This window comes from Polaribacter vadi (assembly GCF_018861005.1).
GTDB classification, from domain to species: domain Bacteria; phylum Bacteroidota; class Bacteroidia; order Flavobacteriales; family Flavobacteriaceae; genus Polaribacter; species Polaribacter vadi_A.
Window position 1 is genome coordinate 115343 of sequence record NZ_JAHKQL010000003.1, and the last position, 49215, is coordinate 164557.

Genomic DNA, 49215 nt, shown 5'->3' on the forward strand with positions numbered 1-49215 from the left:
AAAATTAAGAGATATTATGGGGTTATTTAACTTGTTTAAAAGAAAAAATATGAGTGCAGAAATTAAAGAATATTTAGAAAAAGGAGCAGTTGTTTTAGATGTAAGAACAGTAGAAGAGTGGAATGAAGGCCACTCAGAAGGTGCTAAACACATTGTATTACAAACAATTCCTGATAATGTAGATGAAATAAAAGCATGGAACAAACCTGTAATTGCTGTTTGTAGAAGTGGTGCAAGAAGTGGGCAAGCTACACAGTTTTTACAAAACCATGGCGTAGATGTTATTAATGGTGGTCCTTGGGGAAATGTAGACGAACTTTTATAAAAGTAATCTAAATTAGGTTACTTTTTTTAGCTTTCATTACAGCCTCTACTTTACTATGTACTTGTAGTTTTTTATATATGTTTTCTATATGTTTTCTTACAGTAGAAGGAGATATATTTAAATTATCTGAAATAGAATTATAGTTTAATCCTTTACTTAACTGAATTAGTATTTCTGTTTCTCTTTTGGTTAATTTTATATCGCTTTCGGCAGTGTTTATTGTTGCTGTAAATTCTGGATTACGTAATAAATTTAAAGTTTTTAGAGCAATACTTGGCGTCATTGGAGCACCACCTTTGGTAACTTCTAAAACACTTTTATGAAGCTTTTCTGCGTCTATTTCTTTTAATAAATAGCCATTTGCACCAGCTTTTATAGCGTTAAAAACATATTCATCATCATCTACAACAGTTAACATTATTATCTTTATTTGAGGGTATTTGTTTTTAACCAATTCTGTAGCTTTAATGCCATCCATTACTGGCATTTGAATATCCATTAAAACAACATCTACATTGTGGTTTTCTTCAAGCTTACCAATTAATTCAGCTCCATTTTTAGCATCAAACTTTACAGTAATATCATCAAAAAAAGATAGTTTTTCTTTGATTGCTTTAGTTAAAAAATAATTGTCTTCTGCAATACAGATTTTCAGTTTCATAGGTAGCTTTATTTATTTTTAAACGTTAAATACTTTTTAAAGATTTTACGGTTAACTTAATTTCTGTGCCAATTTTTGGTTTAGAGATAATAGTAACTTTTCCATCAATTTCACTCATCCTTTTTTCCATGTTAGATAAGCCATTGCCTAAATGCACTGTATTTAAATCAAAACCTTTACCATCATCAATTATAGAAATTGTACAATAATTGTTTGTTTCAGAAAGTGAAATTTTTATGTTTTTAGCATCAGCATACTTAATTGAATTATTAATGGCTTCTTGAATTACTCTAAAAACATTCATGCCAGTTAAAGATGAAAAATTAGAGTTTTTATCAATATTAAAGCCAATTTCAAATTCAGTTTTATCAACTGCATTTTTAGCTTTTTCTATAAATGATAAAACTCTAGTATGTAAATCTTCTACAGAAATTTGACTTTTATTCATTGCCCAAATTGTATCTCTTAGTTGATGAATTGTATCACCTGTAAAAGAGCTAATATTAGTTAATTTGTCTTTCAGTTTAGTGCTTGCATCTTTAGAAATATATTTTAAATTGTCTATAGATGAAATAATAAAAGTGAGTTGAGATCCAATATTATCGTGTAAATCTCTTGATATTCTTAAACGTTGTTCTTGTAATCTATTTTGAGTTTTTATTTTAGAAAGTGCTTCTTTTAAATTAATTTCTTTTTGTAATTGTTTTCTTTTAAATTGATTTTTTTTATAAACTCCAAAAAAGATGATACCCAAAATTATAACTGTAAATATTAAAATAATTAGATATAAAGTTCTGTTTTTAAGAGCTAATTCTTGTGCTAAAAGTTGTTTTCTTTGAACTATTATTTCTTTCTCTTTCTTTTCTGTTTTGTATTTTATTTCGAAATCAGAAATTTTTTCTTTGAGGGTGTTTTTAGTTAAATCCTTTTCAATATCATATTGTTTTTTAAAATATTGATACGCTTTTGTAAACTGTTTTTTTTCTGCATACAAAGAAGATAAGTTTTTGTAAACACTTGCATTATCTGATGGATTATTAGCTTTTTCTATAATTGGTAAAGCTTGTAGTAGATAATTTTCTGCAATATTTAGATTTTTAAGTTTTAAATAATTTACACCTAAATTTAAATATGTAATTCTTAAAGTTTGATTATCGTTTGCTTTTATAGCATCTGGTAGTATAGATTTATAAATTTCAATAGCTTTTTTTGGTTGATTTCTTACAGTTGCTAGTTGGGCAATTCCTGTTTTGTTAAATAATATAACTTTACCATAATTTATAGTATTGGCTATATTTAAAGACTTCTGATAATAATTTTCTGCTTTGCTATAAAAAGTAGTGTCATTCTCTTGCTCTCCAATTTCTTTATACATGCCTGCAACATTGTACAAACTGTTGGCAACATCAATTTGGCTAGTTCCATTTTTTTTAATTTCTAAAGCATTTAGATAAAATTCCAGCGCTTTTTCATATTCTTTCATGTCTTCGTAAATCAAACCTATATTGTTAAAAGATTTACCAAGAGCAGTAGAATCATTTAGTTTTTCTGCTAAAGAAATGGCTTTTTTATGCACATCTAAAGAGGCTTCAGCTTTTCCTAAATAAGACATTGCAAGTGCTTTATTGTTCAAAAATCGTAGTTGATCTTCATTTATATTTTCTTTTTCTGCCAATTCTAAAGCTTTAGAGAAATTGTTTAAAGCACCTTTAAAATCACCTTTGTAAAAATGTAACACTCCAAAATCTCCATAATATTTGCTGTATAATTGGTAGTTGTAGTTTTCTTTTAATTTTGCCCAAGCTTTATTGTAGTTTTCTTCAGATTTGTTATAATCTCCTTTAACAATATAAAATTGTGCATATTTTAGAATTGCATTTATATAAGTTTTTTCTAAACTTGGTTTGTTTTTGGTTAGCTGTACTACTTCCTTAATATAATATTCTGAAGAATCTTTATTTTGATTAAAATAATTATCGATCAATAACATCATTGTGTTTGCTTTTTTGTCAATTTCTGATGTTGTTTTTAAGCTTTTTTTCAAGCTATCAATTTTTGTAGTTTGAGCTAAATTGATAGAACTATAGATTAGCAGTAATTGAAGAATAATGGTTTTAATTTTTTTCATAAAACAATAAGTATCAGGTAACCAATTTAAAGAAAAGATTTTAATTCAAAATTTCATCCAAAGAAAAATGAATGTTTATTAAAGAAACTTTAATGATTTTTATTTTTTTTAAAATTGATTCTTCAATAAGTTCAACTTTTTTAGATTTATCTTTTAATAAATTAAACTGTTTATTTTCTTGTTGAATTTCTTTGTGAAAAAGTTCAATCTTTTTTTGTTCTATTTTTTTTAACTTGTTATAAGTAATACGAAACCAAACACTTAAAAGTAATGTTGTCATACTCATTAAATTTAGAGTTAAAATTAGTCTAGTAGTCATAATTTTTTTCTTTAGTTATTTTTTTGTCTAAAAATCATTGAAATTACATCAAAAAAAAATACGACTAATGCCGTATTTTTTTCCCTTTCACAACATTTAATTTTTATGTCTATTTTAATTTAGGTAATATTTCGTCTAATTGATTTTCTAAAAATGCATTACAAGCATTATAAAAGCCTTGTGCATATTTATCTCCATCAACTTCAATCCATTTTGTGGTTGTAGAATAACGATCAGCTTTAGCATCTAAGTAATTAGAAAACGTGGTAAAAGAAGTTGGTACAAAAGAACCTTGTTTTTGGTATGCAACAATTTTTTGTTTTTTTACAATATCATTAATTTCTAAATCTTCTTTTAAACTACCAGTATAATTAGCTTGTACTTGATCATAAAAAGCAATATTAGAATTTACACGATGTACATCAGATGCTCCTTTTATTTTTACAGAACCAAATAATTTACCTAAAGTAGATTTTTTTTCTTTAAATTTTTGAGGAATGGTAATTGCGTATTCTCCTGCCAAACGTAAATTTGTTTTAATTTTTACCTTTGCAGCTCTTCCTTTCATCCAATCATTACCAGATTCAGAGAAAATTACGTATAAATTTACATCAGCAACAATTACATTGCCTAGTTGTTTTGCAAGTTTAGGTTGTATATTCCACCCCAAACCCAATAAACCTTTTTTCTTATGATAAAAAGTATAATTTTCTGGTACACAAGTAATAATTCCTGTAAGGTTTTCTATTAAATTAGGCCCCGTTGTTTTGTCCCAATCTTTAATAGCATCAACTTTTGCAACTTCTTCTGTAGTAATAATTTCATAACCTCCATCTTCTAATTTTTTCATGTAATTTTTATACAGCAAATTTGTTTTCTCTTGCATTAATTTTCCGTCAATACCACTTAAACCAACTGCGGCTTTTGCTGTTGCACTACTATTGTTGCCACCAATTCTACCTCCATTTCCTCCAGCTTTAAAGTCTATTGCTTCTTTATATACTTCAAAATTTACATTAAAAGAATTTATATAGATTCTTTTAGATGCTTTTTTCATCGTTTTAAATGCCCACTTTTTGTTAGTGGTTTTTAAATTACCAATACTTTGAGCACTTAAAGAAAGTGTTAAACATATAAGGCTAATTGAAAATAGTAATTTTTTCATTTTATGATTTTTAAAAGTTACCCTACAAAAATCTTTAATAATGAAAGTTAAGACAATACGTCAAATGACGTATATTTTAAATAAATAAGGAAGATGTTTTTAGAATTTGATAAAAGAAAACGCTTTCTGAATTTTATCTTTTTTTGCTTCTAAATTTTTAAGAAACTGTTGATGTTGTTCAGAATTCTCATTAAAAGGTCTGTGTAAAATTCCTTTTTGAATTGCATCAATTGTAGCCATTGTTGGTTTAGATGCTTCAGAAAACCAAGTTGCTACAAACCTTTCCCAAATATAATTTACAGCAGTTTTATTCGGATGAATCATATCTTCTGTATAAAAACGATAATCGCGTAATTCATCCATCATAATTTCATAAGAAGGAAAATAATGTGTGTTTTTTCTTTCATCAATTACTTGATGTATAGCTGTAATTAGGTGGCTTTTACTTTGTGTGTTTTCTATAAAACCATCCTTTAAATGTCTTACAGGCGAAACTGTAAACAAAATTGTTACATTCTTATTTAAAGATTTTATCAATGCAATTGTTGAAGCTAAACTTTCTGTAATTTCATTAACAGATAAGAGTTCTTTTAAGAATTTTTTTTGCGGAATTTTATGGCAATTAGCTACAATTTTATCACTTTCAATATATCTGTAAACCCAAGAAGTGCCCAATGTAATCACAATATGTGATGCTTCCTCTAATTTTTTATTTGTTACTGTAATTGCTGAATTTAAATGATTTAATATCTCACTTTTATCTAAAGAACTTAAGCTAGAATGTGCATCAAAAGAATGCCAAATTTCATTTTGATAAATTAAATCTTCTTCAACATATTTTTTTTGGTTGATAGCATTTGTGATTAAGTTTTCTATTGCAATAGGATGAAACAAAATACCAAACGGATTTTGAGATGATTGAAACTTAAAATAGTTTAATTGATGACCAATATTATCAGAAAAGCAAGAGCCAAACAACAACAGTTTAGAGTTGTAATTAATTTGGGCTCTAGTTTCTTTTTTAATGGCGATTTTTGTTTGTAGTTTCATTTCTATAAAAGTGAATTTTACTATTTATCAAATAAAAACGAACTTACATACCAAATTCCAAGACCAGAAAGAATCAAGACAATTAAGATGATAAAAAGTATAATAAAAAAAGAAAATTTACTCTTTATTTTTTTCAAACTATATATTCTTTTGCCTTTTCTAAAACTTTAGGTATTCCTCCAGGATTTTTACCTCCAGCAGTAGCAAAGAAAGGTTGGCCTCCTCCACCTCCGTGAATTAATTTACCCAATTCTCTAACTACAGTTCCTGCATTATAACCACGTTCGTTGGCTAATTCTTTAGAAATATAACAAGTTAACATTGCTTTGTCTTTTTTAGGTGCAGTAGCAAATAATAAAAATAAATTCTGATGTTCTTTACCCAAACCAAAAGCTAAGTTTTTAATTCCGTTTGCGTCTAAATCTACTTTAGTTGCTAAAAACTGTACTCCGTTAATTTCTTGCAATTGATTTTTAATTTCTCCTGATAAATTTTGTGCTTTTTCTTTTAGCAGTTGCTCAACTTGTTTTTGTAAATCAGCATTTTCATCTTGTAATTTTTGAACTGCTTTTACAGGGTCTTTTGCATTGTTTAATAAATCTTTTACTTCGAATAAAGTTCTGTTATTATCAAAATAAAAATCTTTAACAGCATCATTTGTAATTGCTTCAATTCTTCTGATTCCTGCAGCAACAGCACTTTCAGATTTAATTTTAAAATGCCAAATATCACCAGTATTTTTTACGTGAGTTCCACCACAAAGTTCTATAGATTTACCAAATTTAATTGCTCTAACAGTATCTCCATATTTTTCGCCAAATAATGCCATTGCTCCATCAGCAATTGCCTTTTCCATGGTAATATTTCTACTTTCTTCTAAAGGTAGTTTGCCAGAAATACGTGCATTTACAAAGTTTTCTACATCACGTAATTCATCAACAGTTAATTTAGAAAAATGAGAAAAATCGAAACGTAAATATTTAGAATGTACAGCAGAGCCTTTTTGCTCTACATGTATACCTAAAACTTCTCTTAAAGCTTGATGTAAAAGGTGAGTGGCTGTATGGTTACACTCAGTTCTGTAACGTTGTTTTTTATCTACATTTGCTTTAAAATGAGCATTTATATTTTCGGGTAAATTTTTAGTAAAATGAATAATTACATTGTTTTCTTTTTTGGTATCAAGAATATAAATAACATCGCCATTTGCATTTTCTAAATACCCTTTATCACCAACTTGCCCTCCACCTTCTGGATAAAAAGGAGTTAAATTAAAAACTAATTGATACATTGTTCCGTCTTTTTTAGAAGTAACTTTTCTGTATCGTGTAATTTTTACATTGGCTTCTAAAAAATCATAACCAATAAATTCTTGTACATCATCATCAACTAAAACTGTCCAATCTTCTGTAGACATTTCGCTTGCTGCACGAGATCTGTTTTTTTGTTTTTGCAATTCTGTTTCAAAACCTTTTTCATCTAAAGTATATCCTTTTTCTGATAAAATTAAAGCAGTTAAATCTATAGGGAAACCAAAAGTATCATATAATTCAAAAACTTTATCGCCAGAAATTTCTTTTGTTTTTGCTGATGCAATAATACCATCTAACAAAACCAAACCTTGGTCTAAAGTGCGTAAAAATGAAGTTTCTTCTTCTTTAATTACGTTTTCTATCAGTTGTTTTTGGGCTTTTAATTCTGGGAAAGCTGTTCCCATTTTTTTACTTAAAACATCAACTAATCTATAAATAAAAGGTTCTTTTTTATCTAAAAAAGTAAAACCATATCTAACAGCTCTTCTTAAAATTCTACGAATTACATAACCAGCACCTGTGTTGCTTGGTAATTGACCATCAGCAATAGAAAAAGCTACAGCTCTAACATGATCAGAAATTACACGAGTTGCAATATCTTGTTGTTCGTTTTTGCCATATTTAGTATTGGTAATGGTTTCTATTTCTCTTATAATTGGTGTAAAAACATCAGTATCATAATTCGATTGAACATCTTGTAAAACCATACACAAACGTTCAAAGCCCATTCCTGTATCTATATGTTTGTTTGGTAAATCTTCTAAAGAACCATTGGCTTTTCTATTATATTGCATAAAAACCAAGTTCCAGATTTCTACAACTTGCGGATGATCTTCGTTTACTAAAGTTTTACCATCTACTTTTGTTTTTTCTTCTGCAGAGCGAATATCAACGTGAATTTCAGAACAAGGTCCACAAGGTCCTTGCTCTCCCATTTCCCAAAAATTATCCTTTTTGTTTCCTTTTAAAATACGATCTTCAGAAATAAATTGTTTCCATAAATCGTAAGCCTCTGTGTCCATACCTAAATCATCAGCATCATCAGAACCTTCAAAAACGGTTACATATAAAATATCTTTATCAATTTTGTAAACCTCAGTTAACAATTCCCAAGCCCAAGCAATAGCTTCTTTCTTAAAATAATCGCCAAAAGACCAGTTACCTAACATTTCAAATAAAGTATGGTGATACGTATCGTAACCAACTTCTTCTAAATCGTTATGTTTACCAGAAACACGCAAACATTTTTGTGAATCTGTAATTCTATTCTTTTTAGGAGTTCCATTACCTAAAAAGTATTCTTTAAAAGGCGCCATTCCAGAATTAACAAACATTAATGTTGGATCGTCTTTTGTAACCATTGGTGCAGAAGGAACTACTAAATGAGATTTTTCTTTAAAAAAGTTTAAAAAAGTAGCGCGAATTTCTTGAGATTTCATAAAAAAGAAGTTTCCAACAAGTTGGATTTTGTTAATTTATTTTTAAAAAACTGCTATAAAATAAGCAGTTGTAAAACATTTTGTAAATTTGTTTGTTCTTTAAGTAAGGTTATTTAAATATAACGTTACAAAAAACACAAAAATAGTATATTTAAGAATATGGCAAAAGTAAAATATTATTATGATGAGAATACTCTTTCTTACAGAAAAATTGCTGTAAAAAAGAGTGATAAGTATCGTAAAGTAATATTTAGTTTTTTAGGAGTAGTTTTAATTGCATTTTTTGGTTTTATCGGTTTTAGTCAAATTTTAATGTCGCCCTCTGAACGAGCTCAAAAAAGAGAGTTAGAAAATTTAAAACTACATTACGAACTTATTGAAAAAAGATTAGAAGAGAGTTCTTCTATATTATCTCAATTACAAGAAAGAGATAATAATATTTACAGAAGTTATTTTGAGGCAAACCCAATACCAGAAGAACAGCGTAAAGCTGGTTTTGGTGGTGTAAATAGATATAAAAACTTAGAAGGTTTTGATAATTCTGATTTAATTACCAAACTAACAAAAGAAGTAGATATTTTATCGAAACAAATGGTGGTGCAATCTAAATCTTTAGACGAAATTGTAGAACTTGCCAAAGAAAAGAAAGAAATGTTAGCTGCAATTCCTGCAATTATTCCTGTAAAAAAAGGAGATTTTTATGTGGCTTCTGGTTATAAAATGAGAATGCATCCTATTTTAAAAATAAATAAGTTTCATAAAGGGATGGATTTTACAGCACCAAAAGGTACACCAGTTTATGCTTCTGGAGATGGTAAAATACATAGAGCACAAAGAAGTAGTACGTTTGGTAAAGTAATTTATATAGACCATGGTTATGGTTACAAAACCATTTATGCTCATTTAAGTAAAATGGTAGTTAAAAGACGCCAAGAAGTAAAAAGAGGAGACTTAATAGGTTATATTGGTAATACAGGTTTATCTGTGGCACCACATTTACATTACGAAGTACATAAAAATGATAGAGCTGTAAACCCTATAAATTTTTATTACGGAGATTTGTCTTTAGAAGAATTTGCTACTTTACAAAGAACATCAGAAGAAAGTCAGTCTTATGATTAGTGTTTTTTAGTTTTAGAGATAAGAAACAAGAAAAAACTAAAGATGATAGATTGGATTTGGATTAAAAATCTGAAAAAATAATCTATTGTTTACCTAAGCTTCTAAAAGTCTTTTTTAACTTTGAAAAACTGAAAATTGAAAAATGCACATAGATTTACCCGAAAAACGTTATTACAAAATAGGTGAAGTAGCCAAAGCTTTTCAAGTAAATGCATCTTTAATACGTTTTTGGGAAAAAGAGTTTAGTATTATCAAGCCTAAAAAAAATGCAAAAGGTAATCGTCTTTTTACTCAAGAGGATATCAAGAATTTTAAGCTAATATTTAATTTAGTAAAAGAAAGAGGTTTTACTTTAGAAGGCGCAAAGCAAAAGCTTAAAAAAAATCCGGAAGGTATTTATAATAATCACGAAATTATTAGCAGATTAGAAAGCGTAAAAGCAGAATTGATTAAAATTAAAAATCAGTTGTAACAAATGTTTATTTGTTGTGTCTAATCCGTAGGAAAACGTCTGTTATTTTTTAGAATCTAAAGAATAATCGATAATATTGTAACACAAAAAATCAATCAATTAAAATATAGAAATTATGAAAAAATGGTTAATTCCAGTAATAATTATAGCAGTTTTAGCTTTTTATGGATACAGCAGAGCAAAAGGATTTAATAATGATGCAGTTGTTTTACAAGAAGATGCAAAAACAGAATGGTCTAATGTAGAAAGTGCTTACCAACGTAGAAACGATTTAATTGGTAACTTAGTAAAAACGGTTCAAGGAGCTGCAGATTTTGAAAAAAGTACACTAACAGAAGTAATTAATGCAAGAGCAAAAGCAACATCCGTAAACATTAATGCAGGAGATTTAACACCAGATAAATTAGCACAATTTCAACAAGCACAATCTGGTTTAACAGGGGCATTATCTAAATTATTAGTTTCTGTAGAACGTTACCCAGATTTAAAAGCAAATGCAAATTTCTTAGAATTACAAAGTCAGTTAGAAGGTACAGAAAACAGAATAAATGTTGCTAGAGATCGTTTTAACGAAGATGTAAATAAATACAACAAACACATTAAAATTTTTCCAAATTCAATATTTGCTGGTTGGTTTAATTTTGATGAAATGGCTAGATATAAATCTAACCCAGGTTCTGAAAATGCAGTTGATGTAAATTTCGAATTTTAATTTTTAAATCACATAAATGTCTAAAGTAGAAGCTTTTTTAACCAAAGAAGAAGAGCAAGAAATTATTGAGGCTATTCGAATTGCAGAGAAAAATACTTCTGGTGAAATTCGTGTACATATAGAAGCTACAGCAGATAAAGATCATTACGAACGCTCTTTAGAAGTTTTTCATCTTTTAAAAATGAACAATACAAAAGATGAAAATGCTGTGTTAATTTACGTTGCAGTAAACGATAAAAAGTTTGTGATTTATGGTGATAAAGGCATTAATAAAGTTGTGCCTAAAGACTTCTGGAATTCTACCAAAGATGTGATGCAAAATCATTTTAAAAACGCCAATTTTAAACAAGGTATTGTTGATGGTGTTTTAAAAGCTGGTGAAGAATTAAAAACGCATTTTCCTTGGCAAATAGATGATGAAAACGAACTTTCTAATGAAATTTCTAAAGGATAATGATGATTCGTAAACAGTTTTTTAAAGATAGTTTTCAGTGGGCAGATATGTGTAAAAAGTTGTTGTTTGTAACCGTTTTTGTTTTTTCATTAAATACCTTTTCTCAAGGATTTGAAATCCCTGAAACACCTAAGTTTCAAACTAGTGTTTACGATTATGTTAACCTACTTTCTTCAAACCAAAAAAAGAACTTAGAAAATAAATTAGTTCGTTATTCAGACACAACATCAACCCAAATTGTAATTGCCATAATAGCATCTACAGAAGGAGAAAATATAAACTATTTAGCTGCAAATTGGGGAGAAAAATGGGGAATTGGAGATGAGGAAAAAGACAATGGAATTCTTGTTTTATTAGCCAAAGACGATAAAAAAATTGCGATTCAAAATGGTAGAGGAGTAGAGCATTTAATGACAGATTTTCAATCGAAAAGAATTATAGATAGAGTTATAATTCCTGAGTTTAGAAAAGGCGATTTTTATGCAGGTTTAAATAAAGGATCTGATTATATTTTTAGAACTTTAAATGGCGAATTTAAAGGAACTCGACAACAAGAGTCAGAAGGGTTTGATCCTGGAGTTATCATTTTTGTAATTGTTATAATCATCTTTTTTATTCTAATTTCTAGAGGAAATAAAAATAATAGAGGTGGAGGAAGAGGTTATAGAAGAGGTTCTGTAGCAGGCACAATTTTAGATACCATTATTTTAAGCAACGCTGGTAGAGGTGGAGGAAGCTTTGGTGGTGGTTTTGGCGGTTCATCTGGTGGAGGCTCTTTTGGCGGAGGTGGCTTTGGCGGAGGTGGCTTTGGTGGAGGATTTGGAGGTGGCTCTTTTGGAGGTGGAGGTGCTTCTGGAGGCTGGTAAAAACCTATTTTTTACTTTCTAAAGTAAAGAAAATTAATACCCAAAATTTTATGTTAATGAAAAAGCTTATTATATCATTCTGTTTGTTATTTTTTTATAGTTGTCAGAATTTTGGACAATTAGAAATGATTGCTGATTTACCAAAAGTTTTAGATGAAGTTTCTGGAACAGAAACCATAAAAGGTTCTGATTTAATTTGGATGCTGAATGATTCTGGAAATCAACCCAAATTGTTTGCTGTTTCTGAAGAAGGGAAAATTCTAAAAGAGATTTATGTTAAAACGAAAAACCACGATTGGGAAGATTTAACTGCGGATAAAAAAGGTAACTTATACATTGGTGATTTCGGAAATAATAACAGCAAAAGAAAGAATTTAAGAATTTTAAAAGTTGATAAAAAGTATTTAAATAAAAAAAATGCTGAGGTAGAAAAGATTGAATTTGAGTATGAAGATCAGAATAAATTTCCACCGAAAAAGAAAAATTTATTCTTTGATTCCGAATCTTTTTTTTACCACAATAATCACTTTTATATTTTTACAAAAAGTAGAACAAAGAAAAAATACGGAAAAACTTCTTTGTATAGAATTCCTGTAGAAAAAGGAAAACATAAAGCAAAGTTAATTGGCGAATTCGATAATGGTAAAAAAACAGACTCTTGGATTACCTCTGCAGATATTTCTGACGATGGCAAAAAAGTGGTACTGTTATCACAAAAAAATATTCTAATTTTTACAGATTTTAAAGGCGATAATTTTTTGTCTGGTAATGTAAAAGAAATTGAATTAACCCACGAAACCCAAAAAGAAGGAATCTGTTTTAAAGATAATAATACTTTATTAATTACTGATGAAAAATCGGGTGGAGAAGGTGGTAATTTATATCAATTAAAATTCGAATAAAACTACATATTTATACAATAATAAAGCCCAACCTGCTGCTAAAAACAAGCCTCCTAAAGGCGTAATTGGTCCTAAAAACTTTAGTTTCTTATTTTTTGCTGACGAAATAACGAGTCCGTAAATAGAGAAAGAAAACAGAATTACACCAATTATAAATGCATTAACTATGTAATTATCTATGGTTAAAGTATCATCTAAATTAAAGCCTAAAACAAGTAAAGTTATTGCGTGATACATTTGATATTTTACACCAGTTTCAAAACTTTGTAGTTGTTCTGTACTTAGTGTTTTTTTTAATAAATGTGCGCCAAATGCACCAAAAATGATTGCTAAACACCCAAAAATACTACCAGAAATTAATGCTAATTGACTCATATTTTAAAAATCAAAACCTACTTTAAATGCAATACGCATTCCATCATCTCCATTAAAAGCGCCTATATTACCTACAAAGATGTTAGCAGCGTTAAAAAATATTCCACCTCCATAAGAAGTATTTGGTGTTCCATTTTCTGTTATAGGTATGGTTAAATTATCTGGTGTGTTCCAAACTTTACCATAATCAAAGCCACCAAAAACACCAATATTCATTGGTAATAAACTTGTTTTAACACTTCTTAAATTTAAACGTACATCTGTAGTATGATAAAATGCACTTTTACCTGTAAAACGTTCATTTCTATAAGCACGTAAACCATCATTACCTCCAATTGTTGCAGCTTGGTAAAACTCGAAATTATTACCAAAAGTAAATTGCCCTTTTACTTTAGAAGCTAATACTAATCGACCATTAGGTATCAGTTTATGTGTAATTGCCAAAGAAGTATTATTGTAAGCAAAACTTCTTTTTTCATCTAAATTTCTAGTATAGCCAAACTTAGTGCCGAATTCCATACCTAATGTTGTAAAAGCAGGATTATCTGAGTGTTTGTAGTTATAACTTGCTTCTGTATTTAAAAAGTTTTGTTCTTTAAATATTCTATTATCTATAGCGTAATTTGCTTCTAAAAATCTACCTTCAGTTCTTTCAATATCAAAGCTTTGGTAGTTTAATCCTATTTTTAAAGCAGCACCTAAATCTCCTCTTATTTTTATAAACGAACCTAATTGAATTTGACCAATTTTAACTCTATTATAATCTCTGTCTTCATCATCTTTATTTGCTTCTGGATTTAAAGAATTGTTACCATAACCAAAAAAGTTGGATGAATAATTAGGGCTGTTAAACTTTGCTTCAAAACCAAGGTTCCATCTATCAAAAATATTGGCAATTTCTGAAGAGTATCCTAACTCAAAACCATTAGTCGCAAAATAATAGTTTGCAGAAATTACGTGTTGTCTTGTAAAAGGGTTTCTTTCAAAAGAATTGACTAAGAATAGATATTTTAAACCAAGTTTAATGCCATCATCTGGGTTGTAACCAATTGCAGGTGAGATTTTACTCTGCTTATGTTTTAGTTTTTTGTAATCGTAAGTATTGGTTTTATAATCGTCTGTAATTTTTTTATGTATGTTTTTTGTTATGAATGTATTTTTCTTGGATTTATAATCATATACCTTAACATCATGTTGTTTTCTAATGTCGTAAACATCATTATTTAAACCACCAATAATTTTTATTTTAATACTTTTTTTACCATTGGCACCTGTTAATAAAAATTCATCATCATCATCTAAACCATAAATCCAGATTTCTTTGGTAATGTCATATTTATAGCGTCTATTATGAATAATAGTTCCTTTTTTACCATCTTTTATTCTGTAGGCTGTAATTTTTGTATCACCATTAACAAAACGTTCTATCTCGAATCTATCATCTTTATTTGTTCCTGTAATTATTTGAAATTCATTTAAATAATAAAAATAATTATCAGAAATCTTTTGAAGATTTTCTCTTCTTCCTTTTAGTTTTCTCTTAATTTCATTTATAGTTTTACCTCTAACTTCTGTAGGGAAATTAGAAAAAGCACTCTCTATAATTTCATCTGTTATTTGATTTTGAATAATGCTAACCTGTTTATCCCAAACTTTTTTATCAGAAGCAGAAATTAAAGTCATATCTAAAGGATGACCAGATAAATTAAACCATTTTGTACTTTTTATATCCTCTTCGTAAGAACGCATACCTCTTAAAGTTGGTATTAATTTGGTGAATACGTTTAAAAGAATTCCGTCTGCAAAAACAGAAAAAGCCTGATCTCGATCTCTTGGTACAGGTCTGTAAATAATCTTATCATTTTCTTTAAATTCGGCCCATCTCCATTGGTCTTGGTGTCTGTCCCAATCTCCTATTAACATATCAAATAAACGAGCTCTTATATAAGCTTCTTCATCTAAAGTATATTTTTCATCCTTTTTAAGGTTTTTTCTTAAATCATCTGTACTAATAATTTCATCAGAATAACCAAAGTTTTCTTTATCTCCATGACCATCTGCAGTTCTGGCTTCAATCATATACAATTCATCACCATAATCTGTATTGAATTCTCCCAAAGTTTCTTGCTTAGGCACATAATATAATATAGGGTTTGTATGATAAATATTAATTGCATCTGCTAATTGAGCAATGGTAAATGGAGCATAAGGATGTGAGCCTGTAAAAACGTCTAACAACAAGCTTTCTGTATATGTCTTTTTAAACTGACCCTCTACATATTGATCTTTAAAAGCAACCGCTTGTAAATACTGTACAGCATTTTTTCTTAAAGCTCGCATAACATATTCTTTACCCTCTTTATCTTCTAATCGTAAAGATTTAGATTGATGTCCTCCACCTCTTCTAATAGGTTTTAAACCACCATATAAAGTATCTAAACTTACTGTTGGCGCATTTATTTTTTGACCAAAAAATTTTCTGTATCTCTTACCCCAAAGTAAATTATAAACACCACTTTTTGTAGTTTCTTTATCTGTATAAATAGAGGCTTCTTTTTCTGATAATTCTGCATTTGGGAAAGCATCAAACTTAATAATACTATCAGCTTCGAATACATTAGCTTCATAAACAATTTTACGATCTTTTGCAGTATAATAATGCACAGTAGAAGAACCATCTGTATATATGTCTAACCTTGCAAAACCTTGTGTGCCATAAGAAAATAAACCTCCGTTTACATTTTTTGTAGCTGTAACTTTAGAGCCAGAACCACTAACTATTTGTGGTATGTTGTCTTGCACAATATATTGTAAGTTATGCTCATGACCAGAAACAAGAATTATTTTTTCGTTTTGCTGTGCTAAACTAATAATACGTTTTCTAAGTTCATTGTATTTATCATTTTGTTGATCTGTATTTGTAACTCCAGATGTTTTTCTTAAAATATTTAAGGCACTACCAAAAATTGGCAAAGGTTTCATATGGCTTTTAAAAGAGTAATAACCTCCATGAGGACCATTTGTAAATACAGGATGATGTATGGCTAAAAGTGTCGTTTTTCCTTGCGATTTTTTAATCATTCCTTCTAACTCTTCAAAAAACTTTTCGCGAGTTTTAATTTGGCATTCATCATTAATTCCTGGGTGATTGTCCCAGTTTGTAACATACCAATGAGAGTCTATAACTATAATATTTATGTCGTCATTTACCTCAATTTTTTCTAAGGGACATCCATTTTCTGGTAAAAAAGTATTTTTACCTAAAGCATCTTCAACTAGTTTTTCTTGTCTTTTTAACCCTTTTAAGCCACTGTACCAATCATGATTTCCAGGAATAAATAAAGTTTTTCCAGGAAATTTTTTTCCAATATCTGTTTGTACTTTTAATCTGTATTTAGAAAGTTCGTGTAGTTTTTTTCCTTTAGATGGAATTCCTTTAGGATAAACATTATCTCCTAAAAAAATTAAAGTAGAATTTTTATTTGCCTCTTCAATTACCTGATTTAAATAAGATAAAGCAGAATCTCTTTTATTGAATTCAGAATTACCAGCATCACCAACAAGATAAAATGAATGAAGTAGCTTTGCATCTTTTTTCTTTATGTTAAATTTTTGACCTTCTGTAACTTGCATTTTTACAGTGGCACAAGAATGTATAAATGAGATTAGTAAAAGCGCAATACAAATTTTCAATATTTTCATGGCGTAAAAATAAATATTTAAATTGACTTGTTGTACGAATCTAAATCTTGTTTGGTATCAATATCTACTAGATTTGCTTTTATTTTAGGTGAAAGTGTATTTTTTGTGTTTTGATTGATGAAATTTTTAGCGCCTTTATCTCCTTTTATCAATAATAAATCATCATAATATTTTGATGAAAATAGTGCTGGTACTCCAAAAAAATCGCCATAATTAGAAGCAATAATCTTAGAACTATTAGCATAAAATAAAGAGATAAGTGTATTTAGATAACTAATTTCTATTGCTGGTTGATCTGCTAATAAAACCAAAACCCCATCAAATTGTAATTGATTTTTTTTAAAATAATGAATGCCAGAAACGATACTAGAACTTAAGCCTTCATTATAATTATTATTTAAAATAAAGTTGATATTTTCTGTTTTTATTTTCGATTTAATCAAATTAGCATTTGCACCTAAAACACAAAAGATATTTTTTATTGGTAGTTGTTTTGCTTTTTCTAAAGTAAGTTCTAAAAGGGTTTGATTCCCAATTTTTTCGAGCTGTTTAATACTTTTCATTCTCGAAGATTTACCAGCAGCTAATACTAAAACAGCAATATTTTTCATTTAAGAACTATGAATTTTTCCATTGATATTCCTTAAAGAAAAAGGTTCTTTTTGTCTGATAACAGATAATATTTCTGCAATAATAGAAACCGCAATTTCTTCTGGAGTTTTAGCGCCAATGTGTAAACCTGCAGGTGTGTATATGTTCTCTAAAAACTCATCAGTAATTTCTGGTGCAAACTCAAAAAGCTCATTAAATAAACGTTCTCTTCTTTTTGGTGCACCTAAAACACCTATGTATTTGGGATTGTATTCAGATAATTTTACCAAATATTTTAAATCTTGCACATAACTATGATTCATAATTACAATTGCTGTGTTATCTGAGATATCAGAAAACTGAATGGTTTCTGGAGTATTACCAACAACAGAATTTGCGCCAGGAAAATCGTTCAATAATTTGCTGTCTTTTGCAGACGTTATTACATCAATTTCCCAACCTAAATTTGCAGCAATTTTACACAGTTTTACAGCATCGTGTTCACCACCAATTATGATCAATTTAAAAGCTGGCTGCAAAATTTGCGAAAAAAGTGCGATTTCATTTTTTTCTTGATGTATGAATGATTCAGAAAATGTAAATTTTTCTTGATTATAAAAAGTAACTACAGAACCAAAATTGCCAAAAGATTCATCCTTTTTAAAGAAAAAGCTGTCAATTTTTAAGGCTTCACGTTTATCTAGTGCTATTGTAAATGTTTTTAGAAAGTTATCATCAATATAAAAAGGTTCAATTAAAATATATAAAATACCTTCGCAACCTAATCTATATCTGCCATCGTAAGTAATTACTTTGGGCTTATTATCAGAAAAAACAGATTTTGCTCTTTGAATAATTTCTTTTTCTACACAACCACCAGAAACTGCACCAACAGAGTTTAAATCTTCAGAAATAAGCATTCTAACACCTGGTTTTCTATAAGATGAACCTTCTAAATGTACAACAGAAGCCAACACATTTTTCAATCCTTTATGTTGATTGATGACAGTCTGATTTATTATTTCTTTAAGTTCGTGAATCATTAAAAAATTATTTATACAACACCAATATATAATTTTTAAATCAATTCTGTTTCAATAACAGTTTGTGTAATTAAGGTTTTATGTACAGGACATTTAGAGGCTATTTCTTTTAATCGTTGTTTTTGAGCATCATCTAAATTACCAATAAATTTTAGTTTTTTTTGCAAATGATCTAAACGAGTTGGCTTTTCTAAGTCAATTTTTAAATCTTCGCTATGTTTTTTAGAATAAGTGATGTAAACAAAAACCTCTTGTAAATCCCATTTTTTACGCTCAGCATATAATTTTAAAGTCATCACTGTACAAGCAGCTAAACCAGCACTTAAATAATCGTAAGGAGATGGTCCAAAATCGTCTCCACCAACACTTGTAGGTTCATCAGCAATTAAAGTATGTTTTTTTGTTTGGATGGATGTTGTAAAATTATCTTCAATTAAATTTAAATGACCAACCAATTGTTCACCTTCTGTAGATAACATTTTGTTTTCTTCTTTAGGGAAATATTTATCAACCCAAGTACCAATCATATTACCCACATAAATGCTGTCTTTTGCATTTGATAGTAAATGATCTGCGTCATCTAAACTCATAAAACTCTTTGGGTGCATAGCATTTAAATAAATTTTTTCTGCATTTTCTATACCTACAATTTTATCGAAAGGAGCGTGCATTACCAAAATTGGTTTTCTTAGTTCTTTGGTAATTTTTGGTAAATCTGTTTTGCTAAAATCTTTTACAAAATCTTGATTTATTTTAAAAGGCCTACCACCAATTTGTACTTCTACTTCACCTTTTTCTTCAATATCATTTAAAGAGTGAGAAAATAAATGTGTTACGTGATTTACGTTTGCTGGTGCACCTATAGTTGCAATTGCTTTTATATTATTTAATTGAGATGCAGCAACAATAACTGCAGCACCACCCAAAGAATGGCCAACTAATAAAGCAGGTGCTTGGTAGTTTTCTACTAAATAATTATTAACATCTAAGAGATCTTCTACGTTTGCAGAAAAATGACTTTCTGCAAATTCGCCTTCACTTCTACCTAAACCTGTAAAATCGAAACGTAAAACTCCAAAACCGTTATTAGATAAAGAACGACTAATGTTTTTAACTGCATTAAAATTACTGTTGCAAGAAAAGCAGTGTGCAAAAATTGCAAAATGATTCGGTTTTTGATTTGCTGGTAATTCTAAATATGCTTGTAATTTAAAACCTTTTCTATTCTTAATTTCTAATCTAATCGTATTCATAAAGTTTTGTTTTTATGTTAATTCCATTGTAATTCTTTTCTTTCTTGCCAATATAATTCTGGCGAAATTTTAAAAGAATTTAGTTGTTCAATATCATTGTTAGAAAGTAAAAATGAGTTCGTTTTTAAATTTTCTTTTAATTGATCTAAATTACTTGCACCACTTAATACAGTGCTTTTACCAATTGTTTGGTTGCAATATTTTAAAGCAATAGCATCTAAACCAACATTGTGTTTGTGAGCTAAGCTTTCTAAAACTGTATACATTTTATTGTAGTGTGGATATTTTTTATTTCTAAAAACTCTACCATTAGCTAAAGCTTCTTTTATAACTATTGATTTATTTTGGAGTTGTAATTCATCAATAATTTCTGATAAACTTTGGTCTAAAAAATTGTAAGTAACTTGATAAACATCAAATAATTGTTTACCATCAACCAAAACATTTAAAGCATTCTTAATCACTTCAACTTGATTTGTGCCTGTTGTAGTTAAACCTATTTTTAAATTGTGTTCTTTTTTTAAAACTGCCAATTGCTCTAAAACTGATTTGTTTTCTAAAATTCCAGTTTCTAAGGTAGCAGAATGAATTTGATATACTTTTAAATAGGGCAGAAGTTGTTCAGAAAACTGCCATTGTTCATTTAGCTTTACCAAACTATGCTCTTTAACTTCATGCACTTTTGCATTTGCATTAAAATTTGCAGTATATGTATAACCCCATTTTGTGGCAACTTTAATAGTTTCATCATTTTTGGTTTGCAACCATTCTAACAATAATTCTTCTGCTAAACCATAACCAGGAGCTGTATCAAAATATCTAATACCTAAGTTGTATGCGTTTTCTAAAACAGAAAAACTTTGTTTTTTAAAGGCATCTAAATCTGAATTGTCTACATTTTTCTGACGAATATTTATGTATTGAGGTCTTCCTAAAGCTGCTGTTCCTAATCCTATACTCATATATTTTTTTAATTTTTCGAATTTTTAATCTCTTCAGTTTTTTGAAACTTAAAGTTTTTTCTAGTTTTAAGAACTACAAGATAACATGGAACAACCCACTTTATTTCTAGCCCATTCTGGTCTTTTTGCAAACCATTTTTCATTTTCTGGTTGTTCTGTATAAGGTTTTTTTAAGAGTTTAAAAAGCTTGTCAATTAAAGTGTAATCACCTTTATCTGCAGCATCAATAGCCAATTGTGCCATATAATTACGCAATACATATTTAGGATTTACAGCATTCATTTTTTCCTTTTTTTCTTCGGATGAAACTCGTTCTATAGCCAATCTTTTAGCATAGTTTTTAAACCAAGATTTCCATCTGGTTTTTACATCATCTGTAAGATTTTCTATATTGTAAAAAGCACTTTCTATTAATTTTAGTCCAGTTTTATCATCAGAAAAATTACTTAAACTTCTAAAGAAAATGGTCATGTCTGTTTCTATCAATTGTAAATTATCTTCTAAATTTTGAATCAATTCAACATCGTCTTCATCAGAAACAAATAAGCCCAATTTGCTTTTCATCATTTGTAAAGATTGTTTCTCAAAGTCGGTTTTATATTGATTTAAAATAGCTTCTAAAGGTTCAACTTCTTCAATAATTGGGTACAAAGCATTTGCGAGTTGATACAAATTCCATAACCCAATATTTGGCTGATTTCCATATCTGTAGCGTTTGTTTTGTCTGTCTGTTGTATTAGGTGTCCATCCAAAATCGAAACCTTCTAACCATCCATAAGGTCCATAATCTATGGTTAAACCTAAGATGGACATGTTATCAGTATTCATAACTCCGTGTACAAAACCCACTCTTTGCCAATCAATAATCATCTTTAAAGTACGTTCTGAAACTTCTTTAAAAAAGTTAATATAGGTTTCTTTTGATGGTTTTCCTAAATGTGAAAAATGATGTTTGATAGTGTAATCTGTTAAAACTTTTAAGTTTTTTACATCTTTTCTGGCAGTAAAAATCTCAAAATTCCCAAATCTTAAAAAAGATGGAGAAATACGAGAAACAATTGCACCTTTTTCATAAGCCGGATTTCCATTGTATAATACATCTCGTAAAACTTCGTCTCCAGATAAACTTAAAGATAATGATCTTGTAGTTGGAACACCTAAATGAAACATGGCTTCTGCACATAAATATTCTCTAATTGATGAACGTAAAACAGCCAAACCGTCTGCAGTTCTAGAATAAGGAGTTTCGCCTGCACCTTTTAACTGTACTTTCCAGTTTTTATTTTGATGTTCAATCTCGAATAAATTTATGGCTCTACCATCACCTAATTGTCCTGCCCAATTGCCAAATTGATGACCTCCATAACACATTGCAAAAGGTGTTGTATTTGGGTAAACTTCATTACCAGTAAGAATTTTTTTAAAGAATTCAGTTTTAGTTTCTTCTTTTGTGATGCCTAATTCTGATGCCATTTCTTGCGAAACGTGAATTACTTTGGGTGCTTTTGTTTTTTTAGGATGTACATAAGAAAATACTGATTCAGTAACTTGTCTTCTTGAGTTTTCAAGAATTTTATCCGAAGGCAATTCTGATGTAAATGTATTTTTTAGGTTCAGTTTCATATAGTGATTTGCAACGGATTTTAAACTCCTTGTAACTTTAATTTATCTGCGTGTAATTTTCTTAATTTAGATAATTTTGGTTCAATTACAAAAGTACAATAACCTTGTCTTTTGTTATCTCTATAATAATTTTGATGTTCTTGTTCTGCATTGTAAAAAATATCTAAAGCGCTAATTTCTGTTACAATTTTATCATTATAATAAGGCTGAATTTGTTCTAAAACTTCTTTTGCTATTTTTTGTTGATTATCATTATGATAGTAAATTACAGATCTGTATTGTGTGCCTCTATCTGCACCTTGTCTGTTTAATGTTGTAGGGTCGTGAGTGGTCATGAAAATAACCAAAATGTCTTGGTAAGAAATTACATTAGCATTAAAAGTTATTTGAATTACTTCTGTATGACCTGTTAAACCCGAACAAATTTCTCTATAAGTTGGTCTGCCAGGAGCATTACCACCAGAATAACCAGATACTACTTCCTCTATTCCTTTTACTTCTTGAAAAACAGCTTCTGTACACCAAAAACATCCACCACCAATTGTGGCAATTTGTAAATTTTTATTCATTTTCTTTTTTGTCTAAAATCATAGATTCAGAGTTTATGCAATAACGCAATCCACTTGGTTCTGGTCCATCAGGAAAAATATGCCCCAAATGAGCATCGCAAGTATTACACATTACTTCAACTCTAACCATACCAAAAGAAGTGTCTTTGTAATATTTTATTGCGTTGTCTTTTATAGGTTGTGTAAAACTAGGCCAGCCAGAGCTAGATTCGAACTTAATTGTAGAATCGAACAAAGGCGTGTTGCAACAAACACAGTTGTATTGTCCTTCTTCGTAAATACTGCACAGTGCACCAGAATGTGGTCTTTCTGTACCTTTTTTACGTGTAATTCTATATTGCTCTGCTGTTAATTGTTTTATCCATTCTTTTTCTGGTTTTTCAACTTTTTTATCTGGAATAGGATTTCCTTTTACAGTATAATTAATTATATTTTTCCAAGTAAGCATCTTTATTGTTTTGTATTGTTTTTATAGTCGTAAAAATTACTATAAATTTACGACTAAATGAATAGAATAAAAAGTTGATTTTATTACTTACTTTTGATTGATTAAAAAAAATAATTATGAGCGAATTAGTTTCTAAAGCAGAACTTTATGTATTAAATTTTTTAAGTAAAAATTTAGATGAGAAGTATGTGTATCATAATATTTCTCATACACAAAGAGTTGTAGAAAACACAACTGAGATTTGTGAAAATATAGAAATTAGTGAAGAAGAAAAAGATGATGTTTTATTAGCTGCTTGGTTTCATGATACTGGTTTTATAAAAGGTTCAGCGAATCATGAAGAAGAAAGTGTTAAGATAGCCGTTAATTGGTTGCAAGAAAATGAAGTAAATGCTAAAAGAATAGCAACAATTTCTAGAATTATTTTAACCACAAAAATGGGTGCTAAACCTGTAGACAAATTAGAAGAAATTATTGTTGATGCAGATTGCGCGCATTTGGCTTCGAAAAATTTTTTAGATTATACCTCTTTATTAAGAAAAGAGTGGGAGTTAACAGACAAAAGAAAAATGTCTGAAATAGATTGGATTGCTGGTAATATTGAGTTTTTTACCATTACACAGAAATTTTATACAGACTACGCTTTAAAGAATTGGAGTAAAAGAAAAGCTAAAAATTTAGCTAAACTGATTAAAAGTCAGAAAGAAATAGCTGATAATACTAAGAAATTTAATCAGAAACAAGAAGCTTTAGATATTAAAAAGAATAAGAGTGATGTACCTGAAAGAGGTGTAGAAACAATGTTTAGAGTGGCTTTAAGAAACCACATAACTTTAAGTGATATTGCAGATACAAAAGCTAATATTTTACTTTCTGTAAACGCTATTATAATTTCGATGTCTTTGTCTACTTTAATTCCTAAGTTAGACAATCCTTCTAATGATTATTTATTAGTGCCTTCTATAATTTTTGTGCTTTTTACTGTTATTTCTATGGTTTTATCCATCTTAGCAACAAGACCTAATGTTACCCAAGGAAAATTTACAAAAGAAGATGTTGCTAACAAAAAAGTAAACTTGTTGTTTTTTGGTAATTTTCATCAAATGAAATTAGAAGAGTTTGAATGGGGAATTCAAGAAATGATGAATGATAAAGATTATTTATATGGTTCTTTAACCAAAGATTTATACTTTTTAGGTTTAGTTTTAAACAGAAAATACAATCTTTTAAGAACTACTTATACTGTATTTATGATAGGTATTATTGTAAGTGTTATTGCGTTTTCTATAGCTTTTGCAATGCAAGGAACCAGCCCACATACTTTATAAAATCTTTAAAATTATGCTTCTATTTCTTTCATTAAATCGTTAAAAGAAAAAGTTTCTTTTTCATTAAAAAACTCTTGGTAAATAACTTCGACTCTAAGTGCTTTTAGCCCAGAAACACCTTGTAAATCTTCTAACTCTAGGTATTCTAATTTACCTAATTGATTTTTTGATTGTAAGTATGCAATGTATTTAGAATACTCTACTGCGTCTTTATCTTGCGAATACACAATTGCTATTTTACCAGGTACAGTTAAACGATCTTGAGTGCCTTTAATATTTGCTTTATCTATACGTTTTTTTATGATTTCGTATCTAATATTATATGCACCATCTACATCAAATTGCTTTTCATCCATTCTAAATTTTATAGCCATAGGATTACTGTGTACCAAAATTAATGAAGCAACACGTAAATCATTTTTCATATTATTACGTTCGTAATAAGCTAAGTTTTCCATTTCATAAGTAACTTGCAATTGCCACAAACGTAAGTTATATAAATACAGATTGTCATAAGTTTTTGACTTTGTAATAGATTGCCCTATATACATATTGTACTCAACTCCATCTGTTTTATAACGCTCAAAATAATGTGGAAACATTTCTTGAACATCTTTTTGCTTTGTGTCTATGAATCTTGCTAGTTTATCATTTAAATGAGTAACACTATCTTCGTATTCTTTTCTTTTCTCGTAGACTACATTCAGCTCTTTGTCTAAACGATTCATATAAATTTTTACTTTCAAAGAAAGCTCTTTACTAATATCTTTTATATGACTAAAAACAGGATAAATTTCTCTACTTAAAAAATCTAAAATACTAACTTCATCACCAGCATTTAAACCATCTTTAACATCTTCTAAATAAGAAGATACACGATACATTAATTCATTGTAAATTGGTAAATGTTCTGTTTTACAAGCATCTTCTAAAACCGAAATTGCTAATGTTAATTGAGTTGTTAAATCTTCTTGAATAGCTACGTTTCTAGCATTTGAAGAACCTTTAATATCACTTTGCCCAAATAAAGGGTAAACTTCATCAAAAACGATTTGATCTAACTTCGCATTTTCGCTTGTTAAAGATTCTTGATGATATTTTTCTGCAGCTTCGTAAAAACGCCATTTTACAGCTGGGTGAATAGAAGTATAATTCTCTTGTATAGTGGCTTCTAAAACATTTTGACGTTCTTCGGATGTTCTTTTAACAGCAGCTTCAAATACTGGAATTATATCTTTTAATTTATTAATTGTTACTGAGTTTAAATCATAAGCTCTTTGTGATGCAATTTCTAATAAGGCCAAATCTCCATTTCCTGTAGCAACAATTGGTATTAATATTATACTTTGTATACCAGAATCATGTAAGTTTTGATAAAAAGGATTTTTATGGGTATTTAAACCATATTGTTCTACATCAGAAATTATAAATGTTTCATGATCTACAAAAACTTTTTGCATAATACCTTCGCAAAAGTAATTTTCATCACATTTTATTTCTGCGTTTTTATTTAGAATTATACTGTTCGATTTTTTTCCAACAGTTGCGCAAACTTTAGTATTGATATTATCGAAAATAGAAAAGCCTAATTTTAAGTCTTTAATGCTATAAAAATCTCTTAGGTTGTTTTGTAATTTATAGATTAAATCATCTCCACCAGAAAGTAAATTGGCTTTTATTTGAGATAACATTTCTTCGGATGTTACATCAAACAAACTCACTAAACCAAACCCTTTAAAAATATAACTGTTTGGTGGAAATTTTTCTCTCCAAATGTCTATGTTTTCAAAGTTATTTAATAATTCTTGAAAGTCTTCTTGAGTTAATTGAGGTGCCTTTTCTGTTGGTGTAACTTCAGAAAAATCAGCATTAAATGCGGCTCTATAATATTTCATTGTTCCTGTTGTTTTATCAGGAATATCAAAATAAAAAGGTCTTTTTACATCAACATTATAACCATATACAAAGCCTAAAATAAATGTACAGGCCATAATGTACATGCTATCGTCCTCAAAATTACGAACGTTAAATTCGTAATCATCACCAGCATTATCTATAATATTTTTAAAACGATCTGTAAATTTAAACGACGTAAAAGAAAAAGGTACACTTGCTGCTTTTATTTCGTTCATCAACAAAGGTTCAGGAAATAAAGGGTTTAATAATAACTCTATTTCTTCCTTGTTTTTTTCTAATAAAGAATAATCTGAAAATCCTTCAATTAATTGAGGATGCTTTTGGAACAATTCTACCATATTTATAGCAGCACTATAAAAAGGATGAGTTTTATACTCATCATGAGCATATTTTTCGAACATCACAAATACTTTTTTAAAGGACACGAAAAGCTGTAGAGGTAGCTCTACGTTGTCAAAGTTATTTGATTCAATTATTCTCATAGTGAAAAAGTTATTATTCTTGTGTCTATTTAGACGTTTAAAGAGGTAAGAAGTTACAAAAATACGAATATTTTTATTTTTGTATTATAATTAAGTCTTTTTTGTCTATGTTGTTGATTTTTAATAGATAAGTGTTGTTGAGTGATAAGCATAAAAAAAACAGACCTAGGTCTGTTTTCTAATTTTTATTTTAGTCGTTAATTATATTTTACTCCATACCTGGTTGTTTTATACTCGCAGGCCATTTTTTTAATTCATCTTTAATTGCTGTAGTAACCTCATTATCATCTTTAATATACCAACTTACATTTTTATAAGTTGTAGAACCATCACTTGAGTAGTGAAAAAAGACAATAGAAGTTACATATGGATATTTAGTGTAAAAGTCTCTAAAAGTATCTCCAAACCATTCTGCTCTATTACCACCTGGTTTTAAGGAACCAAATTCTGCAATCATAATTGGTTTGTAAAAAGATTCTAATTGTTTGTAATAATTACCAAAAATTTGTTCAAAAGACCACCAATCACTCCAACTTGTACTTGTACCATAGTTTAAAGCTCCTGTAGCAACTACATCTACATAATCTGTACCTGGATAATATTCTTGAAACTTACCATACGTTAAATGCGGACTCCAAATCCAAATAATATTTGTAGCGCCAACAGCATCAAAAACCTCTCTGATGTGTTGATATGCTGCCACATATTCTGATGGATCATTGTTTTGAGGTCCCCAAGGATAACGATAAGGATCGTTCATTTCATGACCAACTCTTAAATAAATTGGGTAACCTACTTTTTTAGCTTCTAAAGCCCATTCTTTTATAAAAGCATCATAATGACCTTTTGCAACTGAAGCCAAACCATGATTGTTTCTTACTTCAGGAGCAGCAATTTCAGGGAAATTTTCTTGTGTAAACTTACCTAACCAAGGCTCCCAAGTAACCATGGGTATAGAACCCACTCTAACAATGGCATCAATTTCATTTCTTGGAAATTCGTAATCTTGGCCTTCTCCCCAAGCTTTATAAATATGAATTATAGGGAAAGTTATGGCTAAAGAATCTTCTAAATTAATAATGTTTTCATAAGAAGCACCTTTGCTATCATCTGAAGCACCAAAAAGAATATGTTTTGTTTTTAATAAAGCAAATTTATTTTTTCTTTGATCTTTAAACCAAGCTAATTTCTTTTCTCTGTTTTTTTCTCTTTTTTCTAGAATATTATCACGTTCAAAATCTTGAACCATATTACTCATACTTTCTAGAAATCCTCCTAATGGTCCTTTAGAACTTTTACTTACAGCTGCCAAACCATAAATTACAATATAACCTAATACTAAAGCTATAAGAACGTTAAAAAGTCTTTTAAATGTTTTTTTGGATGATGCCATGCTTACGATTTATTTATAACGATTTTGATACCTTCATCTATAGATGTTTTTGGCTCGAAACCTGTAATTTTTTTAATTTTAGAATTGTCTCCTATCATTTCCCAAACTTCATTATTTCTATAGGGTATTGCACCTAAAATAATTTTAGATTTAGTATTAATAGTTTTATTTACTGCTTCTGCTAATTCGCTTAATTTTGTTCCTTTACCACTACAAATATTCATAGTTTGGTTGTAAGAATTGGTGCTTTTTGCTGTTAAAATTAAAGCTTCTACAACATCACCAACATATAAAAAATCTCTAACTTGTTCTCCTTTTGTCATCAAAAAATCTTCTCCTTTTTTTAATGTTAAAATCATTTGAGGAATAAAGAATTCTACTGGCATATTTTCGCCATAAAAATTGAAAACTCTTAAGTTAGTAAATTGTATTTTTTGATTTTTACAATAGGTTTCTATTAACATTTCTGCACTTATTTTACTTAAAGAATAAGGTGAAACAGGTTTAGGAACTTGATTTTCATGAAATGGAGATGTATTGTTTCCGTAAATTTCACTAGTAGAAGTAAATATAAAATGAGCTTTACTATTTTCTAAGGATTTTAGTACATTTAATGTTCCTTGAACATTAACTTCTGTCATATCTTTATATATCGAAAAATCTCTATTTCTGCTGATATTAGCAGCTAAATGATAAACGATATCTGGTTGTATTTTCTGAATTATTTTTTGGGTTTCATCAAAATTTGTAATATCAATTGTAAATTCAGTATTCGAAGGTTTACAATCTCTAGAAATAACAAAAACATTAGCATTAATCTCTTTAAGTGCTTTTACAAGAAAAGTACCCAAATAGCCATTACCACCAATTACTAATATTTTTTTATTTTTTATTTCTATTGTGCCCATAAAATATTTGCAGTATTTGCATCACCTACATATTCAGTTAAATCTGAAAGTGATAAAACTTGATTGTTTTCATAGTAAGCTTTATACCAACTAATTGTTTTATCAATCGTTTTATCTATACCCCAAACAGCTTTCCATTTTAAGGTTTTGTTGGCTTTAGAACAGTCTAACATCAATAAATTTGCTTCATGATGTTCGTCTGTATTTTTACTGATTTCAATTTTGATATTATTCCAATATTCGTGTGATAATTTTACAATATCACCTACTTGTAAATTGCTGTTATTATCAGGTCCAAAATTCCAACCTTCTGCAGCAAAAGTTTCTTTATTTAATAATTTCCAACCTAAAGTTAAGTAACCACTTAATGGTTCTAAAACATGTTGCCAAGGTCTTGTTGCTAACGGGTTTCTAACTAAAACAGCTTTGTTAATTGCTGTTGCTTTAACAATATCAGGAATTAGCCTATCTACAGCCCAATCACCACCACCAATTACATTTCCTGCACGTCCACTAGCTAATAAAACTTGATGTTTTTTATCAAAATCTTTAGTATTGAAATAAGAATTTCTATAAGAAGATGTTAATAATTCTGAACATCCTTTAGAAGCACTATAAGGATCGTAACCACCCATTGGTTCGTTTTCTCTATAACCCCATTCCCATTCTTTGTTTTCGTAACATTTATCAGTGGTAACATTAATAATTGCTTTTACAGATGGTGTTTTTCTACAAGCTTCAAAAATGTTTAATGTACCCATAACATTGGTAGAAAAAGTTTCTACAGGATCATCATAAGAAGCTCTAACTAAAGCCTGAGCAGCTAAATGAAAAACAATATCAGGTTGTACTTCTTCAAAATATTTTTGAAGAACATCTGTATTTCTAATGTCTTCTATTTTTTCTTCAATACCAAGTTTTAAAAGGCTAAGATGATTAATTTCATCTTCATTTATTAAAGAAAAACCATATACTTTAGCCCCCATTTGTTCTAGCCAAAGTGCTAACCAAGATCCTTTAAAACCTGTATGGCCTGTTAATAAAACCTTTTTATCCTTATAAATGCCTCCAAAAAGTGATTCGAAATTTACCATGTTTTCCAAGGTGCTTTGTTATCATTCCATTTTGTCTCTAATTGATTTTTATCTCTTAAAGTATCCATTGGTTTCCAGAAACCTCTGTGTTTGTAGGCAGCAAGTAATTTATCGTTTGCAATATTTTCTAAAGGACTTCTTTCAAAAACGGTTGTATCATCATCTAAATAATTAAAAACGATTGGGTCACAAACAAAGAAACCACCATTAATCCAAGCTCCATCTCCTTTCGGTTTTTCCATAAAGCTATTAATTTCGTTGGTTTCTGTATTAATATCTACAGCCCCAAATCTACCTTCGGGTTGTACACAAGTCATCGTAAATTTTTGATCGTGATTGTTATGAAAATCTAAAAGTTCTTTAATATTTACATCACTAACTCCATCACCATAAGTTAAAAAGAAAGGCTCGTCTAAATATTTTGCAGCTCTTTTAATACGTCCACCAGTCATTGTATGTAAACCTGTATCTAGAATTGTAACTTTCCATTTTTCAGTTTTAGATTCTAAAGTAGTCATCGTATTATTTTCCATATCAAATTCTACATCAGATTGATGTAGATAATAATTTGCAAAATATTCTTTAATAACGTAAGATTTATATCCACCTAAAATAACAAAGTCGTTAAAACCATAACTAGAATAGTGTTTCATTATGTGCCAAATAATTGGTTTGTCACCAATTTTTACCATAGGTTTTGGTATTGTTGAGGTTTCCTCACTTAATCTAGTTCCAAATCCTCCTGCTAAAATTACTACTTTCATATTTTAGTTACTTTAAGTTATTGTTTTATTTCAATTTCTTTGTTTGATTTTACTTTAATTCTACTCCAAGCATTTTCTGCTTTAATAAATAGAGATTTGTATGCTGCTCCAATACCACCAATAAATTGGATAAAAGCTATCATAGCAAAGCCTATCATAGCCCAAGTTTTTTTGGCAGTTAGTATTAATTCGCTTTCTGGTATAAAATACCTTCTTTCTATATAAATACCAACTAACATAAACAAAAATAGTACACAATATATAATTAAGGGTTTTACAAACGGATTCATAAAACCTTTTACGGCTATTTTTGCTGTTGGTAAATAGGGTATTTTTTTATTTATTAATGTTAAATAGAATGCATAGGTAAATACTGGCCAACAAGAATATTTTAAAACCATTCCTCGCCAATGAATTCCTTTTTCTGTTTTTCTATCACATAAAAATCTTTGAGCATATGCGTAAATTAATAATGCTACAATTAGTATTGGGCTTCCAAGTATTACAAATTCTGTAAAATCCATGCTTGCTGGACTTATTTTTGTCGTAAAAAACAATAACGGAATAAATATAAAAAAGGCTGTTATTGGTCCAAATAAATAATAAGTTCCTATGGATAAATAGGATATTTTTTGCCAGAATTTTAGATGTTTTAAATGACCAGGCATTTCATCGAAAAGTAATTCAAAAACACCTCTTGCCCATTTTAATTGTTGTTTACAAAATGATGTAAAATCTTCTGGAACCAAACCACGACTTACAATTACAGGATTGTAAATAGATTCCCAACCTTTTGCATGTATTCTTATGGATGTTTGCAAATCTTCTGCTAAACCTTGTGCATGGCCTCCAATACTTTCTAATGCCTTTCTTCTAAAAGTACAATTTGCACCAATAGCAACTGCACCTCCATAACCATGTAAACCCATTTGAGTTGGCCCATAAAAAGAATAGGTTTGTTCTGCAGCGCCTTTTGCTGTAAAAGAACGATACATATTGTAATAACCCTGACTAACCTGAACAAAACCAATTTTTTCATCTTTAAAAAAGCCCAAAGTTTGGTCTAAAAAGTTAGGAAACACAATATGGTCTGGGTCTAATATTAAAATATAATCTTCGTTTGTTCTTTTTAATGTTTCGTTAATTTTACCCGCTTTTGCTCCAGGAATGTTGGCAAGATTTAGCCAAACTACTCCATATTCTTCTGCTAATTCTTTAAAAGCAACATCTTCTGTGCTATCTAATAAATAAGTTGTGTGTGGGTAATTTAAGTTTTTTAAAGCCTTAAATGTGTTTTCGAACATAGATAAAGGTTCACCAGGAGCAGAGGTTGTAAACACAGCAACACTTAAATTTTCTTCTGGTTCTGGTACTTCTTTTGGTTTAGAAATGCGTAAATAATTTATCCAAACTAAAGCAATTCTTATAATTCCGTATATAAAAAGTAAACTTAAAATTACAAACAAGAAAAGATTTTCTATGTGTTCGCCACGAAACCACCATTCAATTAAATTGAACATACTTAACAAACCAGCAAATGTTAATCCTAAAAAGATAGCTCTGTCTAAGCTAGTAACTTTTTTAGCTTGTTTAAATTCCCATAAATCGTTACGTAATTTTGAATTCATTAAAATCTATAATTCAAACCTAAATTAATATTATCTCTTTTGTAAAAAAATGTTTCTTGATAGGTGTAAACTAAATTAACCCCAAATTTATCAGAAAACATATGGTTTACAGCCCCTTCAATATCCAAGTAAGAAAATTCTTCATCATAAAAACCCCCTATTTCAAAATTGTTTGGTGTAACTTCTAAAGGATATGGATTTCTTACATTAGCAGAAAAACCATAGTTTAACTTACCTTTTATCGTCAATTTTTCTGTTGGCTTATAGTTTGTTATAAATAAACCAGAATGAATTTTTTGTTCTTTTGGTGTAAAATACGGATCGTAAATTCCCAAACCTTCACTGTCATAAACAAATAAAATATCATCTGCATCTGTGTAGTTAAAACCATAACCAGCCTGAAAGCCAAATTTGCTCACTTTTATAGGTTGAGAAACAATCCAAGCACCAAACACTTTTATTTTATTATCATCTTGATAAAATTGTTGATTGTAAGCACTGTGTAAAACTATCCATTTATTATTATAATCTAACTCACCAAATATATCTTCTTTAGTTAAGTTGATAGAAGTACTAGCAATTGTACCTAAAACACTATTTTTTGAGTAGCCAAACTTAATAGATGTGTTTTCTGCTAAAAACTGTTTAAATTCTATACCTCCAATCCAATCTGTATCTCCAGAGAAATTTTTGTATGCACCAGCACTTAAATTTACTTCTAAGCTGAGTTCATTAAAATGCATTTTGTTACCTAGCTTAGCAACTATAGCTTGTTCTGATTGTGGATAAAAATTATAATTTGAAATTTCTAAACTAGGATTAAGAAGTTTAGAAACGTATTTTTGTAAAGTGATGTGTTGAGCAAAATAATCCATTGGTTGAGAATCTGTTTGATACTCAAAATTTGCTTTTAAATATAAGCCAGTTAATTCTTCTATTTGATTTGATAAATTATTAGTTAGGTCTGTATTTGGATAAATTTCTTGAATTCTATCAATTTTCTTTTTTGATGTTTTAAAATTACCATTCCAAAAACTGATATTTGCATGTATAAGCAAGAACTCTACATCTTTAGAATTTTTATCAATTGTAAAATCATTTAAAACAGTTTCTATTTCATTTACTTTACCCATTTGATAAAGAAACTTAACGTAATCCATTTTCAATTCTTTATTGTTAGGAGCAATAGCAATGGCTTTCTTAAATTTACTCTTAGCTTCTGTTTTGTTATTATTTAAATTTAAAACATAAGCATAAAGCCAATTTATTTCTAAATCTTCTGAAAAAAAGTTGTAATACTTTGATAAATAAATGTCTGCTTGCTTGTATTCTTTTTTTGATAGATAAGCTTTTGTAGTTGCAACTACGTCTTTTTTATCAATAGTATGAGAAGTAAGATTGTTTTTTGGAGTCGATTTAAAAGACTGATTTTGAGAAAAAACAGATATGTTTAAGAATATTAAAATGTATACGCTACAATTTTTTATTAATTTAAAAATTGTATTTACCTTTAATAGGTTTGTCATTTTTTTTTAAAGTTTTTTATTTCATTTAGAAAAAACTATAATATGTTGGGGTTTTAGAAACTAAAATCCAAATATATTAATTTTTTAATGATAACTCTTTAATTTCTTTAGAGTTTTATCTAATTAAAATTAAGAAAATTCTTAAGGATTTTAGATGTAAAATTTAGTAAATATAGTTTTTAAATAAAATAGAGATGAATAAAAAAAGATTAAACCAGCTTAACTTTTAAGTGATAAGCTGGTTTACTAATTTATCTAATTTTATAGAGAACTTATTGTTCCAAATTCTTGCCAAACTGCAGTAGACTCATATGTTGAAACTGAACTTGCTGGTACTTTTAAAGTTAAATTGATTAAAGAAACATATTCAAAAACATTTGCTTCTATAGTAAGAGGTGTTTCTATATCTACATTTACATTGGTTAAAAGAGAGCAATTATAAAAAGCGCCATCACCAATACTTGTTACACTACTTGGTATACTTACATCTTTTAAACTAGTACATTGAAAAAATGCTTGAGTAGATATGCTTGTAACAGTATTAGGAACATCGAAGCTTGTTAAGCTTACACAGTTTCCAAAAACGGTTGCACCAAATGAAGTTACACTAGTAGGTATGTTCACTTTAGTTAAGCTGCTACAGTTATAAAAACCAATTTCTGGTAAAGAAGTAATACCATCTGGTATTGTAATTTCGCTTATTGCATTACAACCAGCAAAAGCTCCTTTACCAATACTTGTTACGCTACTAGGTATGTTTATTTCTGTTAAACTACTACAGTTAAAGAAAGTTGTTTCTTCGATAGTTGTAATTCCATCAGGAATTGCGATGCTTTTTAAATTAGGGCAGTTACCAAATGCACTACCACCAATGCTTGTTACACTATTTGGTATGTTAATTTGTTCTAAACTAGTACAATCGTAAAATACACTACTGCCAATTGTTGTTGCGTTGCTTGGTATGTTTACATCAACCAAATCAAAACATTGATAAAATAAATTGTCTGGTATAGTTGTAATATTCTCTGGTAAAACTGCTTTTGTTAAGTTAATACAAGCACCAAATGCACTGTTACCAATACTTGTTACAGTAGCAGGTATTGTTATTTCTTTTAAGACACTACACTCATAAAACGCAGAAGAACCAATTGTAGTAATATTACTTGGTATTGTAAAACTTTCTAAACTGTTACAAGCATAAAAAGTTTCATTAGGTATTGTTGTAAAAGTATCTGGAAAAGTTACGTTTGTTAAACTGTTACATAAACCAAAGACAGCTGCACCCATATTGTCATTCTCTACACTGCTAGGTATTGATATATTGTTTAAACTGCTACAATCATAAAAAGCTCCAGTACCAATACTTGTGATTGTGTTTGGTATATCAATAGAAGTTAAACTTCTACAACTTGCAAAAACACCATCAGCTAAATGAGATGTGCCTGCAGGAATATTAATGTCTGATAAACTTACACAAATACCAAAAGCATCGTTACCAATTTCTGTAACTTCATCAGGTATATTAATGCTAGTAATGCTGTATGAGTTGTAAAAAGCGAGGCTACCTATGTTTGTGTAACTACTTGGAATATTTATACTTGTTATGTCGTAAGCATAAGCAAAACCTTCGTCTGCAATACTAGTAACGTTATACGTTAAATCGAATTGATCTATGGTTGCAGGTAACTCTAATGCACCAGAAGGACCATCTTCGGTGGTTTTTTCTATAGATACCTCTTTGTTGTCTACATTTGTAATCGTGTACTTATAATCATCAACCGTAAAAGTTGTTCCTGCTTCTGGCCCTGTAGGAGGTATAACTACCACAGTAACTGATGCAGTATCACTATCTCCATCACTGTCAGTAATTGTATAATCAAAAGTATCAGTACCATCAAAGTTTGTTTCTGGAGTATAATCGATAGTATCGTCTGTTGGGTCATTTGGTGTACCTTCTGTGTTTACAGAAACTGTTCCTCCATTTTCTGTTGTATTAGAAATTACAGAAATTGCTCCTGTGCTTGGACCATCATCACCAAAATTATCATTATTTAAAACATCAATATTAATTGATATTCCTACCTCTGTAGAGGTAGAATCGTTTAAAGCATTTGGTGTATCATTTAATTCTTCTTCTTCAGAAGTTGGGCTTGTACATGATGTAAAAGCAATGGAAATAATTGCGAGAGCGTAAAAATATTTTCTCATTTTTTTTGTTTAAGGGGTTGATAACAAAGGTATTTAAATATTCGTTATCTCAAAGTGTTTTTTATTTTATTTAAATTTATGTTGATATAACTATTTCTGTCTAAAGTAAATAGTTATTGGTACACCAGAAAAATTATAAATTTCTCTAAGTTTATTTTCTAAAAATCGTTTATAAGGATCTCTAACATATTGTGGTAAATTACAAAAAAAAGCAAACTGAGGTGTTTGTGTTGGCAACTGCATGCAATATTTAATCTTCACAAATTTTCCTTTAATTGCAGGTGGTGGATTGTTTTTAACAATTTCTAACATTGTTTCATTAAATTTACTTGTAGAAATTCTGTTTTTTCTATTTTCAAAAACTTCTACAGCAGTTTCAATGGCTTTAAATAAACGTTGTTTTGTTAATGCTGATATAAAAATTATTGGTACATCTGTGAAAGGTGCAATTTGTTCTTTTACTTTGACTTCATAATCTCGCATTGTATTGGTTTCTTTTTCAACCAAATCCCATTTATTAATTAAGATGATAACACCTTTTCTGTTTTTTTCTGCTAACCAAAATATATTTTGATCTTGACCTTCAAATCCACGAGTGGCATCAATAACTAATATAATAACGTCAGAATATTCTATAGAACGCACAGCACGCATAACTGAGTAAAACTCTAAGTCTTCTTTTACTCTCGATTTTTTTCGGATACCTGCAGTATCAACTAAATTAAAATCGAAACCAAATCTGTTGTATTTTGTATCAATAGAATCTCTTGTGGTACCTGCAATATTGGTTACAATATTTCTGTCTTCACCAATTAAAGAATTTATAAATGATGATTTTCCTGCATTTGGACGCCCAACAACAGCAAATCTTGGCAATTCTTCTTTTTCTAAATCTACAGCTTCTGGTTCTGGCATTTTTTCTGCAAGCGCATCTAATAAGTCTCCAGTACCTGAACCGTTAATAGAGGCAATTGTGTAATACTCTCCTAAACCTAGATTGTAAAATTCTACTGCATCAGGTTCTCTCATTGCATTATCTACCTTGTTTACAACTGTAAAAATTGGCTTTTTAACTTTACGTAAAAGTTTAGCAACTTCAGCATCCATAGGTGTAATACCATCTTCAACGTTAACTACAAAAACAATTAAATCTGCTTCATCAATAGCTAGATTTACTTGCTTTCTAATTTCTCCTTCAAAAATATCATCAGAACCTTTAATATACCCACCAGTATCTATCACAGAAAATTCTTTTCCATTCCAGTCAGATTTTCCATAATGTCTGTCTCTTGTAACTCCGCTAACAGAATCTACAATTGCTTCTCTTTTTTGCACCAATCTGTTAAAAAGTGTTGACTTCCCTACATTTGGTCTTCCTACAATGGCAACAATGCTATTCATTTGAATTGTAATTTTTTGCAAAGATACGATTTACTAAAGGATTTTAATTGTAATTTTAAAGGGTTGTAAAATAGATTTCTATGGATAGGAAAGTAAATGTATTAATAGAAAAAAGAAATAGCGAAGTTTTTCTTAGACCAAGATTTACGATAGACTTAGATATAAATTATAAAGAATTGCTTCAACGTTTTTCTGATGAATTTAAAAAAGGAAATTCAAAAATTACTGGAAACATAGTTGATGGCCATGTTTTTATAAAAATTTCTAAAAAACACGAACATTTTTGGTCGCCTCAATTACATCTAGAAATTATTCAAAAAACTGTAAAAACATCACTTTTAAAAGGCTTATTTGGGCCAAAACCTGCAGTTTGGACACTTTTTATGTTTGTTCATTTTATAATTGGTATTTCTTTTCTAGCTTTTTGTATACTCTTATACACTAAGTTTTCGTTAAATGAGTCAATTTTTTTTCCTTTATTAATGATGATTATTTTACCATTAATCTGGCTGCTTCTGTATTTTTTAGGTAAAATAGGAAAAAATACAGGTAAATATCAAATGAGAAATTTACATGACTTTATGATAGAGATAATAGAGGGTTAAAATCGGAGAGAATTGATAATTTAATTCTGATTATAACCAAAACGTTTTAATTGGTTCTTATCACTTCTCCAGTTTTTATTCACTTTTACATACAATTCTATAAAAACTTTTTTCTGAAAAAAACGTTCTAAGTCTTTGCGAGCTTCAGCTCCAATTCGTTTAATTGCAGTGCCTTTATGACCAATAATAATTCCTTTTTGAGTATCGCGTTCTACCATGATTATAGATCGAATTCTAACAATGTTTTCTTGTTCAATAAATTCTTCTGTTTCAACTTCTACGGAGTATGGTATTTCTTTTTTGTAATGCATTAGAATTTTTTCTCTAATTTTTTCATTTACAAAAAAGCGTTCAGGTTTGTCTGTTAATTGATCTTTAGGATAAAAGGGAGGCCCTTCTGGTAATAATTCAATTATCTTGTAGAAAACAGACTCTACATTAAATTTTTCTAAAGCAGAAATTACATAAACAAAAGAGTTTGGTACTTTTTCTCGCCAATATTTTATTTTCTCATCAACTTCTTCTTTATTAGATTTATCAATTTTATTCAATAAAAGTATAACAGGAATCTTGCTGTTGATGATTTTATTAAAAAAAGCTTCATTTTTTAATGCAGTTTCTCCAACTTCAACCATATAAATTAAAACATCGGCATCATCTAAAGCAGATTTTACAAAATCCATCATAGACGCTTGTAGTTCATATGCAGGTTTTATGATACCTGGAGTATCAGAAAATACAATTTGATATTCTTCGTGATTAACAATTCCTAGAATTCTATGCCTTGTTGTTTGTGCTTTTGGGGTGATAATAGATAATTTTTCACCAACCAAAGCATTCATCAAAGTAGATTTACCCACATTAGGATTTCCAATAATATTTACAAAACCAGCTTTATGTATCATAAAACAAAGATAACTTGTTTTATGTTTTGTCTATAAATTTTGTCTTAAAAAAAAATAAATGAAATAAAGTTTGGAAAATAGTTTCTTTGTGTTGTATATTTGCAGTTCAAATCGCGGGATAGAGCAGTAGGTAGCTCGTCGGGCTCATAACCCGAAGGTCACTGGTTCGAGTCCAGTTCCCGCTACAAGCTTAACGTTAATTAAATCAACGAATTGTGTCTCACAATTCGTTTTTTTATGTCTTCAATTTACTTACTTTTACAAAGAGTACACAAAAACGTACACGTTTTACCTATGAAATTGAATTATTCAGAGCCAAAAATTTACACAGGAGGTGTGGATATTTCCTTGTGGTCAAAATTAAGTGTCAAAGAGAAAAAAGCATCATTAGAAAAGCCTTGGTATGTTTATTTTTCGTTTAGAAACTCTAAAACGAACAAACTAGAGCGTCAGCCCAATATTAAAGCAGGCGCCAATAAATTAAAAACTAAGGGCGAACGTTATGCGTTTTTAAGAACAATGCAACAGGCGCTTTTAGAGTTGTTAGAGTATGGATTTAATCCTTATCAGGACAATAGTTCCTTAGAGGAAGCCATGTTTTCTAGTGATAATTTAAATAACTCAAACAAAAAGTCAACAAAAAGTCAACATCTAGCAATAGAAAAAACTACACTTGAAATAATAAAAAAAGAACCTATTGTTATAAAGGTTGAACAAATTCACAGAACTATTTCAGAAGCCTTTGAATTTACTTTAGATTTAAAAGTGAATATGATGAACAAAAACTCATTTGTTCAATATAAGAGTAGAATAGGTCTATTTGAAAAGTGGTTAAAAGAAAAAGAGTATTATAAGAATACAATTGATTTTATTACCAAGAAAATAGTTATCGAATATTTGAATGAAGTTTTAAAACGGACAAGCGCAAGAAATAGAAACAATTCTAGAACAGATATTGCCTCAATGTTTCAGCTTTTAGAAGATAACGAAATTATTAAAGATAATTTTGTTAAAAAAATCGCTGTTTTAAAATCGGTGCCGAAGAGAAATAAGACTTACACACCCAAACAAGAAAAAGAGATTTACAAGTATTTAGAAGAAGTAGATCCTCATTTACTGCTTTTTGTAAAATTTATCTCTTACAGTATTTTAAGACCCATTGAGATTTGCCGATTGAGAGTGGGAGATGTTGATGTTAAGGATAAAAAGTTGTATTTAAAAGAAAAAAATAAGCCTGTAAAAATTAAGATTATTCCTGAAATTTTATTGGAAAGCTTACCAGACTTATCAAAAGGAGATTCCAACGCTCTTTTATTTGGTAGATATGAAATAGGTGAGCTTTGGGATGCAGATGAGGTGAATAGACGGAATGATTTCTCAAAGCGCTTTAAAAAGATAAAAGACCATTTTAAATTAGGTGTTGAATATGGTATGTATAGTTTTAAGCATACCTTTATTACAAAGCTTTACAAATCATTTAGAGAAACAATGTCTCAGCATGAAGCAAAAAGCAAGATTATGCCATAAGTGGACATTCCACAATGAAAGCTTTAGAGAAATACTTAAGAGATATCGATGCAGAACTACCAGAGGATTACTCTAATCATTTAGTCTAATTTTGATATTCTATCTTTAATTTTAAGCTAAACGATCCAATTTTTACGTTTTTATTTGATGTTGAACAATGCCAAGCTAAAATGATTTTTATAGATCATCTAAATGTAAATTTAAAACCAGTTTATCAATTCTTAGATTAGAATAAGTTTTGTGTTTGAAATTGAAATAAATTTTATTACAGTTTATAATGAAAATTATATTAAAAAAATGCTATTGATAAAAAGTAAATCAATCGATTATGTAATTCAGAGCATATAAGTATAAGAAAGTTAGAATTTGTAATTTACAAAACCTGCCAAAACCTTTAAAAACCTCTCATAACCTCCTAAATCCTAAAAAGAGTATTTTAACTTATTTAAATTTGGATTCATATATGAATTCAGAAACGGTTTATCAAGTAGCAAAAGCACTTTCAAAAGAAGAGCAACTGTTGTTGTTTGAGAAATTGAAAAAAGATTTCATACCAACGAAAACGAGTTATAAAACAAAGGGTAAGCAATTCAAAAAAGAAGATGCTATTGATTATTTATTGACACGTATTTTTAACAAAAAGGGATTAAAATAGAAAATAAACTACGATTAAACGTTAATCGTACGTAAAATTAACGGATAATGGAATCAAGAATGTATGTATGTCAACACTGTAAAAAGGAATATCTTCCAAAAAGAAGAAAGGTTCAAAAATTTTGCAATGCTAGTTGTAGAGTTAGTTCTCATCAATTAAAAAAGAAATCTAATGACGAATTAACCACAAACAGAACAAATTATAAATCAAATTTAGAGAAACTAAAAGTAGAAAAAATGAGTTTGTCTGGAGTAGGTAATTCAGTGGCAGGTACCATAGCTGTTGAAGGATTAAAAGCACTATTTATAAAAGAAGAAAATAAACCAGCCACAAAATTGGATATTCAGAAGTTAGAAGAAAGATTTAAAAGATATCTAGAAATAAATAATTTGCCAAGAAATATAAACAATCAAAAACCTTTTTATGATAGTCTTTTAAAAAGTGTAGTTTATTTATAGATTAATTTAAAGAATATACTTCTTAAGTTAAAAAAGTTTGTTTTTTAACTCAGTTCTTTGTTAGGTGTAGTAATTATTCCTAATATATTGTTTATGAATTTTGAACAAAAATATTCAAGCACTCAAATTTAAATTTACCATATCTTTTAGCCTCATTTTTATTAAGTTCCATTTCTCTATAGATTTCGTCAAAAGTTATATAAGTACTATCATTTTTTTTTAAATACCTCTTGTAAGTTTTTTGTTTATAATTGTTAGGTGTATTTGAAAGCAATGTTAATTCATATAACATATTTGTTTTGTCATATTTACTAATTCCATCTAATAAGTTAAAATCATCAAAAAGAATACCTCTTCCACTACCTAATAAAGCAAGTTCTCTTGTTAAGTATTTATGAAATTTTAATAAATCATTGAAATCTATACTGTAATCAGCTGTTACCTTGTTTATTTCTTTAGAAATGAATTTTTTGTAATCATCTAGTTTAGGTCTTTCAACTTTAATTTTTGTTAAATCAATATCATGTTCTTGTGCTAACGATAAAAGTTCTTTGTATTCATAATTACTTAAATCAGTTGGTTTAGTTTTTACTTTGTTTAAGTGTTGGTAATATGTTTCGAACACTTCCTTTCCGGTATAAGAGTCATTAATTACTATATAGTATTGAAATGTACTAAATAAGTCAATATAACAGGTTAATCTTTTTGTACCGTTATTATTTTCTTCAGTGTATAGGATTAATGTGTGTGAAGGGTAATTTTTTTCTAAAAGAACTCTATACTGTTCGAAATAGTGGTCAAGTACACCTACTGGATAAAATGGTATAACATTTTTTGTGAAAATAAGTTTATTTTTTTGCGTGTCTAAACACCTTTTGAGCTCTTCTCTTTTAATGCCTTTTAAATAAGCAAATTCAGTTACTATTTTTATTAATCCGTAAACGAACTTATCATTAAAGTCTTCTACATTTTTACTAAAATAGTATTGAAATTTGTCATTTTGTTCGAATTCTGTAATCTTAAAAATTTTGTATTCTTCAAAATTTAAAACATCTTTTTTAACTTTTTTAATATAGTTATTTATAGTGTTTTCTTCTGCAAATATTCTTAATTCCTTTTTGTTTTCATCTCTTTCATAAAATGGTTTTTTAGGAATGACTTTATCATTTTTTTTATAAATCTCTAAATTCTTTGTGGAATGTAGACCTATAATCTTTTTTATTACATTGCTATTTCTTTCTTTAGGTAATCTGTTTTTTAATTCTTGAGTGAAATAATCAAATAATTTAACAAATGAAATATCTATTTCTTTATTTAAGGTATTTCCACAATCTTCACATAATATTTCGGAACTTTTTAGTCTTCCTCCTATAGCATTTTGTATAATATGCTCTTCGTGATTTAATTTAGGTTTCTCTGTAAATTGATTTTTATTTTGTCCATAGAAATTCCTTTCTACCATTTCTTCATTACAAATCAAGCAATTTTTATCAGTGTTGTTCATTTGAATGCACAGAGTTTTTTTTATTACACCTAACGTGTTTATATATGGTTTGTTGCGTGGTTTAAGCACCTAATTTAGTAAATAATTACTGACAAAGAAAATCCGCGAGGATTTTCGTAAGTATGCTTTTTGCCAGCAATAAATTATATATGTTGTTGTGCAACGTTTTTTATTCCAAATAATCTTCAATTTTCTTAATTTCAATTACAATTCTATGATTTTCGGGTAAACATTCAAGTAATTCTGAAGGTCTCGCTAATTCATTTTCAGGCGTTTTTTTGTACCAATTTAAAACTTTTTCAAACATCACTATTCCTGCTGTTTCATTTCCTGATTTATAAGTACAAAATCCAATTTGCTCAATCAGTTTAACGTATCTCCAAAGTTGAAATTCTTTCAGAGCTTTAGTGTCAACTTTCAAATAATTTTCACGAGCAAGTTTTAAATTCCCAATATCTTGATAAATATGAGCTAAATATAATTGAGCAAGAAAATTAGTATTATCTAATTCACTTGATTTTTTAAAATTCTCAATTATTTTTTCTGAATTATTTCTCCAATCTTCACTTTCATAATCAATCAATCCAAGTATTTGATAATCTAGAGAAGTTAATTTATTTCGAGTCATAATTTTTTCACGAATGTTTTTTTTTAATGATTTTTTTTCTTCTAAATTTTCTGAAATAAAGAACTTGTCATATTCTTCTAAAATGTCTTTTTCAAATTCAGTTTTCATTCAGTTTTCGTGATTTTGAGTAATGTTGCACAACGTGTTTGTGTTATGGAAAGTTGCGTTTTTGTGAACGAGGAATTTCCAACGGAAATTCAGCAGTTTGCAAAAATGCAACAAACTTTGGTTAAGCTAAAAGTAGCAATTTTTTATACACGGTGTTGGCATTTCGTAGTTTTTTTTCATTCTGTATTTCGTTCTCATTAAATTCCATTTTTTCTAAAATTCAATTTTGAGTGATAATTTCGCCAAATTTATAATTTAGTTTTAAGTGAGAAATTCGTAATAATGATTTTCTAAATTCTTCTCAACTCCGCAAGTTTTCAATTCAACATTTGAGTGATAATTCCGCCATTATATTTTTTCGGAATTTAAGTATATTCAAACGTTTTATAACTCTAAATTTTGCTTAATAGTCGTAAAATTTTCCAAGTAAGAGATTGTCTTATATTTTCAGTGTTTTATAAAATTCAATTCTATTTTATGAAATTTATGTATAAAATAATAATACCAAAAATTATAAAAAATCCAATTGCTCCAAATTTAACATCTTTAGATTTTTCAGCGTCTTGATCTTTTTTTATCGCATTATTCATTTTTTCAAAATTGAATCTGTAAATAAAAATTAATCTTAACCAAAAACCTAAAAATGGAAATAATGACATATTTTATAAATCTTTAAAAATATTAAATTTGTTTAAATATCATAGTTTTAGTTTTTCGAGTCTGATTGGACTATTAATGCCAACGTGTTTGTGTAAGGAAAGTTGCGTGTTTTAAGCACTAAATTTACTAAATAAAATACAAACCAAGAAAATCCGCGAGGATTTTCGTAAGTAGGCTTTTACCAGCAATTTTTTTTACACGGTGTTGGCAAACGTATTTTATTTTTTCAGAATTTTCTTTATCTGAACTTCTCCATTTTCTCCAAATATTTTTAAAAGATATATTCCGTTTTTCAAACTAGAAATATTTATTTTACTTTCTTGTTTTTTTTCTAGAATTAATTTACCAATATAATTATAGATTTCAATTTTTAAAATTTCTTTTTTTGATTTAATTGTCAATATATTTTCAATAGGATTTGGGGAGATTACATAATTTTCTATTGAAAATTCCTCATTTGAAAGAGTCGAACAATTATCTGTAAAAGTTAAAGAGTTTCCTACTTGGTTAGAAATTCCATTTGTAAAAGCAACATTATTCAAATCATCTATACAAATTGTTTCTATATTCGGTAAATTTTCAAAATTACTTTTTGCATCTCCAGAAAAAGTGAAGTTTTGATTATTCCCGTTTTTTAAATTAATAGTTTTTAAATTGGGGTTATCTTGACATCTTAAAACATATAGGCTAGAGTTATTACTCACATCTAAAGTTGTTAATAAATTTTCACTTATGAGTAAGAACTCTAAATTTAAGTTATTGGAAGTGTTTATATTAGATATTTCATTATCCAAACAAGCTAGTCCTTCTAAATTTGTATTATTTAGTATATTTAAACTTGATAATTTATTATTTGAAACATTTAGTATTTTTAATTTAACATTATTTTCAATATTCAAGTTTGTTAATTGATTATCATAACAATAAACTGATTCTAAAAGCTTGTTATTTTCAATATTTAACGAGGTTAGATTATTTCCAAAACACCACAGTTCTTTAAGTTCAGTACAGTTACTAATATTTAAGTTGGTTACCTTTGCATCTATGAAATCTAAATAAGTAAGTTTTGTATTAGAGTTCATATTTACACTTGTTACATTAGTTTCAGCACATAAGAACTCTGTCATATTAACAAATGCTTCAATTCCAGTAATATCAGATACTGTGGAAGTTGAAACATTTATTCTACCAGTTATAGCTTCAGCTTCAGAAATCTGTATTTCATTATCAGAATTAGTATTTATTACTGGATTTATATGGTTTAATAATTTTTCTTTAAAAATTGGATCTGGTATATTAACATTTTGGGTTTGTATTATTCCACAATTAATGATTGTTATAAATAGTAAAACTTTTTTCATTTTTTTTTATTTTTCAATACTTGAGTTTCGTAAGTAGGCTTTTTGCCAGCAATAAATTATATATGTTGTTGGCAAATCGTTTTTTTATTTTTCATTTTCTAATTTCGGATTTAAAACTCCATTTTTCCATTCAAGCTCTCTACTTGTTTTTTTTATTTCAATCCAATTTGTTTCCTCATCTTCATAATTTCCAATTTCTTTTTGATAAACTATTTTTCCTTTTACTCCATCTTTTTCTTTTGGAAAAATTAATTTTTCTTCTAACCAATAAACACCTGCATCAGAAACTTGAGATATTTCCAAAACTTTTACTAATTCAGATTTTGTTTTAAAAAAGAAAATTCCACCACCATCAATTCCACAAGCTTCCGCTAAATAATTTATAAATAAGATATTGTCAATGTTTTCAATTCCTTTATTGCCAAAAATATCAACAGAAAATTCAGTTGTTGATAAAATAGATTTAACTTCTATAATTTCAGATTTGTTATTTAAAAGGCGAATTATAATTGAATAATTATTTTCATCTTTTTTATATGCAAAAAAGTATTTCGAGTTATTGGTTTCCTTTTTTTCTAAAGAAATTAAGCCTCCAAGAATATAACCAACTTTGTTGTTATGCTTAACTTTATAAAAAGGCGATTCAATTCCATTATAGTTTAGTTTATTTTCTGTTTTTTCAACTATTTCTATTTCTGTTCCAATTTTCAATAAATCAATTGTTTCAGAAGATAAATCAGGTAGCTCTCTAAATTTCACGTCGTTTCCAAACAGAAAATATTTCTTTCCATTTTCAAAATCAAAATTCGGGTTATGATATTTTATTTCCTGACTATAAGAAAAGTTTATTAATAAAATGAAAAATAGTGTTATTAGTCTCATTTTTAAATGTTTGCCAACGTTGATGTATAAGATTAGTTGCGTGTTTTAAGCACTAAAGTTAGCAAATAAATCACAGATAGAAAGACCGCGAGGACTTTCGTAAACTGGCTAAAACCAGCAATTAATTTTATACGGTGTTATGTGGCGTTTTTTATTATTTTATCATCTATTGATTTCGCAATAATTTCACTAGTGTTGTCCTTTTTCTTAAGAAGTGTTAGCACTAATTTTAAGTAAGATTCCTTGTTATTAATACTTGTAAGTGTGCAAACTTTAGATTCAGGAATAAGTGCATTTTTCAAGTTGAAAACTCTTAAAAGTCCAGAATAATCAGAATTAGCAATTATGGCTTCAAATTCCATTTTTATGTTATCGAATATTTCTTGTTTATTAATTGTGTTAATAGAATTATCAACTTCCAATATAACATCGTCAATATTTTTATTATTAAAACTTGAGGCTCTTATCATTTCACGCCTTAACGCTTCTTGGAAGTGAATTAATATTTGATTTTCTAATTGAGTTTGAAAATATGCAAGTAGATTTGTCTTTACTTGCTCAAATATGTCATTTGGGTTCTTTCCCATATGAATAGCCACTGATTTGATTATTTCTTCAAGTAGAAGTAAATTCTCTGCCTCTGCAACATCAAGAACCCAGATTTGTTTTGAGTTCAACCTAATAATATCATCATTTTTTCGTCTATCTCGGTCAATTATGCCATTTGAATCTATATGATGAAAGCCATTTTGCTCATTAAAAGACTTAACAGTTTGTATTACTTTATCACAACTACCTAGCGGTTTCAAAGTGTTGTCAGAATAAACTTGCTCATATAATTGATAATCAATACTACTACTATCTCCCTCTATAAAAATTACAGGTTTTCGACTTCCTAAAACCTCAAGATACAATTGTTCAGGTATAGGTAATTCATCATTTAATAATTCATAATCCCAAACGTTATTTCCATCATAAGATTTCGCCCATATTTTGGATGCATTTTGCCTAGAAAAAGCAAAATCAATATCGTGTGTTAAATAGACAAAAGAACAGTCTGTTCGCAAAATTTCAATAGAATCAAAAAGGTCTTTGACTAAAGATTTATGAATATGCATTTCAGGTTCATCAATAATTATAATTGAATTTTCTGGTGAACATACTACCTCTGCTATTAGGTAAAAAATCACCCTTTCGCCATCACTCATTTCGGACGCATTATATTTGTTTTCCGACTGATTAGTAGGGTAAGTTTCTATAACTCCGGCTTTAATTTTGAGTTTACGGTGTGGAAGAACTCTTTCCCAGACTTCTTTTACAATATCTAATTTAGTTTTTGGTGAAAGTAAATTTTGCTCTTTTGACTCTGATAATGATTCATATTCTTCAGTATGTAGAAGGACTAACAGTTTTTCAAAATCATTAAGTAGGTGAGTATTAAAATTATCTCCCCATCTACTTCTCTTTTTATATCCTAAATCATCAAGAACATTTTGTAGGTTGTGATTTCCTCCTACAAAAAATTCATTTCTAGCTACTTCAATAGATTTTGGACGTACAAGATTAGGGATTGTAAGGGATTTTTGAGCCGAAATCCTATGTGTGATTAAATGATTTTTTTCTTCAATATTGGCTCCAAATCTTGTTTTTCCAGCGCCATTTGCTCCAATAACAACAATTTGATGAAGTTCAATTTCTGGGTTTGTGTTAGGTTGTCCTTTTTTTGTAGGTAGATTTATTTTCATTGTTTAGATTGTTCTAATGTCTTGTCCTGAAATA

The 49215-nt window shown here is 28.6% G+C and carries 43 protein-coding genes and 1 tRNA gene (1 of these 44 running past the window's edge); 14 read left to right on the top strand and 30 right to left on the bottom strand.

The genetic code is table 11. The features are described from left to right. Both KO506_RS02415 and KO506_RS02420 read left to right on the top strand, forming a co-directional pair. Positions 1 to 2, top strand: partial view of an aromatic amino acid hydroxylase gene (locus KO506_RS02415; RefSeq protein WP_215993303.1) — a 2-nt sliver only. Its footprint begins 1720 nt before the window's first position; a 2-nt sliver of its 1722-nt coding sequence is all that appears in the window; the start codon falls outside the window, past its left edge; its stop codon straddles the left edge of the window (only 2 of its three bases are visible, at positions 1 to 2). Positions 3 to 49: 47 nt separating this feature from the next. Continuing rightward, the gene (locus tag KO506_RS02420) at positions 50 to 325 is read left to right on the top strand and encodes a rhodanese-like domain-containing protein (RefSeq protein ID WP_215993304.1); all 276 of its coding nucleotides are present in this window, start codon (positions 50 to 52) and stop codon (positions 323 to 325) included. 7 nt (positions 326 to 332) lie between these two features. Here KO506_RS02420 and KO506_RS02425 read toward each other — a convergent pair whose 3' ends face one another. The 6 genes from KO506_RS02425 to alaS form a co-directional block, all read right to left on the bottom strand. Next, the gene (locus tag KO506_RS02425; RefSeq protein WP_215993305.1) at positions 333 to 986 is read right to left on the bottom strand and encodes a response regulator transcription factor; all 654 of its coding nucleotides are present in this window, start codon (positions 984 to 986) and stop codon (positions 333 to 335) included. A 25-nt stretch (positions 987 to 1011) separates the two neighbouring features. After that, positions 1012 to 3114, bottom strand: coding sequence for a tetratricopeptide repeat protein (locus KO506_RS02430; protein ID WP_215993306.1), 2103 nt, complete (start codon positions 3112 to 3114; stop codon positions 1012 to 1014). A 40-nt stretch (positions 3115 to 3154) separates the two neighbouring features. Further along, a complete protein-coding gene (locus KO506_RS02435) occupies positions 3155 to 3394 on the bottom strand; it encodes a hypothetical protein (protein ID WP_215993307.1) in 240 nt (79 codons plus the stop codon). Between the two features lie 148 nt (positions 3395 to 3542). Then, the gene (locus KO506_RS02440) at positions 3543 to 4598 is read right to left on the bottom strand and encodes a hypothetical protein (RefSeq protein WP_215993308.1); all 1056 of its coding nucleotides are present in this window, start codon (positions 4596 to 4598) and stop codon (positions 3543 to 3545) included. Positions 4599 to 4697: 99 nt separating this feature from the next. Further along, the gene (locus KO506_RS02445) at positions 4698 to 5648 is read right to left on the bottom strand and encodes a GSCFA domain-containing protein (protein WP_215993309.1); all 951 of its coding nucleotides are present in this window, start codon (positions 5646 to 5648) and stop codon (positions 4698 to 4700) included. 133 nt (positions 5649 to 5781) lie between these two features. Beyond that, a complete protein-coding gene (alaS, locus tag KO506_RS02450; RefSeq protein WP_215993310.1) occupies positions 5782 to 8400 on the bottom strand; it encodes an alanine--tRNA ligase in 2619 nt (872 codons plus the stop codon). A gap of 159 nt (positions 8401 to 8559) precedes the next feature. Between alaS and KO506_RS02455 the strand changes: the two genes are divergently transcribed. The 6 genes from KO506_RS02455 to KO506_RS02480 all read left to right on the top strand — a co-directional run bounded on the left by KO506_RS02455 (position 8560) and on the right by KO506_RS02480 (position 12928). After that, on the top strand, positions 8560 to 9522 hold the full coding sequence (locus KO506_RS02455) for a M23 family metallopeptidase (RefSeq protein WP_215993311.1): 963 nt from the start codon (positions 8560 to 8562) through the stop codon (positions 9520 to 9522). 142 nt (positions 9523 to 9664) lie between these two features. Continuing rightward, positions 9665 to 9994 (top strand): MerR family transcriptional regulator, encoded by a 330-nt coding sequence (locus tag KO506_RS02460; RefSeq protein ID WP_215993312.1) that lies wholly within the window; start codon positions 9665 to 9667, stop codon positions 9992 to 9994. 115 nt (positions 9995 to 10109) lie between these two features. Continuing rightward, positions 10110 to 10706, top strand: coding sequence for a LemA family protein (locus KO506_RS02465; RefSeq protein ID WP_215993313.1), 597 nt, complete (start codon positions 10110 to 10112; stop codon positions 10704 to 10706). Between the two features lie 16 nt (positions 10707 to 10722). Further along, complete coding sequence (locus tag KO506_RS02470) at positions 10723 to 11160, top strand: TPM domain-containing protein (RefSeq protein ID WP_215993314.1); 438 nt, start codon at positions 10723 to 10725, stop codon at positions 11158 to 11160. Continuing rightward, positions 11160 to 12026 (top strand): TPM domain-containing protein, encoded by an 867-nt coding sequence (locus KO506_RS02475; RefSeq protein ID WP_436836410.1) that lies wholly within the window; start codon positions 11160 to 11162, stop codon positions 12024 to 12026. Before KO506_RS02470 ends, KO506_RS02475 begins: the two co-directional genes overlap by 1 nt. A 56-nt stretch (positions 12027 to 12082) precedes the next feature. Continuing rightward, on the top strand, positions 12083 to 12928 hold the full coding sequence (locus KO506_RS02480; RefSeq protein WP_252726756.1) for an SdiA-regulated domain-containing protein: 846 nt from the start codon (positions 12083 to 12085) through the stop codon (positions 12926 to 12928). On the opposite strand, the gene KO506_RS02485 is transcribed toward KO506_RS02480, so the two are convergent. From KO506_RS02485 to msrB, 9 genes are all read right to left on the bottom strand, one after another. Beyond that, a complete protein-coding gene (locus KO506_RS02485) occupies positions 12914 to 13303 on the bottom strand; it encodes a DUF423 domain-containing protein (protein ID WP_215993315.1) in 390 nt (129 codons plus the stop codon). The genes KO506_RS02480 and KO506_RS02485 overlap by 15 nt on opposite strands. A 3-nt stretch (positions 13304 to 13306) precedes the next feature. Further along, on the bottom strand, positions 13307 to 16936 hold the full coding sequence (locus KO506_RS02490; protein WP_354667546.1) for a metallophosphoesterase: 3630 nt from the start codon (positions 16934 to 16936) through the stop codon (positions 13307 to 13309). 86 nt (positions 16937 to 17022) lie between these two features. Next, the gene (locus tag KO506_RS02495) at positions 17023 to 17616 is read right to left on the bottom strand and encodes a nucleotidyltransferase family protein (protein ID WP_215993317.1); all 594 of its coding nucleotides are present in this window, start codon (positions 17614 to 17616) and stop codon (positions 17023 to 17025) included. Further along, positions 17617 to 18639 (bottom strand): XdhC family protein, encoded by a 1023-nt coding sequence (locus KO506_RS02500; protein ID WP_215993318.1) that lies wholly within the window; start codon positions 18637 to 18639, stop codon positions 17617 to 17619. 35 nt (positions 18640 to 18674) lie between these two features. Continuing rightward, a complete protein-coding gene (locus KO506_RS02505) occupies positions 18675 to 19892 on the bottom strand; it encodes a bifunctional alpha/beta hydrolase/OsmC family protein (protein ID WP_215993319.1) in 1218 nt (405 codons plus the stop codon). 17 nt (positions 19893 to 19909) lie between these two features. Further along, on the bottom strand, positions 19910 to 20854 hold the full coding sequence (locus KO506_RS02510) for an aldo/keto reductase (RefSeq protein WP_215993320.1): 945 nt from the start codon (positions 20852 to 20854) through the stop codon (positions 19910 to 19912). Positions 20855 to 20920: 66 nt separating this feature from the next. Continuing rightward, a complete protein-coding gene (locus tag KO506_RS02515) occupies positions 20921 to 22477 on the bottom strand; it encodes a protein adenylyltransferase SelO (RefSeq protein WP_215993321.1) in 1557 nt (518 codons plus the stop codon). Between the two features lie 20 nt (positions 22478 to 22497). After that, positions 22498 to 23046, bottom strand: a complete 549-nt coding sequence (msrA, locus tag KO506_RS02520; protein ID WP_215993322.1) for a peptide-methionine (S)-S-oxide reductase MsrA — start codon at positions 23044 to 23046, stop codon at positions 22498 to 22500. Beyond that, complete coding sequence (msrB, locus tag KO506_RS02525) at positions 23039 to 23494, bottom strand: peptide-methionine (R)-S-oxide reductase MsrB (protein WP_215993323.1); 456 nt, start codon at positions 23492 to 23494, stop codon at positions 23039 to 23041. The genes msrA and msrB overlap by 8 nt, the downstream gene beginning before the upstream one ends. 116 nt (positions 23495 to 23610) lie before the next feature. Between msrB and KO506_RS02530 the strand changes: the two genes are divergently transcribed. Further along, positions 23611 to 24822: a Pycsar system effector family protein gene (locus KO506_RS02530; RefSeq protein ID WP_215993324.1), complete on the top strand. Its 1212-nt coding sequence runs from the start codon at positions 23611 to 23613 to the stop codon at positions 24820 to 24822. 11 nt (positions 24823 to 24833) lie between these two features. Here the strand turns inward: KO506_RS02530 and KO506_RS02535 are convergent, their stop codons facing one another. The 9 genes from KO506_RS02535 to der form a co-directional block, all read right to left on the bottom strand. Beyond that, positions 24834 to 27140: a GAF domain-containing protein gene (locus tag KO506_RS02535; RefSeq protein ID WP_252726757.1), complete on the bottom strand. Its 2307-nt coding sequence runs from the start codon at positions 27138 to 27140 to the stop codon at positions 24834 to 24836. A 289-nt stretch (positions 27141 to 27429) separates the two neighbouring features. Continuing rightward, the gene (locus KO506_RS02540; RefSeq protein ID WP_215993326.1) at positions 27430 to 28614 is read right to left on the bottom strand and encodes a glycoside hydrolase family 26 protein; all 1185 of its coding nucleotides are present in this window, start codon (positions 28612 to 28614) and stop codon (positions 27430 to 27432) included. A 2-nt stretch (positions 28615 to 28616) separates the two neighbouring features. After that, positions 28617 to 29522 carry an NAD-dependent epimerase/dehydratase family protein gene (locus KO506_RS02545; protein WP_215993327.1) on the bottom strand — a complete coding sequence of 302 codons (906 nt, stop codon included), beginning with the start codon at positions 29520 to 29522 and terminating at the stop codon, positions 28617 to 28619. Continuing rightward, positions 29510 to 30616 (bottom strand): CDP-glucose 4,6-dehydratase, encoded by a 1107-nt coding sequence (gene rfbG, locus KO506_RS02550; RefSeq protein ID WP_252726758.1) that lies wholly within the window; start codon positions 30614 to 30616, stop codon positions 29510 to 29512. The genes KO506_RS02545 and rfbG overlap by 13 nt, the downstream gene beginning before the upstream one ends. Next, positions 30610 to 31380 carry a glucose-1-phosphate cytidylyltransferase gene (rfbF, locus tag KO506_RS02555; RefSeq protein WP_215993329.1) on the bottom strand — a complete coding sequence of 257 codons (771 nt, stop codon included), beginning with the start codon at positions 31378 to 31380 and terminating at the stop codon, positions 30610 to 30612. The genes rfbG and rfbF overlap by 7 nt, the downstream gene beginning before the upstream one ends. A 17-nt stretch (positions 31381 to 31397) precedes the next feature. Continuing rightward, positions 31398 to 33008, bottom strand: a complete 1611-nt coding sequence (locus KO506_RS02560; RefSeq protein WP_215993330.1) for a glycosyltransferase family 2 protein — start codon at positions 33006 to 33008, stop codon at positions 31398 to 31400. Next, positions 33008 to 34534 carry a tetratricopeptide repeat protein gene (locus KO506_RS02565; RefSeq protein ID WP_215993331.1) on the bottom strand — a complete coding sequence of 509 codons (1527 nt, stop codon included), beginning with the start codon at positions 34532 to 34534 and terminating at the stop codon, positions 33008 to 33010. The genes KO506_RS02560 and KO506_RS02565 overlap by 1 nt, the downstream gene beginning before the upstream one ends. Positions 34535 to 34795: 261 nt before the next feature. Next, entirely contained in the window at positions 34796 to 36742 is a 1947-nt protein-coding gene (locus tag KO506_RS02570) for a leucine-rich repeat protein (RefSeq protein WP_215993332.1), read from the bottom strand. 90 nt (positions 36743 to 36832) lie between these two features. After that, entirely contained in the window at positions 36833 to 38143 is a 1311-nt protein-coding gene (gene der / locus KO506_RS02575; RefSeq protein WP_215993333.1) for a ribosome biogenesis GTPase Der, read from the bottom strand. 80 nt (positions 38144 to 38223) lie between these two features. On the opposite strand from der, the gene KO506_RS02580 reads away from it, so the two are divergent. Continuing rightward, complete coding sequence (locus KO506_RS02580; RefSeq protein ID WP_215993334.1) at positions 38224 to 38748, top strand: GTP-binding protein; 525 nt, start codon at positions 38224 to 38226, stop codon at positions 38746 to 38748. Between the two features lie 20 nt (positions 38749 to 38768). Here KO506_RS02580 and era read toward each other — a convergent pair whose 3' ends face one another. Continuing rightward, entirely contained in the window at positions 38769 to 39653 is an 885-nt protein-coding gene (era, locus tag KO506_RS02585) for a GTPase Era (RefSeq protein WP_215993335.1), read from the bottom strand. Between the two features lie 112 nt (positions 39654 to 39765). On the opposite strand from era, the gene KO506_RS02590 reads away from it, so the two are divergent. The 4 genes from KO506_RS02590 (at position 39766) to KO506_RS02605 (ending at position 42293) form a co-directional block, all read left to right on the top strand. Further along, a tRNA-Met gene (locus KO506_RS02590) sits at positions 39766 to 39838 on the top strand. Between the two features lie 109 nt (positions 39839 to 39947). Next, on the top strand, positions 39948 to 41180 hold the full coding sequence (locus KO506_RS02595; protein WP_252726759.1) for a tyrosine-type recombinase/integrase: 1233 nt from the start codon (positions 39948 to 39950) through the stop codon (positions 41178 to 41180). Between the two features lie 463 nt (positions 41181 to 41643). Next, positions 41644 to 41835: a hypothetical protein gene (locus KO506_RS02600; protein ID WP_215993336.1), complete on the top strand. Its 192-nt coding sequence runs from the start codon at positions 41644 to 41646 to the stop codon at positions 41833 to 41835. A 47-nt stretch (positions 41836 to 41882) separates the two neighbouring features. Then, positions 41883 to 42293, top strand: a complete 411-nt coding sequence (locus tag KO506_RS02605) for a hypothetical protein (protein ID WP_215993337.1) — start codon at positions 41883 to 41885, stop codon at positions 42291 to 42293. 91 nt (positions 42294 to 42384) lie between these two features. Here KO506_RS02605 and KO506_RS02610 read toward each other — a convergent pair whose 3' ends face one another. The 5 genes from KO506_RS02610 to KO506_RS02630 all read right to left on the bottom strand — a co-directional run bounded on the left by KO506_RS02610 (position 42385) and on the right by KO506_RS02630 (position 49181). Further along, positions 42385 to 43797 (bottom strand): HNH endonuclease, encoded by a 1413-nt coding sequence (locus tag KO506_RS02610; RefSeq protein ID WP_215993338.1) that lies wholly within the window; start codon positions 43795 to 43797, stop codon positions 42385 to 42387. A 169-nt stretch (positions 43798 to 43966) separates the two neighbouring features. Continuing rightward, positions 43967 to 44533 (bottom strand): hypothetical protein, encoded by a 567-nt coding sequence (locus KO506_RS02615; RefSeq protein WP_215993339.1) that lies wholly within the window; start codon positions 44531 to 44533, stop codon positions 43967 to 43969. A gap of 878 nt (positions 44534 to 45411) precedes the next feature. Then, positions 45412 to 46554: a T9SS type A sorting domain-containing protein gene (locus KO506_RS02620; protein ID WP_215993340.1), complete on the bottom strand. Its 1143-nt coding sequence runs from the start codon at positions 46552 to 46554 to the stop codon at positions 45412 to 45414. A gap of 84 nt (positions 46555 to 46638) precedes the next feature. Further along, positions 46639 to 47436 (bottom strand): SH3 domain-containing protein, encoded by a 798-nt coding sequence (locus KO506_RS02625; RefSeq protein ID WP_215993341.1) that lies wholly within the window; start codon positions 47434 to 47436, stop codon positions 46639 to 46641. Between the two features lie 137 nt (positions 47437 to 47573). After that, positions 47574 to 49181, bottom strand: a complete 1608-nt coding sequence (locus tag KO506_RS02630; RefSeq protein WP_215993342.1) for a DUF4435 domain-containing protein — start codon at positions 49179 to 49181, stop codon at positions 47574 to 47576. Between the last annotated feature and the right edge of the window lie 34 nt (positions 49182 to 49215).

Excerpts from the sequence above, each read along its gene's own strand:
- KO506_RS02420 (WP_215993304.1), top strand. The coding sequence starts at position 50 with ATGAGTGCAGAAATTAAAGAATATTTAGAAAAAGGAGCAGTTGTTTTA.
- KO506_RS02425 (WP_215993305.1), bottom strand. The coding sequence starts at position 986 with ATGAAACTGAAAATCTGTATTGCAGAAGACAATTATTTTTTAACTAAA.
- KO506_RS02430 (WP_215993306.1), bottom strand. The coding sequence starts at position 3,114 with ATGAAAAAAATTAAAACCATTATTCTTCAATTACTGCTAATCTATAGT.
- KO506_RS02435 (WP_215993307.1), bottom strand. The coding sequence starts at position 3,394 with ATGACAACATTACTTTTAAGTGTTTGGTTTCGTATTACTTATAACAAG.
- KO506_RS02440 (WP_215993308.1), bottom strand. The coding sequence starts at position 4,598 with ATGAAAAAATTACTATTTTCAATTAGCCTTATATGTTTAACACTTTCT.
- KO506_RS02445 (WP_215993309.1), bottom strand. The coding sequence starts at position 5,648 with ATGAAACTACAAACAAAAATCGCCATTAAAAAAGAAACTAGAGCCCAA.
- alaS (WP_215993310.1), bottom strand. The coding sequence starts at position 8,400 with ATGAAATCTCAAGAAATTCGCGCTACTTTTTTAAACTTTTTTAAAGAA.
- KO506_RS02455 (WP_215993311.1), top strand. The coding sequence starts at position 8,560 with ATGGCAAAAGTAAAATATTATTATGATGAGAATACTCTTTCTTACAGA.
- KO506_RS02460 (WP_215993312.1), top strand. The coding sequence starts at position 9,665 with ATGCACATAGATTTACCCGAAAAACGTTATTACAAAATAGGTGAAGTA.
- KO506_RS02465 (WP_215993313.1), top strand. The coding sequence starts at position 10,110 with ATGAAAAAATGGTTAATTCCAGTAATAATTATAGCAGTTTTAGCTTTT.
- KO506_RS02470 (WP_215993314.1), top strand. The coding sequence starts at position 10,723 with ATGTCTAAAGTAGAAGCTTTTTTAACCAAAGAAGAAGAGCAAGAAATT.
- KO506_RS02475 (WP_436836410.1), top strand. The coding sequence starts at position 11,160 with ATGATGATTCGTAAACAGTTTTTTAAAGATAGTTTTCAGTGGGCAGAT.
- KO506_RS02480 (WP_252726756.1), top strand. The coding sequence starts at position 12,083 with ATGAAAAAGCTTATTATATCATTCTGTTTGTTATTTTTTTATAGTTGT.
- KO506_RS02485 (WP_215993315.1), bottom strand. The coding sequence starts at position 13,303 with ATGAGTCAATTAGCATTAATTTCTGGTAGTATTTTTGGGTGTTTAGCA.
- KO506_RS02490 (WP_354667546.1), bottom strand. The coding sequence starts at position 16,936 with ATGCAAGTTACAGAAGGTCAAAAATTTAACATAAAGAAAAAAGATGCA.
- KO506_RS02495 (WP_215993317.1), bottom strand. The coding sequence starts at position 17,616 with ATGAAAAATATTGCTGTTTTAGTATTAGCTGCTGGTAAATCTTCGAGA.
- KO506_RS02500 (WP_215993318.1), bottom strand. The coding sequence starts at position 18,639 with ATGATTCACGAACTTAAAGAAATAATAAATCAGACTGTCATCAATCAA.
- KO506_RS02505 (WP_215993319.1), bottom strand. The coding sequence starts at position 19,892 with ATGAATACGATTAGATTAGAAATTAAGAATAGAAAAGGTTTTAAATTA.
- KO506_RS02510 (WP_215993320.1), bottom strand. The coding sequence starts at position 20,854 with ATGAGTATAGGATTAGGAACAGCAGCTTTAGGAAGACCTCAATACATA.
- KO506_RS02515 (WP_215993321.1), bottom strand. The coding sequence starts at position 22,477 with ATGAAACTGAACCTAAAAAATACATTTACATCAGAATTGCCTTCGGAT.
- msrA (WP_215993322.1), bottom strand. The coding sequence starts at position 23,046 with ATGAATAAAAATTTACAAATTGCCACAATTGGTGGTGGATGTTTTTGG.
- msrB (WP_215993323.1), bottom strand. The coding sequence starts at position 23,494 with ATGCTTACTTGGAAAAATATAATTAATTATACTGTAAAAGGAAATCCT.
- KO506_RS02530 (WP_215993324.1), top strand. The coding sequence starts at position 23,611 with ATGAGCGAATTAGTTTCTAAAGCAGAACTTTATGTATTAAATTTTTTA.
- KO506_RS02535 (WP_252726757.1), bottom strand. The coding sequence starts at position 27,140 with ATGTTCGAAAAATATGCTCATGATGAGTATAAAACTCATCCTTTTTAT.
- KO506_RS02540 (WP_215993326.1), bottom strand. The coding sequence starts at position 28,614 with ATGGCATCATCCAAAAAAACATTTAAAAGACTTTTTAACGTTCTTATA.
- KO506_RS02545 (WP_215993327.1), bottom strand. The coding sequence starts at position 29,522 with ATGGGCACAATAGAAATAAAAAATAAAAAAATATTAGTAATTGGTGGT.
- rfbG (WP_252726758.1), bottom strand. The coding sequence starts at position 30,616 with ATGGTAAATTTCGAATCACTTTTTGGAGGCATTTATAAGGATAAAAAG.
- rfbF (WP_215993329.1), bottom strand. The coding sequence starts at position 31,380 with ATGAAAGTAGTAATTTTAGCAGGAGGATTTGGAACTAGATTAAGTGAG.
- KO506_RS02560 (WP_215993330.1), bottom strand. The coding sequence starts at position 33,008 with ATGAATTCAAAATTACGTAACGATTTATGGGAATTTAAACAAGCTAAA.
- KO506_RS02565 (WP_215993331.1), bottom strand. The coding sequence starts at position 34,534 with ATGACAAACCTATTAAAGGTAAATACAATTTTTAAATTAATAAAAAAT.
- KO506_RS02570 (WP_215993332.1), bottom strand. The coding sequence starts at position 36,742 with ATGAGAAAATATTTTTACGCTCTCGCAATTATTTCCATTGCTTTTACA.
- der (WP_215993333.1), bottom strand. The coding sequence starts at position 38,143 with ATGAATAGCATTGTTGCCATTGTAGGAAGACCAAATGTAGGGAAGTCA.
- KO506_RS02580 (WP_215993334.1), top strand. The coding sequence starts at position 38,224 with ATGGATAGGAAAGTAAATGTATTAATAGAAAAAAGAAATAGCGAAGTT.
- era (WP_215993335.1), bottom strand. The coding sequence starts at position 39,653 with ATGATACATAAAGCTGGTTTTGTAAATATTATTGGAAATCCTAATGTG.
- KO506_RS02595 (WP_252726759.1), top strand. The coding sequence starts at position 39,948 with ATGAAATTGAATTATTCAGAGCCAAAAATTTACACAGGAGGTGTGGAT.
- KO506_RS02600 (WP_215993336.1), top strand. The coding sequence starts at position 41,644 with ATGAATTCAGAAACGGTTTATCAAGTAGCAAAAGCACTTTCAAAAGAA.
- KO506_RS02605 (WP_215993337.1), top strand. The coding sequence starts at position 41,883 with ATGGAATCAAGAATGTATGTATGTCAACACTGTAAAAAGGAATATCTT.
- KO506_RS02610 (WP_215993338.1), bottom strand. The coding sequence starts at position 43,797 with ATGAACAACACTGATAAAAATTGCTTGATTTGTAATGAAGAAATGGTA.
- KO506_RS02615 (WP_215993339.1), bottom strand. The coding sequence starts at position 44,533 with ATGAAAACTGAATTTGAAAAAGACATTTTAGAAGAATATGACAAGTTC.
- KO506_RS02620 (WP_215993340.1), bottom strand. The coding sequence starts at position 46,554 with ATGAAAAAAGTTTTACTATTTATAACAATCATTAATTGTGGAATAATA.
- KO506_RS02625 (WP_215993341.1), bottom strand. The coding sequence starts at position 47,436 with ATGAGACTAATAACACTATTTTTCATTTTATTAATAAACTTTTCTTAT.
- KO506_RS02630 (WP_215993342.1), bottom strand. The coding sequence starts at position 49,181 with ATGAAAATAAATCTACCTACAAAAAAAGGACAACCTAACACAAACCCA.